The sequence below is a fragment of the Massilia sp. Soil_C_3 genome, from assembly GCF_057657035.1.
Genome location: NZ_JBDGJG010000012.1, coordinates 113,747 through 160,297, shown reverse-complemented (window position 1 = coordinate 160,297; position 46,551 = coordinate 113,747). Strand labels below are relative to the sequence as shown.

Genomic DNA, 46,551 nt, shown 5'->3' with positions numbered 1-46,551 from the left:
AAGTTCTTGGCACCTTCATCAAACGCCCACACTTATCGACTGTTAATTTTTAAAGAACTTTATTCGGTACTGCATCATCTGCTGCGTTGCTTCGAATCGTTTTGTTCGTCAGCAGCAGAGGAAAGAGAGTATGAAGTGTTTTTCGTTTTTCGTCAACCCCTTCGTTTCGCTTCGTCGCAGTTTTCACTGCTGACCTCATCACGCTAACCGTTTGATTTGGCTTGCGTTTTTTCGGTCAGTGCCGAAGCGGAGGCGAACTATAGCAAACCAACTACCCGGTCCGCAAGAGCATGCGAAAGAAAGTTTGGCGACTACAACAGCCAGTCGATCGGGAGCCACGACAATGCCTTTACCACAGCCCGTTTGAACCAGCTCGTGCCAGGCTCCGTCTCATGGCGGACCACCTGATCGCCACGCCGCTCGATCCAGATCACCGAGCCCCGCTCATCGAGTCGTACCTCATAGGCGCGCGTCGGCAATGTCCTGTCCAGGGTCTCGGTCAGGCGCGCGGCCAGCGCCGGGCTATCGATCACGACGCCCATTTCGGTATTCAGGTGAATCGACCGCTGGTCGAAATTGAAGGAGCCGACAAAAACCCGGTTGCCATCTACCCCGAAGGTCTTGGCATGCAGGCTCGCATCCGAACTGCCGATTCCGCTGCCGCTGCCGCGCTTTCCGCGCGACGGCTCGTCGGTTGCCTCGCGGCGCAGTTCATATAAGGTCACCCCCGCCTCGAGCAGGGGCTTGCGCCACTTGGCATAACCGGCGTGCACCGCCGCGACGTCGGTCGCCTCGAGGGAATTGGTCAATATTCTGGTCTGCACACCTTTGTCGGCCAAGCCGACGAAGGCATCCACACCCTCCTTGCCCGGCACGAAATAGGGCGACACCAGCTCGAGGTCACGCGTCGGTTCACCCAGCAGTTCCTTGAGCTTGACGGCGATATTCGCTTCGCGCGCGGCCTTGCCCACCACCTTGGCGGGATCGTCGCTGACGAATTTCGTGCGCGCCCACTCCAGCGGCAAGCTCCCTCCCACCAACTGCTCCAGGAATGCGGAGCGCTTGATCGCATCCAGATAGGCCTGCGCCTCGGCATCGGGTTTGAAGGCCGGCTCGGCGACGGCATCCGGCGCCAGCAGCACCAGCGGGTAGGCGGATGGGCTGTTCCAGTACAGGTCGAAATCATCCGAGACCGCCCGCACCACCGGGCCGGCCGCGATGACATCGAGATCGGCGAACGAAATTTCGCCCGCTGCGCCGAAATACTCGTCACCCACATTGCGTCCGCCCACGATCGTGACCTGGTTATCGGCGGTGAACGATTTATTGTGCATGCGGCGGTTGAGACGCATGAAATCGGCGGCCATGCCGACCATCCTCATCGAACGGATAGCATTCGGATTGAATAGCCGGACCTCGATCATGGGATGGGCGTCGAGCGCGGCCAGCGCGCCATCGAGTCCGGCGGTGTTGTTGTCATCGAGCAGAAGACGCACGCGCACTCCGCGCTCGGCTGCTTTCGTGAGCGCGTCGAACATCAGCATGCCGGTGGTGTCGTTACGCCATATATAGTACTGGACATCCAGGCTACGATCGGCAGCCTGCGCCAGGACGGCACGCGCGGCAAAGGCGTCACGCCCATCCGCGAGGGCATGAATGCCCACCAGGCCGGGGTGTGCCATCGTGAGCGGCAGCAAGGCCTTGCCGAGACGGGTATCGTCAGTTTCGACGAAAGCCGTACTTGCCACCCTGCCCTCCAGCGGCGGCAGCGACGAGCAACTCGTCAACGTCAGGGACAGCGCCAGCAGAGCCGCCGGCACCACCAGCAATACTTTGCCGCGCGCGCCCATCGATTACAGCCCTTCGAAGTCCGGCTTGCGCTTGTCGAGGAAGGCCGACATGCCTTCTTTCTGGGCAGGCGTGCCGAAACCGGCGTGGAAATAGCGGCGCTCGTAGGCCACGCCCTGGCTCAGGGTCGTCTCGTAGGCCTGATTGACGCAATCCTTGATCTGCATCGCCACCGACACCGGCATCTCGGCGATACCCTGGGCAATCTTGATCGCTTCAATCATCACCTCGGCCGCCGGATACACGCGCGACACCAGGCCGGTGCGCTCCGCCTCGGCGGCGTCGATCATGCGCGTGGTGAGCAGCATGTCCATCGCCTTCGACTTGGAAATCGCGCGCGGCAGGCGCTGGGTGCCGCCCGCGCCAGGGGTGACGCCGACCTTGATCTCTGGCTGGCCGAATTTGGCGCTGTCGGCGGCGATCAGGAAATCGCACATCATCGCCAGCTCGCAACCGCCACCCAGGCAATAACCCGAGACCACGCCGATGACCGGCTTGCGGATGTCGAGGATGTGCTCCCAGTTACGGCCGATGTAGTTATTGCCGTAGGTTTCCTGGTAATCGTAATTGGCCATCGCGGCGATGTCGGCGCCCGCCGCGAACGCCTTCTCGCTGCCCGTCAGCACGATCACATTGATCGCCGGATCCTTGTCGAACTTGCGCAAGGCGTCGCCCAGCTCGTTCATCATATTGTCGTTCAGCGCATTCATCGCCTTCGGACGGTTCAGGCGTACCACGACAACCTTGCCATGGTTCTCGATCAACAGGTCAGCATATTCCATATCACACCCTTATTTGGTTAATCACGACTCTGCGATTCTAGCGCTTTACGCGCACGTCAAGTCGAGCGGGTTGTTGAGTCAGGGTAGATACGCTGCAAATGATCTGCCGGACGCAAGCCTAGGGAAGCACTGATTTATTCATGGCGGGGAATCGGCCACGAAAAAACGCACCCTGCAGCGTTGCAAATCCTCGCGATACCACGGGGTATCGCTGCGGTTTGCGCCTTGCCGGGCACATTTTTCGTGACCGATTCTCTCCCGCCAGAATAAATCAGTGCTTCCCTAGCGGACCGTGTCCGGCGCCGCGGCTTTGGGCAGCAGCACCCACAACGAACCCTGCTGCTTCATCAGGCCCGCGTTCTCGGTCGCCTCCGGCCCGAAGCCGAAGAAGAAGTCGGCCCGCACCGCGCCGCGGATGGCGCCGCCCACGTCCTGCCCCATCACCAGGCGCTGCAGCGGCGCCCCATCCTTGGGCATGGTGGTCGACAGCCAGACCGGCGCGCCCAGCGGCAGGATGCTGCGATCGATCGCGATCGAGCGGCCCGGCGTGAGCGGCACGTTCAGCGCGCCCCTCGGGCCGGCGTTCGGGTCCGTCACCTTCTGCTCGGTGAAGAAGATATAACTGGCGTTCACGTTCAGTACTTCCTGGCGGCGCGCCGGATTGGCCGCCAGCCAGGCGCGGATCGACTGCGCCGACACCTGGTCGGGCGTCATGATGCCCTGCTCCACGAACCAGCGCCCGATCGCCTTATATGGATGGCCGTTCTGGTCGGCATAGCCGACCCGCACCGTCTCGCCGCCATCGAGCTGCACGCGGCCCGAGCCCTGCACCTCGAGGAAGAAGGCCTCCACCGGATCGTTCACCCACAGCAGTTCCCTGCCTTTCAGTGGCGCGCGGTCGATCTCGGCGCGGCTGTAATAAGGGACCAGCGACTTGCCGGACAGCCGCCCGCGCAGTCGCCGGTTTTGCAAGTCCGGATAGATGCCGCCCAGGTCGACCGTGATCAGATCGTCCGGCACCCGGTACAACGGGGTCTGGTAAGTGCCGCCGCGCTTGCGCGAGCCGTACAGCATCGCCTCGTAGTAGCCGGTGATCATGCCGGTGTCGGTGCCGTCGGGATTGCGCACCTGGTTGGGCACGAAATACGTCTCGAAGAAGCGACGCACCGCCGCTGCATCGCCGGCATCGACCGAGCGCGCCGCCGCGCACGGCGTCTTCCACTCGGCCGCGCGCGTGGCCAGCACGCTGCACGACTGCTGGAAGGCCGGCCAGGCCTGGCGCACGTCGTCCTGCTGCCAACCGGGCAGCGCCTCGAAACTCACCGGCGTGAGGGGCGGCGTCGGTGCGGGCGGCGGTTCGGGTGGAGGCGCCGGCTGCTCGGTGGGCGGCGTTGGCGGCACCACCACCGGCCCTACCGGCGGCGGCATCGTGATGGGCGGCTGTTCCGGCTGCGGCGTGGTCGAGCAGGCGCTCAACAGGCAGACGACGGCGATCAGGGAAGGTACACTGCGGCGTGTCGTATACATAAAAGGTATGGGGACGAATATGTGGATCCTGATGGTGGAAGCCGGCGTGGCGCTGTTCCTGCTCGTATTTATCGTCTGGTGGACCATGTTCGCCGGTCGCAAGGACGTCGACCGCAAGGACGACGACAGCAGCGACAAGCGGCCCTGATCAGTGCAGCGAACGTGGCGGCGACAGCACGAATTCCGGGATCGGGGTCTCGAAACGATGGCCATCCTCGGCCACGCAGAAGTATTCGCCGCGCATCGAGCCCTGGGCGGTGCCGAGCTGGGTGCCGCTGGTGTACTCGAACTGTTCGCCCGGCTGCAGCAGCGGCTGGTGGCCGACCACGCCCAGCCCGCGGACTTCTTGCATCTGGTTGTTGGCGTCAAGGATCACCCAATGGCGTGAGATGAGCTGGGCCGCGATGCTGCCGGTGTTCTTGATCGTGATGGCGTAGCTGAACACGAACTGGCTCCGGTCAGGGTCGGACTGCTCCGGCAGGTATTGCGTTCTGACGGTGACAGTGAAATCGTAGGCGGGCATCGGGTTTCCTTGGATGATCATTAACAAGGCCGCTGCTCTCTACGCGGCGGCCGGCGCGCCGTGTGGCGCAAACAACAATAATGATACCGCCTGCGGCCCGATCCCGGCGCTGCAAGCGGGAAGAACGGGCCGCAAGACGCCAACCCGGGCCCCGACCGGCGTAGAATAGCGGCTTCTTGTTCAATCCCGCCCCATCGTCCCATGACCACCTACCGCATCGCTCCCAGCATCCTGTCCGCCGATTTCGCCCGCCTGGGCGAAGAAGTGCGCAACGTCGTCGCCGCCGGCGCCGACATCATCCACTTCGACGTGATGGACAACCACTACGTCCCGAACCTGACCATCGGCCCGCTGGTGTGCCAGGCGATCCGCCCGCATGTGGACGTGCCGATCGACGTGCACCTGATGGTCAAGCCGGTGGACCGCATCATCCCCGATTTCGCCAAGGCCGGCGCCAACATCATCACCTTCCACCCGGAAGCGTCGGAACACATCGACCGCACCCTGCAACTGATCCGCGACCACGGCTGCAAGGCCGGCCTGGTGTTCAACCCGGGCACCCCGATGCACTACCTGGAACACGTGATGGACAAGATCGACATGATCCTGATCATGTCGGTCAACCCGGGCTTCGGCGGCCAGTCCTTCATCCCAGAAGCACTCAAGAAGATCGCGATCGCACGCCGCATGATCGATGAATCGGGCCGCGACATCATGCTGGAAGTCGATGGCGGCATCAAGGCCGAGAACATCGCCGCCGCCGCCGCCGCGGGCGCCGACACCTTCGTCGCCGGCTCGGCCATCTTCGGCAAGCCAGACTACAAGGCCGTGATCGACGCCATGCGCGCTGAGTTAAAAACCGTGGCCACGGTGGCTAAATAATGCGGGCCGGCGCAGCAGGCATCCGGGCCGCCATCATCGACCTCGACGGCACCATGCTCGACACGGTGCCCGACTTCGAGGCGGCCCTGAACGGCATGCGCGCCGACCTGGGCCTGGGTCCCATCACCCAGGCCGTCATCAAGCCGCTGGTCGGCAAGGGTTCCGAAAAGCTGGTGCGCGATGCGCTGCTGCTCGACTGGGACGCCACACGAGTCGATGCGGCGTATGAAGAAGCGATCGCCGGCTACCAGCGTCACTACCTCGCCATCAACGGCGACCGCAGCACGCTGTTCGACGGCGTGCTCGAAGGCCTGCAAGCCATGCGCGACCTCGGCCTGCGCCTGGTATGCGTGACCAACAAGCCTGTTGCCTTTACCCTGCCCCTGCTCGACCAGAAAGGCCTGGCGCCCTACTTCGAGCAGGTGTTCGGCGGCGACTCGTTCGCGAAGAAGAAGCCGGACCCGATGCCGATGCTTGGCGCCTGCGCCGCGCTCGACCTGCCGCCGGGCTGTGTGGTGGCGATCGGCGACTCGTCCAACGATGCCGAAAGCGCCCGTGGCGCGGGTTGCTTCGTGTTGACCGTTCCATATGGTTATAACCACGGACGCCCTGTACAAGAAATTCAATCCGATGGTATAGTTGATTCGCTACTCGAAGCGGCGGCCCTGATCGCTGCACACAATCGCACCGCAAACTAAGTCATTTAACCATGTTTTTCACCAAAAAACACACTGTCAACCAGACCGGCGCCCTTGAGGCCTGGCTTTGGCGACGCTGGCAATCCTGGGCTAACTAAGCCGTATCGATTGCTGCCGGGTGCGTTCGTTTGCACACTTCCCCCGGCAGGTTTTTTGAAGCACACCACCGCCCCACCAACCCCGGGCGGCACGGAGAAAACATGACCGAACTCGAATTCAAGTCGCTGGCCAACCAGGGCTACAACCGCATCCCACTGATCGCGGAAGCCTTCGCCGACCTCGAAACCCCGCTCACGCTCTACCTCAAGCTGGCCCAGTCCCAGCACACCGGCAAGAACACCTTCCTGCTGGAGTCGGTGGTGGGCGGCGAGCGCTTCGGCCGCTATTCCTTCATCGGCCTGCCAGCCCACACGTTGCTGCGCACCACCGGCAATCTCACCGAGATCGTCAAGAACGGCGAAGTGATCGAAACGCACGAGGGCAATCCGCTCGACTTCATCGAGCAATTCCAGGCGCGCTTCAAGGTCGCCTTGCGTCCCGGCCTGCCGCGCTTCTGCGGCGGCCTGGCCGGCTACTTCGGCTACGACACGGTGCGCCATATCGAGCGCAAGCTGGCCGATACCGCCCCGCGCGATGAACTGGGCCTGCCGGACATCCAGCTGATGGTGACCGAAGAACTGGCCGTGATCGACAACCTGTCCGGCAAGCTGTACCTGATCGTGTATGCCGACCCGGGCCAGCCAGAAAGCTACTCGCGCGGCCGCCAGCGCCTGAAAGACTTGCGCATGATGCTGCGCCGGAGCGTCGACGCCCCGGTCACCTCGAGCTCGGTGCGTACCGCCGAAGTGCGCGACTTCGGCAAGGAGGATTACCTCAAGGCCGTCGCGAAAGCCCATGAATACGTGATGGCGGGCGACCTGATGCAGGTGCAGATCGGCCAGCGCATCCGCAAGCCCTACGTGGATTCGCCGCTGTCGCTGTACCGCTCGCTGCGCTCGCTGAACCCGTCGCCGTATATGTACTACTACAACTTCGGCGATATGCAGATCGTCGGCGCCTCGCCCGAGATCCTGGTGCGCAACGAGCTCTCGCTAGACGCCGGCCGCAAGGTCACCCTGCGCCCGATCGCCGGCACGCGGGGCCGCGGCGCGACGCCCGAGCAGGATGCGGCGCTGGCCGAAGAACTGCTGAACGATCCGAAGGAAGTCGCCGAGCACGTGATGCTGATCGACCTGGCGCGCAACGACATCGGCCGCATCGCCGACACCGGCAGCGTCAAGGTGACGGACCGCATGGTCATCGAAAAATACTCGCACGTGCAGCACATCGTCTCCAACGTCGAAGGCAAGCTGAAAGACGGCATGTCGAACCTCGACGTGCTGCGCGCCACCTTCCCGGCCGGTACGCTCACCGGCGCGCCGAAGGTGCGGGCGATGGAAGTCATCGATGAATTAGAGCCTGTGAAGCGCGGCATCTATGGCGGCGCCTGCGGCTACCTGAGCTTCGGTGGCGAGATGGACGTCGCCATCGCGATCCGCACCGGCGTGATCAAGGATGGCAACCTGTATGTGCAGGCCGCGGCCGGCATCGTGGCCGACTCGATCCCCGAGATGGAATGGCAAGAGACTGAAAAGAAAGCGCGCGCGGTGCTGCGCGCGGCCGAGCAAGTGCAAGATGGCCTGGATGGGGAGTTCTGACATGCTGCTAATGATCGACAACTACGACTCGTTCACCTACAACATCGTGCAATACTTCGGCGAGCTGGGTGAGGACGTGCACACCGTGCGCAATGACGAGATCACCATCGAACAGATCGCAGCATTGAGGCCCGACCGCATCTGCATCTCGCCGGGCCCGAAGGCGCCGAAGGATGCCGGCATCTCGCTCGACATCCTGCGAGAATTCAAGGGCAAGCTGCCGATCCTGGGCGTGTGCCTGGGCCACCAGGCGATCGGCGAAGCCTTTGGCGGCAAGGTAATCCGCGCCAAGCAGGTCATGCACGGCAAGACCTCGAGCATCGCCCACATCGGCGAAGGCGTGTTCACCGACCTGCCCAGCCCCTTTACCGTGATCCGCTACCACTCGCTGGCTATTGAACGATCCTCGCTGCCGTCCTGCCTCGAAGTGACGGCGTGGACCGACGACGGCGAGATCATGGGCGTGCGCCACAAGGACTATGACATCGAGGGCGTGCAGTTCCACCCCGAGTCGATCCTGTCCGAGCACGGTCACGCCCTGTTCAAGAATTTCCTGACGCGCTAAGACATCGCTGTCGTATGCACCGTCATTCCCGCGAAGGCCTAGGCGGCCCCGCAGGAATCCAAGTCTTCTCCGCAGCCTGGAACTGATTAAGCACCCGGGCACGCAACGAACTTAGGTTCCCGCCTGCGCGGGAACGACGGTTTCACCGCTAGCTGAATAAAAAGACTGGAACCATCATGCCGATCACCCCACAAGAAGCGCTGCTGCGCTGCATCGAACACCGCGAGATCTTCCACGACGAGATGCTGCATTTGTTCCGCCAGATCATGGCGGGTGAGATGTCGCCGACCATGGTCGCGGCCCTGACCATGGGCCTGCGGGTCAAGAAGGAAACCATCGGCGAGATCACCGCCGCCGCCCAGGTGATGCGCGAGTTCTCGACCAAGGTGCCGATGGCCGACACCACCCACCTGCTCGACATCGTCGGCACCGGCGGCGACGGCGCCAACACCTTCAATATCTCGAGCGCCTCGATGTTCGTGGCCGCTGCCGCCGGCGCGCGCGTAGCCAAGCATGGCGGCCGCAGCGTCTCGTCCTCGTCCGGCAGCGCCGACGTGATCGAAGCCTTCGGCGCCCACATCGACCTGAAGCCCGAGCAGATCGCCCAGTCGATCGCCCAGACCGGCATCGGCTTCATGTTCGCCCCCAACCACCACGCGGCGATGAAGCATGTGGCGCCGGTGCGGCGCGAGCTGGGCGTGCGCAGCATCTTCAACATCCTCGGGCCGCTGACCAATCCGGCCGGCGCACCGAACATCCTGATGGGCGTGTTCCACCCCGACCTGGTCGGCATCCAGGTGCGTGTGCTGCAGCGCCTCGGCGCCGAGCATGCGGTGGTGGTGTGGGGGCGCGACAATATGGACGAAGTCTCGCTTGGCGCCGGCACCCTGGTCGGTGAGCTGGTGGGTGGCGAGATCCGCGAATACGAGATCCACCCGGAAGACTTCGGCCTGTCGATGATCTCGAGCCGCAACCTCAAGGTGAGCAATGCCGAAGAGTCGAAGGCGCGCATACTCGAAGCGCTGCGCGGCGAGCCTGGCCCGGCCCACGACATTGTGGCCCTGAATGCCGGCACCGCGCTGTATGCGGCCGGCGTGACCGGCTCGATCGAAGCCGGTCTGCACAAGGCGCGCGAAGCGATCGCCTCCGGCGCCGCCATCGCCAAGCTGGAGCAGTTCGTCCAGATCACGCGCCAGCTCGGCGCCGTCAATTAAACGTATTGCGAGAGCATCGATGTCCGACATCCTCAACAAGATCCTGGCCGTGAAGGCCGACGAAGTGGCCGCCGCGCGCAAGCACCGCGACCTGTACAGCCTGCGCAGCGAGGTCGAAAGCGACCGCGACGCGCGCGCCGCCCTGCGCGGCTTCGAATCCAGCCTGCGCGCGAAAATCGCCGCGGGCCAGGCCGGCGTGATCGCCGAAGTCAAGAAAGCCTCGCCATCGAAAGGCGTGCTGCGCCCCGACTTCCAGCCGGCCGCGATCGCGCAAAGCTATGCCGAACACGGCGCGGCCTGCCTGTCGGTGCTGACCGACGTCCAGTTCTTCCAGGGTTCGGTGGATTACCTGCAGCAGGCGCGCGCCGCCTGCGCGCTGCCGGTGCTGCGCAAGGATTTCATGGTCGACCCGTATCAAGTGTATGAAGCGCGCGCGATGGGCGCCGATGCGATCCTGTTGATCGTGGCGGCGCTCGACCACGGCCTGATGGCAGAACTGGAAGCCTGCGCCATGGACCTCGGCATGGACGTGCTGGTCGAAGTGCACGACGGCGAGGAACTCGATGCCGCGCTCAAGCTCAAGACGCCGCTGCTGGGCATCAACAACCGCAACCTGCGCACCTTCGACGTCACCCTCGACACCACGCTCGGCCTGCTGCCGCGCATCCCGAAGGACCGCCTGGTGGTGACCGAATCGGGCATCCTCGGCCCGGGCGACGTGCAGCGCATGCGCGAGGCCGATGTCCACGCCTTCCTGGTCGGCGAAGCCTTCATGCGCGCGGAAAATCCTGGCCGCGAACTGCAGCGCCTGTTCGCATAACGTTAAAGAACGGTAGAGGAACTCCGGATGCACGGATGGGTCGAACAGGTACGCCAATACCGGCGCGACCTGCGACTGTCCTGCATCCGCCATGAAGAACTCTTATCGCAGCATCTTCTTCTTTCTTGCACTGACCGTGCTCGCGGCCCTGGCCGCATGCGGCACGTCGACCCAGCCACCGGCGCCTGCGCCACAGGCCCAAGCGGTGACCATTCCGCTGACACCCATCCCCGCCCCTCCGCTAACGCGCACGCTCAACGCCTATAAAGCCGACGTCGCGCGCCACGTCATGCAGCGCAATCCAGAAAGAGTGTTCGAGGGAGAATTGCCGCCCATGCTGCCGGCGGTGGTGGTGCTGAACATCACGGTCGACCGCGCGGGCCAGCTTGCCGACGTCCAGGTGCAGCGCTCGCGCGACCAGGGCGCCTCCGAGGTTGCGCTGGCTTCGCTGCGCCGCAGCGGTCCGCTGCCGCCACCCGATGGACTGGGGCCGGAGCATGCCGACCTCATGACGTTCTCCGAGACCTTCCTGTTTGGCGAGCGTTACCGCTTCCAGCTGCGCACGCTGGCGGGGCCGCAGCGCGCAGGCTTGTAGCTTAGAACCTACCGGGATAGATTCTTAGTGAGGGTGGCAGGATGCCGGCGCCGGGTGGCCGGCGGCGTCCTGTGCGCGAGCGCTGCAACGCTTGCAGTGACGGCGGTTGCGCAGGTGCGCATACAGCAGCATGAAGCCGCTGATGACGGCGCATACCGCTTCGGCGGTTTCGCCGAACAGCGGGCTGACGACGAAGACGGCGCCCAAAAAGATCGCCAGGCCGGCGCAGCCGACCAGCAAGGTGGTCTTGTCGCGATGCTTCAGGTAGCCGGGCACCAGCGCCAGCAAGACCGGCAAGGTGATCGCCGCGATCAGCGTGTCGTGGAAGGTGTCGTGCACGTGGGCCAGCCCGAGCATCGGAAACGCCAGGATCACGAGTGGCATCGCCATGCAGTGCAGCAGGCACAGGATCGATGCCGCCATGCCGGCGACATCGCCGTATTTGATCAGGGATTTCATGAACCCTTATTCCTTTCTTTAAAACCGGCGTCGCGAGAAGCGTCCGCCACGCCGGTGGATCGGGTCCGTTTAGAACAGTACGCGCAGGCCGGCCGTCAGGTTACGGCCGGTGAGCGGTGCATAGTCCTTGATGAACGAGGTGTGGCTGTAGGCCAGGCGATCGGTCACATTGTTCAGGCGCAGGTACAGCTGCGCCGGCAGCGTGCCGATGCGGGTCGAGTAGTGCGTGCTGAGGTTCAGCGTGGTGTAGCCGGGCGTCTCGGTCTCGAACTCGGCGATCTTGTCCTGCTTGCCCACGCGGACCAGCTCGGCAAGGCCATTCCAGGCGCCCCAGTCGCCTTCGAGCTTGACGCCGATGCGGTGCGCCGGGGTGCGCGGAATGTCGCGGCTGCCCGGGCCTTCGTCGAAGCGGGCGCGGACGTAGTCGCCGAACAGCGTCGTCGTCCACACCGACGACAGGTTGTGCGCAACCTCGCCTTCCAGGCCGGTGAAGGTGGCGTCGCGCTGGGCGTAGTTGATCAGCTGCAGGCCTTCGAACTCGCCGCGCGTCTGCGAATAGATGTAGTCGCCGATGCGGTTGTGGAAGGCGCTGAGCGAAAAGGTAGTGCGGCCGGCGAACTTGCGCAGGGTCAGGTCGAGGTTGTTCGACGTTTCCTTGACCAGGTTCGGGTTGCCGATCTCATAGGTGTTGGTCGCCAGGTGCGGGCCGTCCGCGAACAATTCCTCGGCAGTCGGCAGGCGGTGCGTGTGCGACAGCGAGGTGCCCAGCGAGTATTCCGGCGCGAACTTCCAGACGGCGCCGACCGACAGCGAGGTGCCGCGCGTGTGGCTGTCGGGCTTGTCCACCTCGACGTCGACATCCTGCCACTCGTGGCGCACGGCGGCCTCGAAGCGCACATTGCCCAGCTTGTATTCCTCGGTCAGGAAGGCCGCATGCTTCTTGGTCAGGGTCGGCGGCACATAGGCCTCGGCGCCGATGGCCGAGAAATCGCGGCGGGTGGTCTGCAGGCCGAACACGCCATGCCAGCCCGCAATCGGCGCATGCACGAACTCGAGGCGGCCGTCGTGGCCCTTGTTCTTGAAGGTGGTGGCGACCGCGCTGCCCTCGACCTCGTCGTGGATGTAGTCGGTGAACGAGGCGCGCAGGCGCACACGCTCGATGCCGGCCACCGGGTTGCGGTATTCGCCGCGCACATCCCAGCGTTCGCTATCGAGGTCCACCACCGGCGCCTCGATCTCGCCCGCCTCGTTCTCGAAGCCATGGCCCGGCAGGCCGTACTTGCCGCGCTCCTTGGTGAAGGCGGCGCCCAGGTAGCCGTCCTTGCCGACCCAGGACATGCCCACGGTGCCGGTTTCGGTTTCCTTATAGCTGCCCGGGACGCGGCGGCCGCCTTCCCAGTCCTTGCCGACGCGGTAGTCGTCGGCATCGCGCTTGACGCCTTCCACGTGCAGGGCGACGTTGCTGCCCGCGGCCGTGGTCAATTCGACGGCGCCGGTCTTTTCGCGCGCCGCCGAATTGGCGCGCACTTCCGCACTGCCTTCCAGGCCGTTCTCGGGCATCGCGGTCGGCACCTTGCGGTCGATGATGTTCACCACGCCGCCGACGGCGCCGCCGCCATAGGCCAGGGCCGACGGGCCGCGCAATACTTCGATGCGCTCGGCCAGGACAGGTTCAAAGGCAACAGCGTGGTCGGGACTGATGGTGGACGCATCCTGGATCTCGGAGCCGTCGGACAGGATCTTCACGCGCGGGCCATCCATGCCGCGGATGATCGGACGGCTGGCGCCGGCGCCGAAGTGGCTCGAGGTAATGCCCGGCATGCTCGACAAGGTTTCGCCCAGGGTCGACTGACGGGTACGCACCAGCTCATTGCCGCCGATCGACGTCACCGGCGTGACCATGTCGTCGCTGGCCACGCCGAGTCCGCTGGCGGACACAATGACGGTTGCCGGCGCAGCGGTCGCTGGAGCTGCGGTCGCTGGTGCTGCGGTCGATTGTGCATGGGCCGTCAGCGGCGCGCCAAGCGCCAGCAAGCAGGCCAGTGCGAGCGGCGTGCGCTTGCCGGTGAAGTCAGTCATGGGAATCCTTGGTCGTCGAATGCGCCGTGGTGGCAATGATGCACCATAAGCGAAATCTAATGATAACCCATTATCGTTAAGGATTCAACGCAGCGCAGCAATTGCGTGCAGCTATAAAACGGCTGTACACCATAAACGTCGTTCTATCGACACCATTAAATACGTCGTCCCCGCGCAGGCGGGGACCCAAGTTTTCCAGCGTCGCAACTACGTAAAGCGTAGTGGCTGCGCGAAGGACTTGGGTCCCCACCTGCGCGGGGACGACGTGCTTGGGCTAACGGTGAACGGTGAACGGTGATCAGAAAATGACCCGAATGCCCGCCGTCAGGTTACGCCCGGTCAGTGGCGCCGCGTTCTTGATGAACGAAGTGTGGCTATACGCCAGTTCGTCGGTCAGGTTGTTCAGGCGCGCATAGAACTGGGTCGGCACGCCGCCAATGCGGGTCGAGTAATGGGCGCCGACGTTGAGCATATTGTAGCCGGCGGTCTCGGTCTCGTAGTCGGCCAGCTTGTCCTGCTTGCCCACGCGGTAGAACTCGACCATGCCATGCCACTGATTCCAGTCGCCATCCAGCTTGACGCCGAGGCGCGAGGCCGGGATGCGCGGCAGGTTGCGGCTGCCCTCGCCCTCGTCGAAACGGGCGCGCACGTAGTCGCCGAATACGGTCGCGCTGATCGCCGGGCTCAGCTTCTGGCGGATCTCGCCTTCGAGGCCGGTGAAGGTGGCGTCGCGCTGGGCGTATTCCACCAGCTGGAAGCCTTCGTGGTTGTCCAGCGTGTGCGCGTAGATGTAGTTGTCGACGCGGTTGTGGAAGGCGCTGACCGAGAACGTGGTGTCGCCTTCGAATTTGCGCAAGGTGAGGTCGACGTTGTTCGAGGTTTCCTTGTCCAGGTCCTGGTTGCCGACTTCATAGGTGGCGGTGGCCAGGTGCACGCCGTCGGCATACAGTTCTTCGGCGGTCGGCAGGCGGTGGCTGCGCGACAGCGAGGCGCGCAGGGAGTATTGCGGCGCCAGCTTCCATACGGCGCCGACCGAGGCCGAGGTGCCGCGCGCATCGGTATCGACCAGGCCGGGGGCATCGACCTCGATGTCCTGCCATTCGTGGCGCAGGCCGGCCTCGAAGCGCCAGTTATCGAGCTTGTATTCCTCGGTCAGGAAGGCGGCGTGCTTCTTGGTGAGGGTCGGCGGCACATAGGCTTCCTCGCCGATCGCCGAGAAGTCGCGGCGCGTGGTCTGCAGGCCGAACACGCCGCGCCAGCCGGCCAGCGGCGCGTGCACCGCTTCCAGGCGGGCGTCGTGGCCCTTGTTGCGGAACGAGGTCGAGACGACGTTGTCTTCCAGCTCGTCGTGGACGTAGTCGGTGAACGAGGCGCGCATGCGCACGCGCTCGATGCCGGCCACCGGATTGCGGTACTCGCCGCGGATGTCCCAGCGCTCGCTGTCGAGCTTCACGACCGGCACTTCGCCGTGCTCATGGTCATGGTCGTGATCGTGGCCTTCCTCGCCGTGCTCGTCATGGTCATGACCCTCCTCTTCTTCATGACCGCCGCAGTGCAGGTGCGAGCCATGCGGGTGGCAGCTCGCGAACTCGTGGCCGTGGCCCGGGATGCCGTATTCGGTGCGTTCCTTGGTGAAGGCGGCGCCGATATAACCGTTCTTGCCGATCCACGACAGGCCGACGGTGCCGGTCTCGGATTCCTTGTAGCTGCCGTTCACGTGGCGGCCTTCGCTCCAGTCCTTGCCGACGCGGTACTCGTCGGCATCGCGTTTGACGCCTTCCAGGTGCAGGGCCAGGTTGCTGCCGGCGGCCGTGGTAAATTCGAAGGCGCCGGTCTTTTCGCGCGCCGCCGAATTGGCGCGTACTTCGGCGCTGCCTTCCAGGCCCTTCTCGGGCATCGCGGTCGGGATCTTGCGGTCGAGGATGTTCACCACGCCACCCACCGCGCCGCCGCCATAGGCCAGGGCCGACGGGCCGCGCAGCACTTCGATGCGCTCGGCCAGGACCGGCTCGAAAGCGACGGCGTGGTCGGGGCTGATGGTCGAGGCATCCTGGATCTCGGCGCCGTCGGACAGGATCTTCACGCGCGGACCGTCCATGCCGCGGATCACTGGACGGCTGGCGCCGGCGCCGAAGTGGCTCGAGGTGATGCCGGGCTGGTGGGCCAGGGTTTCGCCCAGGGTCGATTCGCGGGCGCGCACCAGTTCACTGCCGCCGAGCGAGGTCACCGGGGTGATCATGTCGTCGTGGACCACGCCCAGGGCGCTGGCGGACACAACCACGGTCGGCACGCTGTCCGGGTCCGAGGCCGCACGGCTCGTCGTCTGGGCATGGACGGCCAGGGGCGCGCCGAAGGCCAGCATCAACGCCAGGGTCAGCGGTGTGCGCTTGCAGGAAAAGTGAGACATGGTGGTTCCTCGAAATGAATGGAGCGGCAGGATGCATATGGTGCCGATAACGATAATACGTTATCATTAACGTTGAAATGATAAGGCATTATCATTAAGCATTCAACCGCTTTTTGGCGCTTTTTGATTCCAGTGCGCGCTTTGAGGTATCCTTCGCCCTATGCAACGCAATACACGTCAAAAAACCGCCATCCTGCATGCGATCGAGCATGCGCAGCGCCCGCTTTCGCCACAAGAGATCCTGGACGAAGCCAGCCGCGAGGTCAGCCAGCTGGGCATGGCGACCGTGTACCGCAACCTGAAGTCGCTGGTGGACGACGGCGCGCTCAAGGTCGTCACCCTGCCGGGCGAAGGCGCGCGCTACGAGTCGACCAGCGCCGCCGAACACCACCATCATCACTTCCAGTGCACCGTCTGCCAGCGCGTATTCGACGTGCACGCCTGCCCGGGCGACATCGAGCACATGGCGCCGAAAGGCTTCAGCGTCGAAAGCCACGAGCTGACCCTGTACGGCCGCTGCGCCGACTGCCTCAAGTCCTGAACAACCGCATAAAAACAAAAACGGCCGGCGCGCAAGCGACCGGCCGTTTTCATATGGCCTGGCTGTTTATTTTCCGAGCACGTTCAGCACGGCCAGGGTCATCGCCTGGGCGCCGGTCTTGATCGACGGCTCCGGCACCGGCGCGTAGAACGGCGAGTGGTTGAAGGCGATCGGCTTGCCGCCCTCGCGCTCAGCTTCCGCCACCACCTTCGGATCGTAGACGCCGGTGAAGAAGAACATCGACGGCACGCCTTCGTTGGCATACAGCGAGAAGTCTTCGCTGGCGGTCATGGCCGGCATGCGCTTGGCCTTGTCGGCGCCGAAGGCTTCCTTGAACACCACCTCGGTCTTGTTCACCAGCTCGGTGCTGTTGACGATGGCCTGGCCACCGCCGCCGATCAGCATGTCCGGCTTCGGCGCACCGGCCATCGCGGCCGAACCTTCGGCCACGCGGCGCACGCCTTCGAGCAGCTTGGCGCGCACAGTCGGGCTGTACGAGCGGATGGTGCCGCGCACCTGCACGCTGTCCGGGATGATGTTGCCGACCGTGCCGCCCTGGATCGAACCGACCGTCACCACGCCGAACTCCTTCGGATCCTTCTCGCGGCTCACCACGGTCTGGACGTCGACCACGAACCGCGCCGCGATCGCCACCGGGTCGATGGTTTTATCAGGCGCCGAGCCATGGCCGCCACGGCCCTTGAAGGTGATCTCGAGCCAGTCCGAGTTGGACGATACCGGACCGTCGTTGAAGCCCACCGTGCCATGGGCCAGCGGCCAGGAATGCAGGGCGAAGGCGTAGTCCGGTTTCGGGAAGCGCTTGAACAGGCCGTCGTCCAGCATGGCCTTGGCGCCGGCGACGATTTCCTCGGCCGGCTGGCCGATGAAGACCAGGGTGCCCTTCCACTGCGATTTCAGTTCGACCAGGGTGCGGGCGGTTGCGAGCCAGCTGGTCATGTGAATGTCGTGGCCGCAGCTGTGCATCACGAAGGTGTCGCGGCCTTCGCTGGTGGCGCGGGCGCGGCTGGCGTACGGCAGGCCGGTGCGCTCTTCCATCGGCAGGCCGTCCATGTCGGTGCGCACCAGGACCGTCGGGCCGGCGCCGTTCTTGAGCACCGCGACGATGCCGGTCTTGCCGACCTTCTCGGTGACGGTGAAGCCGAGCTTGCGCATCTCGGCCGCCAGCTTGCCGGCGGTGCGCACTTCCTGGAACGCGATCTCGGGATGGGCGTGCAGGTCTTTATAGACCGCGTCGAGCCATGGGTACATGGCGTCGACCTTGGCGACGACGTCGTTCTTGAGCGGGGCGGCCTGCTGGGCCTGGGCGACGTTCGTGGACAGTGCCAGCGACGCGAAAACGGCGGCTGCCGCGGCGATACGAGTAAAGGTCATGGGATACTTATCGTTGTGAAGATTCTTGTCCATTACACCGCGCTCGGCCGCTTGATCGCGGCCGACTTGCGCCCGGCCACCGCCTGCGCCAGGCTGATGCCCGGCACACGGTCGCCCTGCAGGGTGACGTCGAAGGCCATCAGCTCGTCGCGGCGGAAGGCGTGCACGGTCACGCGGTCGCCGACGCGGTAGCGCGCCAGCAGCGCGTCGACGTTCGGCGGATTGCCGTTCACGCGCAGGCCGTCGATCGCGATCACGACGTCCAGGGCCGACAGGCCGGCCTGGTGGGCGGCGCCGCCCTCGTGCACCTGGGTGAGCTTGGCGCCGAGCGGGTCGCGGCCGATGCCGGCGTCCAGCGAGGCCTTTCCGCCCTTGCGCTCGTCGACCAGCTTCACGCCCAGCGGCGCGTACAGCTTGGCCAGCGGCAGGTCCTCGGTGCCGCGCACATAACGCTCGAACATGTTCTTGAGTTTGAGGCCGCTTATCTCGTCGAACAGCGCTTCGACTTCCTGTTCCGTCACGCCGCGGCCGGCGCCGTTGTAGAAGTCGCGTCCATAGCGCTCCCACAGCGCCAGCATGATGTCGTCCAGCGATTTCGCGCCGCCAGTTTTGGCGCGGATGGTCAGGTCGAAGGCCAGCGCGATCAGCGAACCCTTGGTGTAGTAGCTGATGATCGCGTTCGGCGAATTCTCGTCCTGGCGGTAGTACTTGCTCCAGGCGTCGAAGCTCGAATCGGCCACGCTCTGCTTGAGGCGCCCGCTGCCGCGCAGCACGCCGCCGACCGTCTTGGCCTGCAGCTTGAAATAAGTCGCTTCGCCGATGATCCCGGCGCGCACCAGCATCAGGTCGTCGTAATAGCTGGTGAAGCCTTCGAACAGCCACAGGAGCGGCGTGTAGTTCTCGGCCTGCAGGTCGTAGGGGGCAAAGGCGGCCGGCTTGATGCGCTTGACGTTCCAGGTGTGGAAGTACTCGTGGCTGCACAGGCCCAGGAAGCGCAGATAACCCTCGCCCGGTTCGGCCGCCTTCGGCGTGGCCAGGCTTGGCAGGTCGGCGCGCGCGCAGATCAGGGCGGTCGAGGCGCGGTGTTCGAGGCCGCCATAACCATCGCCCACGGCCATGGTCATGAACACGTAGCGCTCGAGCGGCGCGCGCTTCGTCTTCGGTTCGAAGAAGGCGATCTGGGTCTCGCAGATCGCTTGCAGGTCGGCCTGCAGGCGCGCCATGTCGAGGTTGGGCACGCGGCCGGTGATCACGATGTCGTGCGGGATGCCATGGGCCTTGAAGGTGGCCAGCTCGAAGTCGCCCATCTCGACCGGATGGTCGATCAGTTCGTCGTAGTTGGCGCAGGCATAGGCGCCGAAGCCGTAGCGCTTGGCGCCCGCTTCAGGCATCGCAGTGGCCACGCGCCAGGTTTTGGCGGCCGGGTCGGCTGGGCGCTGGATGTCGACCTGGTGGACGAGCGACTCCTGCCCCACCACGCGCAGGAACACGCTGGTGCCGTTGAAGAAGCCGTGGGTCTGGTCGAGGTGGGCGGCGCGCACCGACAGGTCCCAGGCATATACCTCGTAGTGCAGGGTCAGGGGGCCTGCGGTAGGCGCGGCGCGCCACGAGTGTTTATCCAGCTTGGTGAGCGCGAGCGGCTGGCCGCCGCTCTCGGCGCGGATGCGCACGATATTGCGCGCGAACTCGCGGATCATGTAGCTGCCCGGAATCCAGGCTGGCAGCACGAACGCCTGGCCGTCGGGATCAGGATTGGCGACCGTGACGGTGACGTTGAACAGGTGACCGGCCAGGTCTTTGGGGACAATCGTGTAGTGGATGGCGTTCTGCTTTTTCTGCGATGGCTTTTTCATGATCTTCTTGAATGGTCTCTCGGGACGCGCCGAATGGACATAGTGTAATCCATCGGGCGAAGCAAAACGCGCGCCATGCATGGCGGGTGGGCGGCGCGTCGGCTAGGCCGGCAGGTCGGAAGGGGAATCGATGTCGCGCAGGATGCCGGGGTCGGGCACGTCGATCGTGGCGACCGGGCTGCTTTGCAGCAGGCGCCGCGCGCCCTGGTCGCCGTCCAGCGCCAGCAGGGCATCGCGGTGCTGCGCGCCGAAGGCGACCGGATTGCCGCGCCGGCCCTCGAACAGGGGCGCGGCAATGGCGACGCCCTCCTCGACCGCAGCGTCCAGCGCATGCAGGGTGGACGGGGCGACGAAGGGCATGTCGCCCAGCGCCACCAGCCAGCCGTGGCCGGGCGCCTGACCGGGCAGGGAGTGGCCGATCGCGTGGGCCAGCGACAGGCCCATGCCGCCGTCGGCATCCGGGCACACCGTCACCTCGCAGCCGAGCTGGCGCAGCACGTCTCCCACCCCGCCATCGGCGGGCGGCACCACCGCCACCACGCGTGGGAACACGGCCAGCAGCGTACGCGCGCTGGCGGCGACCACCAGTTCGCCGCCGGGCAGGCGCTGCAGCAGCTTGTTGCGGGCGCCATCCGGGTCGAAGCGGCGGCCCCGTCCCGCAGCCAGCAGGATGCCCGTCAGCGCCATGGCTTCAGGCCTCCAATGCCGCGGCGGCATCCTTGATAGCCGCGCGGATCCGCTGATAGGTGCCGCAGCGGCACAGATTGCCGCTCATGGCGTTGTCGATGTCGGCGTCCAGCGGGCGCCGGTTGGTGCGCAGCAGCGCGACAGCGCTCATCACCTGGCCGCTCTGGCAGTAGCCGCATTGCGGCACATCGTGGCGCACCCAGGCATCCTGGACGGCCTTGCCGACCGGGTCGTCCTGCATCGCTTCGATGGTGGTGATCGCCTGGCCCGCGACCGCGGCGATCGGGGTGACGCAGGCGCGGATCGGGACGCCGCCCAGGTGCACGGTGCAGGCGCCGCACAGGGCCGCGCCGCAGCCGAACTTGGTGCCGGTGAGGTTGAGGTTGTCGCGCAGCGCCCACAGCACGGGCGTGGCGGGATCGGCGTCGACTTGCAGGTCTCTGCCGTTGATGTTCAATGTGAGCATGCACGCTCCTGGGCGACAACCATGACCGGCGCCAGCCTTATTTCGCCGGCTTCGCTTCCAGCGAATCGAACTTGGCTTCGAGCGACTTCAGGTCGATCGCGCCCGGGATGCGGGTGCCGTCGCTGAAGAAGATGGCCGGCGTGCCGGTGATGCGCAGCTTCTGACCGAGCGCCAGCACCTTGTCGTTCGGCGATTCGCAGGCGGCCGGCGCCGCCGGTGGCACCTTACCGTTGATCATCCAGTCATCCCAGGCCTTGTTGCGGTTCGGCGCGCACCAGATGTTCTTCGACTTCGTGAACGAATCCTGGGACAGGATGTTGTACATGAAGGTATAGATGGTGACGTTGTCGATCTCGTTGAGCGTCGTCTGGCGCAGGCGCTTGCAGTAGCCGCAGTTCGGGTCCTCGAACACCGCGATCGTGCGCTTGCCATTGCCCTTGACCTGCTTGAGCGCCATCTCGAGCGGCAGGTCGCTGAACTTGATCTTGTTGATGTCGTCGATGCGCTCGCGCGTCAGGTTGCGCGAACTCTTGACGTCATACACCTGGCCGATCACGAGGAACTCGCCCTTCTTGTCGGTGTACAGGATGTCGCCAGCGACCCGTACCTCATACAGGCCGCCGTACGGGGTCTCCTTGACCGATTCGATCTTGGCGCCGCCCAGGTGCGGTTCGAGCGCCTTCTTGATGTTTGCCTCGACCGTGTTCTGCGCATCGACGCACGATGCGAGCAGCGCCGTCGCCAGCAGGACGGCGAGCTTCATTTTGATCATGCTTGATTCCTCAGATTGATGACTTGCCCATCGCATGCGCCATCAGGCGCCGCTTCAAAGCAGGCATTTTATCAAGCAAGTTGAGTCCAAGATTGCGCATTACGCGTACAGGCTCCAGATTTGCCCCGAACAGGCGCTCCAGCCCATCGGTAGCCAGCTGCATCATGACCACGTCTTCCTTGCGCTTGCGGGCATAGCGCGCCAGCACCCGCTCGTCGCCGATGGCGCGCCGCTCCTCGCGCTCGCGCACGGTGGCGAGCAGGTCGACCACGTCGCCGAAGCCCAGGTTCATGCCATGCCCGGCCAGCGGATGCACGGCGTGGGCGGCGTCGCCCACCAGCGCCACGCGCGGCGCCACGATCGCATGCGGCTTGACCAGCGCCAGCGGCACCGCCGCCACGGCCTCGGGTTGCAGGGGACGCAGGGCGCCCAGCTTGTCGTCGGCATACTCGCCGAGCCGGATCGCCAGTTCGCCCAGCGACTCGTCCATCAGGGTGTCGGCCAGGGTCTCGGGCGCCGACCACACCAGCGAGACGCGGTTGCCCGGCAACGGCAGCAAGGCGATGATGCCGTCGGCGCAGGTGAACCACTGATGGGCCACGCCATGGTGCGGCTTCTCGCAGGCGAAGTTCGTGACGATGGCGCGCTGGTGGTACATGCGGTAATCGACGCCGATGTCGCACTGCCCGCGCACCCACGATTCGCGGCCGTCGGCCCCGACCAGCAGCGCGCACTCGATGCGGCGGCCGTCTTCCAGGCGCAGCGCGGCGCCCTCGTCGCTGCAGGTGAGCTCGCAGGCCCGGCCTTCGACCCGCTGCACGTTGTGGGCGAACTTGAGCGCGGCATCCAGCGCCTGATTCAGGTTATGGTCTTCGACGATCCAGGCCAGGGTGCCGACCCGGGCCCCGAAGGCGTCGAAACCGAGGTTGCCGCCACCCTCGCCGTCGCCATGCACGTCCATCGCATCGACCGCGGCGACGCGCGCCAGGTCGAGGGCGCCCCAGACCTTGAGCGAGGCCAGCAGGTCATGGGCCGTATGGTTGAGCGCGTAGACACGCACGTCCCACGGACGCTCCGCAGCCGAGGACGACGACGGCGCCTCGGCCGCGGGACGCGCGGGCGGCGCCAGCAGGGTCACGCTATGCCCGGCCTGGGCAAAGCCGAGGGCGGTGGTCTTGGCGATGGCGCCATTGCCGACGATGCAAACATCGGTCCGGGTAGTGGAGGTCGTGGGCGTGGTCATGGTGCTCATTATAGCGATATGCCAATCCACACCTTGCCGGCGTCGGCATGCGTTTACGGCTGAGCCGGGGTCTACATGCCACCCGGAACACACAAAGCATTCACGAGTACTTGCGCAACTGAAAATCGCTGGCTATAATCATGCCTCTCTTGGCCTGGTAGCTCAGTTGGTAGAGCAGAGGATTGAAAATCCTTGTGTCGGTGGTTCGATTCCGCCCCGGGCCACCAAGAATATCGAAAAAACGCCAACCCTCACCGGTTGGCGTTTTTTTTCGTGCCTGCGATCACATTAGCCGCGGATCGGCGTTCCTTGCCGGAACCAGCAGTTTTTCCATGATCGCCAGGCGCACGCCACGGTACTGGGGCGACAGCTCCGGGCCTCTCGACGCCGTGCGCTCGCCCATGTGGACAAAGCCGAAGCGGGAATAATAGTCGCTCAGGCCCTGGTTATCCGCCCAGGTATCCAGGCGCAGCCGGTCGAACCCCAGGCGCAGCGTCTCGCGTTCGCTCCAGGCCAGCATCAGTCCGAACAACGACCTCCCCTTCCATAGACGCCCGACAATGATGCGGTTGATATAGCGGGCCGCATGCGGCTGCAGGCCCTGCCACAAATCCTCGTCCATGGGCGATGGCGGACAGAAACTGAAGATGCCGACGGTGTGCATATCGACCGACAACAGATATTGGGACCCGGCGGCAATGTCGGCCTCGACCACCGCCAGGTCCAGCGTATTCCAGTAGGGGAGCCCCCGCCTGCGCTGGAAAGCGATCGCTTCCTCATATAACTCCTTGATTTTCGGTATGTCCCCAGTGTGTGCGCGATGGATGTACATGGTTCTGCCGGAAAGTTGAAAGCATCCAGTGTGCGCAGGGCCGGGCGAGCAGGTCTTGTATGGCTGTAACCTCGCCCGGCGCCCGGTGGGCATGCTTGTACAGCTGTGTTTACAGCTGTACAAGCATGCTGCGCAAAAGCCTGCCATCATGCGTTGTGGCCGGAGGCGACGCCAGGGCAAGAGCGGCCTTTCGTTTTATTCCTGGCATTTCTTGCAGACAGACGATGGACACAGAAAACCACGACCAATCCGGACCGGAGCTGGCATCGAAGGCCGACTGGGTGCGCTATCGCCCCACCGGTGTGCAGGGCGTGACACTGATGCGGGCCCATTTCACCGACTACACGTTCGAGCGGCACAGCCATCCTGAATTCGGGATCGGCCTGACCTATCGCGGCGTCCAGACCTTCAACTGCCAGGGCAGCCGGCAGGTCAGCGCCCCGGGCAACGTGATCTTCCTGAACCCGGACCAGGCCCATGACGGCTTGCGCGGCAAGACCGACAGCTACGACTACAGCATGCTGTACGTCGATCCCGTCGTGATGACGGTGCTGCGCGAGCGGGCCGCAGGCGTTCTTCCTGCGAGTTATTTTCGCGATGCCGTCGTGCACGCGCCAGAAGCAGCAAGACAATTGCACGACGCCATAGAGGCAACCGGACAGGCCCAGGAAGCGCTGCGCGCGGAGTCGCTGCTGCTCAAGGCCTTCATGGGCCTGCTCCTGCGCTTTGGCGAAGCCCCGGGGGCGGCACAGGCGCCGGCGCTTGCCGGCCTCGCCCGGCTGAACCGGGTGCGCGACTATATCCGCGCACATGCGAGCAACGATATCTCGATTGCCGACCTCGCGCGCGAAGCCGGCGTGTCGCGGGTATACCTGAGCCGTGCGTTCGAACGGCAGTTCGGCGTGCCGCCCCATGTCTACCTGAACGCGGTCCGACTGGCCAGTGCACGTCAGCTCTTATTGAGCGGCATGTCGCTGGCGACGGTCGCGGTGAGCGCAGGGTTTGCGGACCAGAGCCATTTCACCCGGCGCTTCAAGGGCGCGGTCGGACTGTCGCCTGGGGCGTGGTTGAGACAGATGCGCAGTGGCTGAGGTGGCAACCATCGTGCCAAGCTGGCATGCCGGGCCGTGGCGCCGACGGCGGAGCGCGCCACGGCTGGCAGTCGGCATGTTTCCTTCTGGTATCATACGCGCTGACTGATGGTAGTCGGCGCCTGCCCAAAGATCCGGGTCGTCCCTGACGATGCAGGCTCCGTCCGATGGCGCGCATCCGCGTCGACGACGCGGCGTCCGATCACCACCCTCCCTGTTTGCGGCCCTCCCGGGCCAGCGTTGATATTCCAAGGTTCACATGCACACCCTCCCTCCATGCCCCCAATGCCAGTCCGCCTATACCTATGAAGATGGCGGCGGCCAATATGTCTGCCCGGAATGCGCCCATGAGTGGCCGGTTCAGGCAGCCTCCGCGGCGGCCGACACCGTGCGCGTCTACAAAGATGCGTCAGGCAATATCCTCCAGGATGGCGACACCGTCACCGTGATCAAGGACCTGAAACCGAAAGGTTCGGGCGGCGTGATCAAGCAAGGCACCAAGGTCAAGAATATCCGCCTGGTCGACGCCGATCACGACATCGACTGCAAGATCGATGGCTTCGGCGCCATGAGCCTCAAGACGGAATTCGTGCGCAAGGTATAAGCACGCACGGCCCCCGGCGCCGGGAGCCTAATGCAGCGCGCCCGCCGCCTCGCGGGTCAGTACGATCTCGAGGTATTCGGCCGGCGCCACCATCGAATCCGGCCCGGCCGTGTTGAAGCGGTCGATCAGGGCCAGCAAGTCTTGTTCGAGCGCGTCGGCGGCAGACGGCGCCAGGGCGGCGAACGCCCGGTTGAGCGGCCCGTAGTAATCGCGGAACACATGCACCCAGTGCGTGGGCGACGCGTAGCGGAAGTTGAACATCCTGCGCGTGATGCGCGCCTGGAGCGCGTCGGCGCCGCACAGCTGGCGCACATGGTCTTCATTCCCCCACAGTAGCGGCGACGCCAGCCCGGCCGGCGGCGCAATGTGCTTGCCGACCGCCTTGAACAGCTGGCCGATGAAGCCTTCGGGCGTCCAGTTCGCCATCCCGATGCGTCCACCGGGCCGCACCACGCGCCGGATCTCGGCGGCGGCGCGCGCCTGGTCGGGCGCGAACATCACGCCGAAGGTGGACAGCGCCACGTCGAAGCTGGCATCCGGGAACGGCAGCGCCTCGGCGTCCGCTTCGCGGAAGTCGACCGCCAGGCCCTCGGCGGCGGCGCGCGCCCGCCCCTTCTCGAGCAGGGCCGGCACATAGTCGGTGGACGTGACGCGGGCAAAGCGGCGCGCCGCGGCCAGTGTGGCGTTGCCGTTGCCGGCGGCGACGTCGAGGACGCGCTCGCCGGCGCGCACGTCGGTGGCCTCGGCCAGCAGTTCGCCGACGATCTGCAGGGTGACGCCGACGACGGCGAAGTCGCCGCTGGCCCAGGTGGCCTGCTGGCGTTGCTTGATCGCGGCCAGGTCGGGGCCGGCAGTGCCGGGGCCCGCCTGGGGCGACGGCGAGGGTTGGGCTGGCTGAGTCATGATCGGTCTCCTTGAGCAGGCAGGTTTTCGATATGACTGGCCCGTGCCACCCATGGTTCGACGCGACACCTTGTGCCTTCTCAATCCTGAATTGGGAAATAAGCTGGCCGATACGACTCCAAAGACAAGGCAGGCACCGCAGACACGGCGCCGCCTCCGAGGAGCCTCATCATGAAACAAGCGCGCCTTGTTCCGCGTGGCATTGCCGCCGCAGTCATCATTCTTGCCATCGCCGTGATCGGCGCAGTGGCGCTCGCCACCATGCCATCGCTCTGGTCCGGGCGCGGCACGGCCAATACCGGTTTCGACCCGCTGTTCGCCGGCGCCACCGGCGTCACCTGCGCGCCGGCGCGCGCCGGCGCGCCCCCTCTGCTGGCCCATCTGGTGCAAGCACAGACCCAGGCCCAGACCGAAACCCGTCCCTTCGCGCCGGGCCAGCAGGCGCCAGCCAGGCCGGGCGACAAGCCCGCGGACAAACCAGGCAAGGCCGCGCCGCCGCCCCTGTACGACAACCTGGGCATGCTGCACGTGCCGATCACCACCGCCAGCAAGCGCGCCCAGGCCTATTTCGACCAGGGCATTCGCCTGACCTTCTCCTTCAACCATGCCGAGGCGGCACGCGCCTTCCGCGCCGCGCAAGACGCCGACCCGAACTGCGCCATGTGCTACTGGGGCGAGGCGTTGGTGCTCGGCCCGAACATCAACGCCCCCATGTTCCCCGAGGCCGTCGCACCGGCGGTGGCCGCCGCGGCCGAGGCCAGCCGCCTGGCGCCGCGCACCCGGCCCGAAGAGCAGGCCGTGATCCGCGCCGTGGCGCGCCGCTACAGCGCCGATCTCGGCGCCGATCGCGCCGCGCTCGACAAGGCCTACGCCGATGCCATGGCCGAGGCCGCGCGCGACTTCCCCACCCATGACACCATCCAGGTGCTGTTCGCCGAATCGCTGATGGACCTGTCGCCATGGGACTACTGGGCGGCCGGCGGCGCCAAACCCAAGAACCGCACGGCCGAGCTGGTCGCCGCACTCGAAAAAGTATTGGCGCGCAACCCGACCCATGCCGGGGCCGCCCACTACTTCATCCACGCGATGGAAGCCTCGAGCCGGCCCGAGAAAGCCCTGCCCGCCGCGCGCGTGCTGGCAAGCCAGATCCCGGGCGCCGGCCACATCGTGCACATGCCCTCGCACATCTATTACCGGCTGGGCATGTACCATGACGCGCTGCGCGCGAATGTACTGGCGGTCGCCACCGACGAACGCTACTTCGCCGACGCGGCCAGCGATCCCGTCTACCGCGGCGCCTATTACCCCCACAATATCCACTTCGTGATGGTGTCGGCCCTGATGGGCGGCGACGGCCGTACGGCGCTCGAAGCCGCTGGCAAGCTCGACAAGGTAATCACGCCCGATCTCCTGACCGCCATCGGCGCGCTGCAGCCGGTCAAGTCGGCGCCCTACTTCGCCCATGTCCAGTTCAGCGATGCGGATACCCTGCTCGCGCTGCCCGATCCGGGCCCCGAATTCGTGCTCGTGCAGGCGATGTGGCATTACGCACGCGCCGTCGGCCATGCACGCAAGGGCGACTTCGATGCAGCCGCGCGCGAGGTCGCCGCGCTCGACAAGATCGAGAAGAACGGCGACTTCAAGCCGGTGAATGACTGGAATATTCCCGGCCGCGAGATCGTCCAGACCGCCCGCGCGGTGGCCCAGGCCCGGATTGCCGATGCGCGCGGTGACTTGCCGCGTGCGGTAAAAGCCTACCGCAGTGCGATCGCGGTGCAAGATTCGCTGCCCTATATGGAGCCGCCCTACTGGTATTACCCGGTGCGCCAATCGCTCGGCGTGGCGCTCCTGCGCAGCGGACAGCCAGACGCTGCCGAAAAAGTCTTCCGCGATTCGCTGGCACGCACCCCAAGCAATGGCTGGGCATTGCGCGGCCTGATGGAGGTGTACCGCAAGCGGGGTGACGAAGCCGCGCTCGCGGCCGTGCAAAAGCAGTTCGCGACCACCTGGCTTGGCAAGCCGGATGGGCCGGCGCTGTCCGCACTCTAGACCTGGAGGCGGTTGCTCGCGCGGCCTGGCAAGTACTGTCATGCGGCGCGCTCGCAAATCATGCGACACAGCAATCCGATTGTCATTTATGCTAGGAACCCGAATATTTACAAGAGGTTCCGATGAACGCCAAGCCTTCGTTCTTCGCGTCTTGCGCTGCCCTGGCCCTGTCCGCCCTGTGCGCCGTTCCGGCGCTGGCAGCAGACAGCGCGCGGCCACTGCAGCCGATCGAATCGCTCGTGGTGCCGCGCTATATGGGCGTCTGGTACGAGATCGCAAAACTCCCCAACGATTTCCAGAAAAAATGCGTCGGTGACACTACCGCAAGCTACAACCTGGGCGAGGATGGCCGGGTGCAGGTCGTCAACCGCTGCCGCACCGCCGAGGGCAAATTCGACATGGCCGACGGCGTGGCGCGCCAGCTCGGCGGCGCGACCTCGCCCAAGCTCAAGGTGCGTTTCGCGCCGGCCATCCTGTCCTTCATCCCGATGGTGTGGGGGGATTACTGGGTTATCGACCTCGACGACAAATACCAGTTGTCCGCGGTAAGCGAACCCAAGCGCGAATACCTGTGGATCCTGTCGCGCACGCCCCAGGTCGAGCCGGCCGCATACGACGCCCTGCTCACGCGCCTCACGGCCCAGGGACTGGATGTTTCCAGGCTTGTGCGCACGCCGCAAACGCAATTGCAACAACCCGCACAGTAAGAACAGACGTGGCAAAACGCGGCGAACAATGCCGCGTCGCTTGCCACGGTCAATGCCGCCGCACCTGCTGACGGCGGCAATGCATCTGGAAATCCCGGCAGCCATCCCCATCTTCACCAACAGAACAGCAAACCGCGCCGACGCCATTGGCGTTCTTGCTTTCCAAATCTTTCATCCCCAGCCCATATGACGCGCCGGCATCGCCTGCCGTCATGTCGTCCTTGAAGAGTTCGATGCCAGGTCCACAATCCCTTGCGCTGCGCCAGGCGCTGCTGACGGTGGCGGCCACGCTGCTGGCGCTGCCTTCCGCGTATGCCCAGCCCGCTCAGAGCGATTCGTTGGCAACTTTGGTCAATGCCTACCGCGCCAATCCTGGCGCCTGCAACGGCCTTCCCTCTGCGCCAGCCACCCCGCTCGACCAACAACCGGCCCTGGCCCAGGTGCGCATCGGCGCCGGCACCTTCATCGAATCCGCACTGGAACAAGCCGGCTACCCCGCCGCGCAGGCTCAGGCGGTCTACGTCACCGGCCCCGAGGATGCCGAGGCCGCCATGAACGTGCTCGCACAGAAATACTGCAAGGTATTGCTGAGCGATCGTTTCTCGGCCGTCGGCAGCTACCGCGAGGGTACGACCTGGACGGTCGTGCTGGCCCATCCGGCGCCGCCGCTGCCCTCGGCCACCTATCCCGACTGGCGCGAAGCCGGCCGCGCGATCCTGATTGAAGTCAATGCCGCGCGCGCCAGCGCCCGCTCCTGCGGCAAGCAAACATTCCCGGCGGCGCCGCCCCTGAGCTGGAACCCCGCGCTGGGAGATGCCGCGCTGGCCCACAGCCGCGACATGGCCACAGGGCGCTACTTCAGCCACCGCGCCAAGGATGGCAGCCAGGCTACCGACCGCGCCCTGCGCGCCGGCTACAGCTGGCGCCGGGTGGGCGAAAACATTGCTTTCGGTCAGCGTTCGCCGCGCGAAGCCGTCGAAGGCTGGCTCGACAGCCCCGGACATTGCGCCAACATCATGAACCGCGGCTTCACCGAGATGGGCGCCGCCTATGGCGTCACGCCTGCGCAGCAGACCGGCATCATCTACTGGACCCAGGTGTTCGGCGCGCCGCGCTGAGTCACGGACCGCAGGGAAGGCGCCACGCCTGCCCCGCCTTCGACCCGGATTGCGTCCCGAGTCATGCCTCTCCTGAAAGCTGCTTCGGATAGACTTCCCCTCAACATCAACCTACCGTCCGCGTCCCACTGCGCCGGCCCAGAACACATGACCCAGTCCGCCCCGCAACCACGACTCGGCCTCGTCTGCATCACCGTTTCCAAGGACGTGCGCTACCGCGCGCTCACGCGCAAGCGCCTGCTCGAACTTTCGGAAGATGGCCAGCGCCGCGTGCTGGAAGACATTTATCGCGACAATATCCAGACCCTGGACAATGCGCTGCGCTATTGCGAGCGCGAAGGCATCACCCTCTACCGCATGCCCTCGTCGATCTTCCCGTTTTCCGATACGCCGTTCGGGCTGGACATCCTGCAACAGTTCAAGGAAACCCTGGGACGCTCGGGCCGGCGCGCGATCGAGCGCGGCATCCGCCTGGTGATGCATCCCGACCAGTTCGTGGTGCTCAGTTCGGACTCCGACGACGTGGTGGCCAACAGCGTCAAGATCTTGCAGATGCACGCCGACATCATGGATTTGCTGGACCAGCCGCGCTCGCCCTGGGCACTGCTGGAAATCCACGGCGGCAAATCCGACCGCGAAGACAAGCTGGTCGCGCGCATTGCCGAACTGCCGGACGCGATCCGCTGCCGCATCGGCCTGGAAAATGACGAATACGCCTACAGCGCCGACGAGATCCACGCCGTATGCGTGCGCGCCGGCGTGCCGATGGTGTTCGACGCCCACCACCACATCGTCCATGAAAAGCTGGACAGCTACGAGCATCCGAGCGTGGCCGAGATGGTGGCCAGGGCGCGCGCCACCTGGCCCGATCCGGCCCACCAGCTGGTGCACATCTCGAACGGCCGCGAAGGTTTCAACGACCGCCAGCATTCCGACCTGATCGCGACGATGCCCTCTTCCTATCTCGCCGCGCCGTTTATCGAGATCGAGGCCAAGCTCAAGGAAGAAGCGATCCGCGGCCTGGATGGGTGGTGTTCTAGGTTCGCGACGACGTAGACGTAGGGTTGGCGGCTTTGCCGCCGACGCGTTAATCGTTACCCACTCCGATACCGCGCGGGATGATTTGGCTGCCAACCATCACCGCGTCGGCGGCAAGCCGCCAACCCTACGGGTTTGACAGTTCCTGGAGCCACGGCACGATCACGTCACACAGCTGCTGCGGCGCCTCGAGCGGAATCATGTGCCCACTATCCTCGACCAGCGCGAACTGCGCCCCCGCGATCCCCACGTGCAGTTCTCGCGCTTCGTCCAGACTGCGCAGGCCGTCGTGCCCGGCCGCCACCACCAGGGTCGGACAGCGGATCTCGCCCAGCAGGTGCAGGTCGCCCGGCCGCTCGACCAGCGACTGGTTGCGAAAAGCCACCCCGCCCAGCCGCACGCCCATCATGCGCACGCGCTCGATCAGCGCCTCGTTCTCCACCTCGCGCGGATGCAGCGAGCTGGCGATCGCGGTGCGGCTCAGCCCCGCGAACGAGACCGACGCCGCCGCCCGGGCCACCGTGCGCTTGCCCTGGCGGACGGCATCGGAATCGGGCCGGGTCGAGGTGGCGATCAGCACCAGCGCGCGCACGCGTTCGGGCGCCTGGCGCGCGATCTCGCGCGCGACGTAGCCGCCCATCGAGAAGCCGATCAGGATGAAGGACGGCGGCGCCTCGGCCAATGCGCGGCGCGCCATGTCCTCGAGGGTGGAATCGTGACGCAGGTCGGCATGCGCCAGCGGGCCGAAAGGGGCCAGCCGGTCGCGCATACCGTCCCACAGCGTCTCGTCGGCCATATAGCCGGGAACCAGCAGGATAGTCATCGCGCCATCATAGCAAAGCGCGCTGACGGCGTGGGGTTAGGCCAACCTTCAGGCGGCCTTCTTGGGCAGGATATCGCTGGCCATCATCTCGCCGAACGGCCCGGTGATCGACTGCTCTCCGTGCTCGGTTCCTTTGCCCAGCAGCGGGAACACCAGTTCGGCGAAGCGGTACGATTCTTCGAGGTGCGGATAGCCCGAAAGGATGAAGGTCTCGATGCCGAGATCAGCGTACTCGCGCATGCGCGCCGCCACCGTCTCGGGGTCGCCCACCAGCGCCGTCCCCGCCCCGCCGCGCACCAGGCCCACGCCGGCCCACAGATTGGGCGAGACTTCGAGCTGGTCGCGCCGCCCGCCATGCAGGGCCGCCATGCGGCGCTGGCCGACCGAATCCATCTTCGCGAACGCAGCCTGTGCCTTGGCGATGGTCTCGTCGTCCAGGTGGCTGATCAACTCATCGGCCGCGCGCCAGGCTTCCTCATTGGTTTCACGCACGATCACGTGCAGGCGGATGCCGAATTTCAGCGTGCGGCCGTGCTTCGCGGCCCGTGCGCGGATGTCGGCCAGCTTCTCGGCCACCGCCGCCGGCGGTTCGCCCCAGGTCAGGTAGACGTCCATCTGCTCGGCCGCCAGCTCGTGCGCCGGCTCGGACGAGCCGCCGAAGTACAGCGGCGGATACGGTTTCTGCACGGCCGGATACAAGGTCTTGGCGCCCTTGACCTGAATGTGCTTGCCCTCGAAGTCATAGCCGGCCGCCCCGCCCTCGCCCGCCATGCTGGCGCGCCAGACCTTGAAGAATTCGCTCGAGATCTCGTAGCGCTTGGTGTGGTCGGCGTACAGGCCGTCGGCTTCGAGCTCGCCCTGGTCGCCGCCGGTGACGACGTTGATCAGCAGGCGCCCGTTCGACAGGCGGTCGAAGGTGGAGGCCATGCGCACCGCCAGCCCCGGCGTCGACAGGCCGGGGCGGATCGCGACCAGGAATTTCAGCCTGGTGGTGGCGTTGATCAGCGACGAGGCAACGATCCAGGCGTCCTCGCAGGAGCGCCCGGTCGGCAGCAGCACGCCGTCGTAGCCGAGGGTGTCGGCGGCGACCGCGACCTGCTTCAGGTAATCGGCATTGACCGGGCGCGCACCCTTGGTGGTGCCGAGATAACGGCTGTCGCCGTGGGTGGGAATGAACCAGAAAATGTTGGGAGTCGACACGGTAAATCCTCGGTGAATCAGGCAGCGGCGGCGGTCTGCGCGCGCGCCTGCAGTTCGGCGTCGAGCTGTTCGATGCCCTCGGCGACACGATCAAAGATCGGACCCGCCAGGCGCGTGCCGCGCTCGCTGTCCCAGGCGACCTGCTCGGACGTGGCATAGATGCTCGACAGGATGGCCCGTGCCGACATCGAGGCCAGCACCGGGCGCAATGCATAGTCGAGCGCCAGCAGGTGCGACTGGCTGCCGCCGGTCGCCAGCGGCAGCACGACCTTGCCGCGCAGGCCGTCCTGCGGCAGCAGATCGAGGAACAGCTTGAGCATGCCGGTGTAGGCCGCTTTATAGATTGGTGTGGCCACCACCAGCGCGTCGGCCTGGGCCACCAGCGCCAGAGCGCGCGCCAGTTCCGGGTCGTTCGCATCCATGCGCAACAGGGCGGGGCCGGGCAGTTCGCGCACCTCGAGGCGCGTCGTGCGCCAGCCGTGGACGGCGAGTTTATCTCCCACGTGCTGCAACAGGCGGCTGCAGGACGATTGCGACGACGGGCTACCGCCCAGCAAGATGACGCTCATGGTGAATTCCAGTTCTGACAACGATCGCCACAGCGTACGCCGCGCGCGCGATCGGCCCAACGAATCGTTTCACTCATCGATATGCGTTTGCCGTTTTAACTTTTCGCGCATATTCATGGCCGGATTTCTTCGTTCACGCGGCGCTGGCTTGGGAGGCAAGATGGCAGTTCAACCAACATCGGCACACCGCCCCATGTCCTCCATCCTGCAGCAATTGCGTCCACAAGACGACTACGCCACAGCGGCGCTACCCGATCCGCTGGCCATCGCCGCCGACCTGGCTGAGCGCCTGGCCGCCACCGCCGTCGAACGCGACCGCGCCGGCGGCCACCCGAAGCACGAGCGCGAACTGATCCGCGCTTCAAGCCTGCTCACGCTGTCGATCCCCACCGAGTTCGGCGGCCAGGGCGCCGACTGGGCGACCGTGATGGCGGCCGTGCGCATCCTGGCCAAGGCCGACAGCGCGCTGGCCCACCTGTTCGGCTTCCACCACCTGCAGCTGGCCGGCATCGGGCTCTACGGCACCGAACTGCAGCAGCGCAGCCTGCTAACCGCCACCGTGCGCCAGAAGCTGTTCTGGGGGAACGCCCTGAACCCGCTCGACAAGCGCACCCGCGCCACCGCCTCGCCGGCCGGCTACATCCTCGACGGCGTCAAGAGTTTTTCGTCGGGCTCGGTGGGTTCCGACTGGCTGACGGTGTCGGCTTGGGACAGTGAAGCCGACGCCGCCCTGATCGCCGTGGTGCCGACCGAGCAGGCCGGCGTGCACGTGGAAGCCGACTGGGACGCCTTCGGCCAGCGCCAGACCGACAGCGGCAACGTCCATTTCGAGAAGGTCTACCTGCCGACCGCACTGGTGCTGCAGGCCCCCGGCCAGGCGCCGACCGCCCGCTCCACCCTGCGCTCCCAGGTCGCCCAGCTAGTCATGGCCAATCTGTACCTCGGCATCGCGCAAGGCGCCTTCGAGGCCGCGCGCGACTACACGCTGGAACAGGCACGGCCCTGGTTCGCGTCCGGCGTGGACGACGCGATCGACGATCCCTTCACCCAGCACCGCTACGGCCAGCTGTGGCTGACGGTGCGTCCCGCCGCGCTGCTGGCCGACGAGGCCGGGCGCCAGCTCGATGCCGCCATCCGCAAGGGCGACGCCGTCACGGCGCGCGAACGCGGCCTGGTGGCGATCGCGGTGGCCGAGGCCAAGGTGCTGGCGCACCGCGCCGCGATCGAGATCAGCAACCAGATGTTCGAACTGCTCGGCGCGCGCGCCACGTCGGGACGCTTCGGCTTCGACCGCTTCTGGCGCAACGCGCGCGTGCACACCCTGCACGACCCGGTCGACTACAAGCTGCGCGACCTGGGCCGCTACGCGCTCAGCGGCCGCGTGCCCGATCCGACACCCTATTCCTGACCGGCCCGACATGACAGCTTCCGTACCAGTCATCCGCGTCGAGCGCGCCAGCAAGGCCTTTGCGCTGCCCGAAGGCGGCCGCTTCGACGCCGTGCGCGACGTCTCGCTCGACATCCTTCCGGGCGAGATCTTCGGCTTGGTGGGCCGCAGCGGCGCCGGCAAGTCGACCCTGCTGCGCCTGATGAACCTTCTTGAAAAGCCCGATAGCGGCAGCATCAGCGTCGCCGGCCAGGAACTGACCGCCCTCGGCGCGCGCGAGCTGCGCGAAGCGCGCCGCCGCATCGGCATGATCTACCAGCACTTCAACCTGCTCGCCAACGCCACCGTGTTCGAGAACGTGGCCTTCCCGCTGCGCATCCACGGCGCGATGAACGCGCCGCGCCTGAAGGCGCGCGTGACCGAATGCCTGGAACTTGTCGGGTTGCAGGGCAAGGCCGGCAGCTATCCGGCCCGCCTGTCGGGCGGCCAGAAGCAGCGGGTGGCGATCGCGCGCGCGCTGGCCAGCTATCCCACGGTGCTGCTGTGCGACGAGCCGACGTCGGCCCTCGACCCGGACACCACGCGCAGCGTGCTCGATACGCTGCGCGACATCAACGCGCGTCTGGGCGTAACGATCGTCATCGTCAGCCACGAGCTGCAGGCGCTGGGCAGCCTGTGCCAGCGCGCGGCCGTGGTCGAAGATGGCCGCATCGCCGAACTGTTCGACTTGCGCGACCACCGCGAGCCGCGCAAGACCTCGCTCGGCCGCGAGCTGGCGTATCACGCCGCGGAAGCCGATGTCGGCGTTCCACCGGGAGAGCTGCATGCTTGAAAAATTCCTGATCGTCGCCCCCGAGCTGTGGCGCGCCTTTGGCGAAACCCTGCTCATGCTCGGCATCGGTCTCTCGGCCGCGGTGCTGTTGGGCGGTCCGCTCGGTGTGGTCCTGTTCCTCAACGGCTCGGGCGAACCAGGCCGTGGCCGCAGCATCGGAAAAGTGCTGGGATGGCTGGTGAACACGGTGCGCTCCTTCCCCTTCATCATCCTGATGGTGGCCCTGGTGCCGTTTACCCGCATCGTCGCCGGCACCTCGATCGGGCCGCTGGCCGCCAGCGTGCCGCTGTCCTGTGCCGCCATCCCCTATTTCGCGCGCCTGGTCGAGCAGCAGCTGCACGAGGTGCCACGCGGCGTGATCGAGGCCGCCGAAGCGATGGGCGCCACCCGCCTGCAGATCGTCACCCGGGTGCTGCTGCTGGAAGCCAGGTCCGGCCTGGTGCTGGCGCTGACCGTGCTGGCCATCAGCACCCTAGCCTATTCGGCGGTGGCCGGCGTGGTGGGCGGCGGCGGCATCGGTGATCTCGCCATCCGCTACGGCTACTACCGCTTCGAGACCGACGTCATGGTGGTCACGGTCGCGATCCTGATCGCCATGGTGCAGCTGATCCAGTTCGGCGGCGGACGCATCGCGCGCCGCCTGGACAAACGCTGAACCGTCAATGAAAAAAGAAACGGAAGGAACCCCATGAGCCTGAACCGCCGCATCCTGCTCGCCAGCCCGCTGATCCTGGCCATCGCCCTCGCCGTCGCCGCCAATGCGCAGGCGAAGGACCCGAAGGAAATCGTCATCGGCACCAGCGCCGGGCCGTATGCCGACCAGGTCAGGCTGGGCATCAAGCCCATTCTCGAGAAACAGGGCTACAAGGTGCGCATCATCGAATTCAACGACTACATCCAGCCCAACTTCGCGCTGGCCGAAGGGTCGCTCGACGCCAATGTGTTCCAGCACGTGACCTACCTGGACCGCTTCGCGGCCCAGCACAAGCTGGCGCTGTCCGAACTGGTGAAGGTGCCGACCGCGCCGATCGCCATCTACAGCCGCCGCCACAAGAGCCTCGACGCCGTCAAAAGCGGCACCACCGTGGCGCTGCCGAACGACCCGACCAACCAGGCACGCGCACTGGTCATGCTCGACCAATTAGGTTGGATCAAGCTACGCCCCGGCATCGATCCGATCCGCGCCTCGGAGCGCGACGTCGCCGCCAACCCGAAGGGCATCAAGCTGCTGCCGCTGGAGGCGGCCCAGCTGCCGCGCTCCCTGCAGGACGCCGATTACGCCTTCGTCAACGGCAACTACGCGCTGGCCTCGGGCCTCAAGTTGCGCGACGCGCTGCGCACCGAGAAGATTTCGCCGGCCTATGCCAACCTGGTGGCGGTCAGGACGCCCGACCGCGACAAGCCCTTCGCGCGCGACCTGGCCGCCGCCTACAAATCGCGCGCCTTCCTGGACGTCACCAACAAGCATTTCGCCGACTACGCCAAGACCGATTACCAGCTGGCGCTGCAATCGACTGGAGCCAGGTGATGGCGCGCCGCATCCGTTTCAACGCCTTCCAGATGAACACCCCGAGCCACCAGTCGCCGGGCTTGTGGACCCATCCGAGAAGCGACAGCGAGCGTTACCTGACGCCCGGCTACTGGATCGAGCTGGCGCAGTTGCTGGAGCACGGCGGCTTCGACGCCATCTTCCTCGCCGACGTCCTGGGCGTGTACGACGTCTACCGCAAGGGCCCGGAAGCCGCGCTGCGCCACGGCGTGCAGGTGCCGCTGAACGATCCCATGGCCCTGGCGCCGCTGATCGCCCACGCCACCACACGCCTGGGGATCGGCGTCACCGCCGCCCTGACCTACGAACACCCCTACACCTTCGCGCGCCGCATCTCGACGCTCGACCACCTGAGCGGGGGCCGGATCGGCTGGAACATCGTCACGGGCTACCTGGACAGCGCCGCGCGCAACCTGGGCCTTGGCCAGCAACTCGGCCACGACGAACGCTATGACCTGGCCGACGAGTACATGGAGGTCGTCTACAAGCTGTGGGAGCGCAGCTGGGAAGACGACGCGGTCAAGCGCGACAAGGAACGCGGCATTTACACCGACCCGGCCAGGGTGCACCCGATCCGGCACAAGGGCCGCTACTACGAGGTGCCGGGCTTTCACCTGTGCGAGCCGTCGCCGCAGCGCACGCCCCTCCTGTACCAGGCCGGCGCCTCGCCGCGCGGCGCCCGTTTCGCCGCGCGCCATGCCGAAGCCACCTTCATCAGCGGTCCGAGCAAGGCGGTGGTGAAACGCGGCGTCGACGCCTTGCGCGCCGCCGCAAGTGTGGAGGGCCGCGATCCGGATGCGCTGCTGGTGTATGCCCAGGCCCTCGTCATCACCGGCGCCACCGAGGCCGAGGCGCAGGCGCGGCTCGATGAATACCGGCGCCATATCGACGTCGAGGCCGCGCTCACCCTGCTGTCCGGCTGGACCGGCGTCGACTTCGCGCGCCACCACCTGGACGACACCATCGAGTACATCGACACCGACGCCGGCCGCTCGGCCCTGGCCTCGCTCAGCGCCGCGGACCCGGGCCGCGACTGGACGGTGCGCGAAGCCGCCGAATTCATCGGCCTGGGCGGACGCGGTCCGATCATCGTGGGCGATGCGCGCCAGGTGGCCGACCAGCTCGAATCGTGGATCGACGACACCGGCGCCGACGGCTTCAACCTCGCTTTCGCGCTGCCGCTGGAAGACATGACGCTGGTGGTCGAGCACATCGTGCCCGAACTGGCGCGGCGCGGCCGCTACGACGCTGCCCCGCGCGGCGGCACGCTGCGCGGGCAACTGCTCGGCCAGGGCCCGCGCCTGGCGCCCGGCCATCCGGGCAGCCGGGTCGAGATCGCATCCCCGCTGTCTGGCGTCCAGGCAGCTTGAACCACCATCAGAGGACCATTATGAAACGAAGAAGCCTGTTGCAACTGGCCGCCAGCGGCGCCGCCCTCGCCGCCTTGCCCGCACGCGCAGCGCCGCTGCAAGAGCTACGTCTCGACTACGCCCACTACTCGCCCACCAGCCTGGTGCTGCGCCACTTCGGCTGGCTCGAAGAAGAATTCAAGGCCGACGGCACCCGCATCAAATGGGTGTTCAGCGCCGGCAGCAACCGCGCGCTCGAGTACCTGAACGCGAACAGCATCGACATCGGCTCGAGCGCTGGCCTCGCGGCCCTGCTGGCCCGTGCCAACGGCAATCCGATCCGCACGCCCTACCTGTTCTCGCGGCCCGAGTGGACGGCGCTGGTGGTTCCCAAGAACTCCCCGATCCGCAGCCTGGGCGATCTGAAGGGCAAGAAGGTGGCTGCCACCAAGGGCACCGATCCCTATCTGTTCCTGCTGCGCGCCCTGCAGACCGTGGGCTTCAAGCGCAGCGACATCGAACACGTCAGCCTGCAGCACGCGGACGGCCGGGCGGCGCTGGAACAGGGCCGCGTGGATGCCTGGGCCGGGCTCGACCCGCATATGGCGGCGGCCGAACTCGATGGCGGCGCGCGCCTCTTGTACCGTAACGTCGGCTTCAACACCTATGGCTTCCTGAACGTCCGCGAAGAATTCCTGGCCACCCGCGCGAACGAGACCGCGCGCGTGATCAAGGCCTACGAGCGCGCCCGCGCCTGGACCCGCGCCAATCCGTCCGAAGCAGCGAAAATCCTCTCCACGGAGGCCAAGGTGCCGCTGCCGGTCGCGCTGCTGCAGGTCAAGCTGCGCTCGGACTTCAGCAACGCCCAACCGACCGCCGAGCACCTGCGCGCCCTGCAACTGGCGGCGCCGATCCTGCGTGACGAGGCGCTGGTGCGTCCCGGCACGGATCTGGACAAGGCGATTGCCGGCCTGGTCGACACCGGCTTCGCGCGCCAGCTCACCAAGGCCTGAGATGGAAAGGCGGGCCATCACTCTGGAAGCGCCGCCGCAAGCAGCGCGCGCGCGCCGCCGCCTCGGCTTCCCTTTGGGCTTGCTGCTGCCGGCCTTGGTTCTGATCGGCGCGGAAGCCGGCGTGCGCGCCGGCCTGGTGCCGGCCAATCTGCTGCCGCCGCCGAGCGCCATCCTCGAATCCCTGTCCTGGCTGCTGGAAAACGGCCTGGCCGGCCACGTCGGCGCCAGCACACTGCGGGTGGCGGCAGGCTTTGCCGCCGGCGCCCTGCTGGCGCTGCCGCTCGGCGCGCTGGTGGCCCTGAACCGGCGCGCGGAAAGCGTGCTCGATCCCAGCTTCCAGGCGCTGCGCGCGATTCCGTCGCTGGCTTGGGTGCCGCTGCTGCTGCTCTGGTTCGGCATCGACGAGGCGCCGAAGATCATCCTGATCGCGATCGGCGCCTTCTTCCCGGTGTACATGGGGGTGGTGGCCGGCATCCGCGGCGTCGACCGCGGCTTGACCGAGGTCGGCTTGCTGTATCGCCTTTCTCCCCTCGCGCTGGCGCGCCGGGTATTGCTGCCGGCGGCCCTGCCCTCGGTGCTGACCGGCTTGCGCAACGGCCTGAGCCTGGCGTGGATGTTCATGGTGGCGGCCGAACTGATCGCCGCCAGCCGCGGCCTGGGCTATCTGCTGACCGACGGCCGCGAATCGAGCCGCGCCGACATCATGCTGGCGGCCATCGTGCTGCTGGCCCTGCTGGGCAAGGCCAGCGACAGCGCGATGCAGGCGCTGGAACGGCGCTGGCTGGCCTGGCGCGACAGCTATGTGGAAAGGGCGACGCGATGAGCTTTCTCGAACTGGCCATCGATGACAAGCGCCACGGCGCGCGCACCGTGCTGCGCGGCCTGCACCTGGGGCTCGACCGGGGCGAGATCGTCAGCCTGGCCGGCGCCAGCGGCTGCGGCAAGAGCACCTTGCTGTCGATCGTGGCGGGACTGGACGGCGACTACCGCGGCGCGGTGCGCCTCGACGGCCGCCAGTTGACGGGGCCGGATGCCGACGTCGGCCTGGTATTCCAGGCGCCGCGCCTGTTCCCGTGGCTGACCGTGGCGCAGAACGTCGTCTTCGGAGGCCACGGACGGCCGAACCTGGAACGGGCCCACGCCCTGCTGGAAGAAGTCGGCCTGAAAGGCTATGGCGATGCGCTGCCCAAGCAGCTGTCGGGTGGCCAGGCCCAGCGCGCAGCCATCGCGCGCGGCCTGTATCTGGAGCCGCACGTGCTGCTGCTGGACGAACCGTTTTCGGCGGTCGACGCCTTCACCCGCATGCGCCTGCAAGACCTGCTGGCGGAAGCGGCGCGCCAGCGCGGGCTGACGGTGCTGCTGGTGACCCACGATATCGATGAGGCGATCTACCTGAGCGACCGCGTGGTGTTGATGGATGGCGTGCCCGGCCCGGTGCGCGCCGAGTTCACGAACGACGCGCCATGGCCGCGCGAGCGCGGCAAGCTGGCGCTATCGCCGTTGAAACCGGCGATCCTCGACAGCCTGCACGCGGTGCACGCCATCTGATGACTCAGGTATTGCGCATCTGCGCCTGCGACACATTGCTGCCCGGCGGCACGCTCTGGGTCAGCCAGACGTTGCCGCCGATGGTCGAACCGGCGCCGATCGTGATGCGGCCGAGGATGGTAGCGCCCGCATAGATGACGACATCATCCTCGACGATCGGATGGCGCGGCGTGCCTTTAACGAGAGCACCGCTCTCGTCGACCGGGAAGCGCTTGGCGCCCAGCGTGACGGCCTGGTACAGGCGCACGCGCTCGCCCAAGATCGCGGTTTCGCCGATGACGACGCCGGTGCCGTGGTCGATGAAGAAGCTGCCGCCGATCTGCGCGCCGGGGTGGATGTCGATGCCGGTGAGCGAGTGACCGATGTCGGCCGCCACCCGCGCCAGGAATGGCACGCCGAGGCGATTCAGGCAATGCGCGATGCGGTGGTAGAGGATGGCGATGGTGCCGGGATAGCACAGCATGATCTCGGCCACCGAGGTGGCGGCCGGGTCGCCGGCCAGCGCGGCCTGCACGTCGGACACCAGCAGCGCGCGAACGGTGGGCAGGCTGGCGGCGAACTCGCGCGTGATGGCGCGGGCGCGCTCGGCCAGCACGGCATCTTCGGTCTGGTCATGCTCGGACGAGAACTCGGGCGAAAAGCGCAGCGCGCGCCGTACCTGCTCGGCCAGGCGGTCGAGCGCTACGTTGAGCGTGTCGGCGACGTAGTAGTCGATGCTTTCGTCATTCAGGTCGGGGCGGCCGTAATGGGTCGGGAACAGGGCGGCGGAAACGCCGTCCACGATCTGGCGCACGATGTCACGTGACGGCAGTTCGCGCACCCTGCCCTGGTGCCGGATATTGTGGGTGGATTCGCGCGAGGTGCGCAATGCGTCGATGACGGGACCGAGGTGCCACTGCACCGATCCACCTTGATGGAAAAATTCGCTGTTCATTCGCCGAGCCTATACGATTCGTTTTTCAATGACTACGATTTTATTGGTATGTCGATATGCGTGCTGTGACGGGCTCAAAAACGCGCTCCGCCGACGGCAGAACTTGCCGCGCAGCAGTTTCTAAGGCAACATCAAGCACCGAATACCTTTTGTAATGACACGACCATGAACCTGCCCTCCCACCAGCTCAGCATGACGGTGCTGATGACGCCCGACACTGCCAATTTTTCCGGCAACGTGCATGGCGGCACCATCCTGAAACTGCTCGACCAGGTCGCCTACGCCTGCGCCAGCCGCTACGCCGGCCGCTACGTGGTGACGATGAGCGTCGACCAGGTGACCTTCCGCCAGCCGATCCACGTGGGCGAGCTGGTGACCTTCCTGGCCGCCGTCAACTACACCGGCCGCAGCTCGATGGAAATCGGGATCAAGGTGATTGCCGAAGACATTCGCAGCAAGGTGGTGCGCCATGTGAACAGCTGCTTCTTCACGATGGTGGCGGTGGGCGACGACAAGAAGCCGGCGGCGATTCCACCGCTGGAACCGTCGACGCCGGATGAACTGCGCCGCTTCGAGGAAGCCAAGGGCCGGCGCGAGTCGCGCCTGGCGCTGGAGCGGGACCATGCGCAACGGATCTCGTCCAAGGGGTAAAGGTTGCCGCGCCTGGGTTGTTGACCCGGCGCAAACGCTGCTATAATTGCGGCCTCTTGGCCTGGTAGCTCAGTTGGTAGAGCAGAGGATTGAAAATCCTTGTGTCGGTGGTTCGATTCCGCCCCGGGCCACCAAGAACATCGTTCACGCAACGCCCACTCATGCAAGTGGGCGTTGTCGTTTGTGGGATTCGTCGCCCAAGATGCCAGCTTCGAAACTGGCATCCCGGCTTATGTATCAGCTGGCAGTGATCCTTTCGATCGCTTTTACAGCCGTCCCGCCACCGGGAACCAACGCGCCGGCCAGTTCCGAGCCCATTTCGAAAAGCATTTCGCGGGTGGTGATCGCCTGCAGCTTTTCTTTGAACCACTGGCCATTTTCGATCACCTCACCCGTTAGGCCGTCGACTTCAATCACGCCTACCTTGTCCTCGGTTGTCCAGGCAAATTCGAATGCAAACACAGGACGATAATAGAGGTACACTTTTTCGATCGTAACGATGTCTTCCTGAAACTCGTGGGCATTGATTACTTCTGCGTCCAGCGTTTGGCGAATCTTCTGCAGAAGCATCGGCAAACGTAGTTGCGGGGCGATCGCTTCGGGCAGTTCCAGTACGGTATGCTCCTGCACTTTGTACTTGTTGATGTAATTCGCCAGGACTCCCTTTTTCAGGTCGCGCGACAGCCCGTCCAGGTGATCTTCGTAATTGATTTTCCTATGGGAGAACTCGACTCCCTGCAGGTTGATCGACCGTTTATTTCCTTGCTCTGCAATCGAATACTCCTTGCCGTTGATGAGAATTTTTTTTGCATACGCATTACCGATCTCCACAGGATAGGTCAGCTCGCGTGAGTAATCGACTGAACGAGTCGTCACTACATGCCAAAAAGGCTCATAACGCAAGACGTGCTTCGAAAGGAGGACAGTTTCCTCTTTGGGGCGTTTGAACGGATTCAACTTCGCCAGCATCCCGAAAGCATTTAATTTTTTCTGATTCGCTTGCTCGGTGGCAGCGCTCAGAGGATAGACCTGGTCGAACACAAATACCTTTTCGGCATTTTCCAAGTATAGAAGAAGTTCCGCCATATCAGACTCGAAAGAAATATTTTGTATATTAAACCATTTCTTCCGTGTCAAAGTTGATGTAGATGTATGAGCGTCTTGCGTCGCCCGCGCACTGCGCCATCTCCACCGGCGGCAAGGTAACGGACAAGAACGACGACACCTGCCCTATCAAATCCGCCGCCTGCTGCCGCACCACCAAGGACATACCTCACGCAACTTCAACCATCACCGGTTGGCGTTTTTGTTCTGGGCAAGCATTCCTAACGGACGCAGTCGTTGTGCCCGCTGCGGTACGCTGGCAGCAACCGCACGTCCGTGCGAAGGGAGGATCGATCATGCATCACATTCGTTGCGGCACCGGCAAGCCTTTGCTACTGATTCATGGCCTTGGCGGCCATTGGCAGAGCTGGAATCCCATCCTGGCCGATCTCGCGACGCGGCGCGAAGTCATCGCGGTGGACCTGCCCGGCTTTGGCCAGACGCCGCGCCTGGCCGGTGAAACCTCGATCCGCACCCTCGCCGATGAGACCGCCGCCTTCCTCCATGCCCATGGCTTGACTGGCATCGATGCGGTCGGCAGCTCGATGGGCGCGCGGCTGGTGCTGGAACTGGCGCGACGCGGTGGGGTCGTCGGCGGCGTGGTGGCGCTCAATCCAGGTGGTTTCTGGAAGGGATGGGAGCGTCACGCGTTCTTCAGCTCGATTTACCTGTCGATCCGGCTGTTGCGGCTGCTGCGCCCTGTGTTGCCGGCGGTCTGCGCCAACCCACTTGGTCGCGCTTTGTTGCTGGCGCAATTTTCTGCACGGCCGACGAAGCTGGCGCCGGACATCGTGAGCGATGAATTGTGCAGCTATGTGGCCTCGCCGGCGTTTGATGAACTGCTGGCCCAGCTCGCCTACGGAGAGGAACAGCAAGGGGCTCCGCGCAACAGCATCGCGCATCCGCTCGTCATTGGCTGGGGACGGCGTGACCGGGTCTGCTTTCCCCGTCAAGCCAGGCGCGCGCTGGCCTTGTTCCCGGATGCTCGACTGCACTGGTTCGAGCGGTGCGGCCATTTCCCGCACTGGGATGCGCCGGAGGACACCGCACAGCTGATTCTGAGCGCACTCGCCGGTACGCGCGCCGATGCCGTAGTCGGGCTCTCGCATGAGCGCCGTGCACAGCAAAGAACAGAGCAACGTGGGAAGATATGCGCTCTTGGCTCACCACTCATTCAAGCAAAGGCAATCAATGACACCGCAAACTGAAACCGCCATCCTGGCCGGCGGCTGCTTCTGGGGCATGGAGGAATTGCTGCGCAGTATGCCCGGCGTGCTCTCAACGCGCGTCGGCTACACTGGCGGAGACGTGCCCAACGCCACCTACCGCAACCATGGCACGCACGCAGAAGCGCTCGAACTGGTGTTCGATCCGGGTCAGATCAGCTATCGCCAGATCCTCGAATTTTTCTTCCAGATCCATGACCCGACCACGGAGAACCGTCAGGGCAACGATCGGGGGATGAGCTATCGCTCTGGCATCTATTATCTCAATGACGCACAAAAGCGCATGGCCGAGCAGACCGTCGCCGACGTCGACGCGTCCGGCCTTTGGCCCGGCAAGGCCGTCACCGAGATCGTCGCGACGGGACCTTTCTGGGAGGCCGAGCCAGAACACCAGGACTATCTGCAACGCATTCCGAACGGCTACACCTGCCATTTCATCAGGCCGGGCTGGAAGCTGCCCGTCAGCCAGTGATCTGAGCAAGCCCGGTACGGCCTGGTCGCCCGGTTGCTGAAGCAGAAGATTGAAAATTCGTGTGTCGGTGCTTCGATGTCGCCCCGGGCTCAGCTGCTGATTTAGCTAGTCACTTTCCTGGCGCATCCAGATAGAAGATGGCGTACAGCTTGGCGCCGGAATTGACGGTCGGCTTATCGATCTTGATCTGGGCGCAGTCCTCGGCCACCAGGCTGCGCCAGTTGGTGATGCCTGCGTTGGCGAACACGGAATTGACCTTGCATGCCAGGCTCATGTCGAGCGCCAGGCGGGCGTTGCGCTGCTCACCCTTGGCGTAATTGACGCCGCGGATCTCGATGCCGAAGCTGCTCAGCCACGGCTCCCACAGGCCCATTTCCACACCCTGCACGATCCGCTCCAACATGGTGTCCAGCGACACTCCTTTCTTGACGACTGCACGCAGCAATTGCAGCGATGGCGCCGTGCGCATATCGGTGCTCTGCTTGCCCGCGCCGCTTTCATT

General features: G+C 65.5%; 49 protein-coding genes and 2 tRNA genes (1 of these 51 running past the window's edge). 29 read left to right on the top strand and 22 right to left on the bottom strand.

The genetic code is table 11. The features are described 5' to 3' along the window. Positions 1–207 (top strand): hypothetical protein (locus tag AC3A6F_RS23050; protein WP_487685526.1); only part of this gene is annotated, 207 nt, incomplete at its 5' end. Between the two features lie 104 nt (positions 208–311). Here AC3A6F_RS23050 and AC3A6F_RS23045 read toward each other — a convergent pair. The 3 genes from AC3A6F_RS23045 to mltA all read right to left on the bottom strand — a co-directional run bounded on the left by AC3A6F_RS23045 (position 312) and on the right by mltA (position 4,157). Beyond that, positions 312–1,850, bottom strand: a complete 1,539-nt coding sequence (locus AC3A6F_RS23045; protein WP_487685523.1) for a phospholipase D family protein — start codon at positions 1,848–1,850, stop codon at positions 312–314. A gap of 3 nt (positions 1,851–1,853) precedes the next feature. Continuing rightward, on the bottom strand, positions 1,854–2,630 hold the full coding sequence (locus AC3A6F_RS23040) for an enoyl-CoA hydratase (protein WP_487685520.1): 777 nt from the start codon (positions 2,628–2,630) through the stop codon (positions 1,854–1,856). A 282-nt stretch (positions 2,631–2,912) separates the two neighbouring features. Next, positions 2,913–4,157, bottom strand: a complete 1,245-nt coding sequence (mltA, locus tag AC3A6F_RS23035) for a murein transglycosylase A (RefSeq protein ID WP_487685517.1) — start codon at positions 4,155–4,157, stop codon at positions 2,913–2,915. Between the two features lie 19 nt (positions 4,158–4,176). Here mltA and AC3A6F_RS23030 point away from each other — a divergent pair, with 19 nt between their 5' ends. Further along, positions 4,177–4,305 carry a hypothetical protein gene (locus AC3A6F_RS23030; protein WP_267874139.1) on the top strand — a complete coding sequence of 43 codons (129 nt, stop codon included), beginning with the start codon at positions 4,177–4,179 and terminating at the stop codon, positions 4,303–4,305. Here the strand turns inward: AC3A6F_RS23030 and apaG are convergent, their stop codons facing one another. Beyond that, positions 4,306–4,680 (bottom strand): Co2+/Mg2+ efflux protein ApaG, encoded by a 375-nt coding sequence (gene apaG, locus AC3A6F_RS23025; protein WP_109345171.1) that lies wholly within the window; start codon positions 4,678–4,680, stop codon positions 4,306–4,308. A gap of 201 nt (positions 4,681–4,881) precedes the next feature. Here apaG and rpe point away from each other — a divergent pair, with 201 nt between their 5' ends. From rpe to AC3A6F_RS22990, 7 genes are all read left to right on the top strand, one after another. Then, complete coding sequence (gene rpe, locus AC3A6F_RS23020; protein WP_320475387.1) at positions 4,882–5,562, top strand: ribulose-phosphate 3-epimerase; 681 nt, start codon at positions 4,882–4,884, stop codon at positions 5,560–5,562. Beyond that, positions 5,562–6,260, top strand: a complete 699-nt coding sequence (gene gph, locus AC3A6F_RS23015; RefSeq protein WP_487685510.1) for a phosphoglycolate phosphatase — start codon at positions 5,562–5,564, stop codon at positions 6,258–6,260. Before rpe ends, gph begins: the two co-directional genes overlap by 1 nt. Positions 6,261–6,460: 200 nt before the next feature. Next, complete coding sequence (trpE, locus tag AC3A6F_RS23010) at positions 6,461–7,957, top strand: anthranilate synthase component I (protein WP_487685508.1); 1,497 nt, start codon at positions 6,461–6,463, stop codon at positions 7,955–7,957. Between the two features lies 1 nt (position 7,958). Beyond that, positions 7,959–8,522: an anthranilate synthase component II gene (locus tag AC3A6F_RS23005; protein ID WP_487685505.1), complete on the top strand. Its 564-nt coding sequence runs from the start codon at positions 7,959–7,961 to the stop codon at positions 8,520–8,522. Positions 8,523–8,698: 176 nt separating this feature from the next. Then, complete coding sequence (gene trpD / locus AC3A6F_RS23000; protein ID WP_487685502.1) at positions 8,699–9,736, top strand: anthranilate phosphoribosyltransferase; 1,038 nt, start codon at positions 8,699–8,701, stop codon at positions 9,734–9,736. A 19-nt stretch (positions 9,737–9,755) separates the two neighbouring features. Beyond that, on the top strand, positions 9,756–10,556 hold the full coding sequence (trpC, locus tag AC3A6F_RS22995; protein ID WP_487685499.1) for an indole-3-glycerol phosphate synthase TrpC: 801 nt from the start codon (positions 9,756–9,758) through the stop codon (positions 10,554–10,556). A gap of 91 nt (positions 10,557–10,647) precedes the next feature. Then, the gene (locus tag AC3A6F_RS22990; protein WP_487685496.1) at positions 10,648–11,151 is read left to right on the top strand and encodes a TonB C-terminal domain-containing protein; all 504 of its coding nucleotides are present in this window, start codon (positions 10,648–10,650) and stop codon (positions 11,149–11,151) included. Between the two features lie 24 nt (positions 11,152–11,175). On the opposite strand, the gene AC3A6F_RS22985 is transcribed toward AC3A6F_RS22990, so the two are convergent. The 3 genes from AC3A6F_RS22985 to AC3A6F_RS22975 all read right to left on the bottom strand — a co-directional run bounded on the left by AC3A6F_RS22985 (position 11,176) and on the right by AC3A6F_RS22975 (position 16,096). After that, complete coding sequence (locus tag AC3A6F_RS22985) at positions 11,176–11,610, bottom strand: MerC domain-containing protein (RefSeq protein WP_487685493.1); 435 nt, start codon at positions 11,608–11,610, stop codon at positions 11,176–11,178. A 69-nt stretch (positions 11,611–11,679) separates the two neighbouring features. Then, positions 11,680–13,689 (bottom strand): TonB-dependent receptor, encoded by a 2,010-nt coding sequence (locus tag AC3A6F_RS22980; protein ID WP_487685490.1) that lies wholly within the window; start codon positions 13,687–13,689, stop codon positions 11,680–11,682. A gap of 298 nt (positions 13,690–13,987) precedes the next feature. After that, a complete protein-coding gene (locus tag AC3A6F_RS22975) occupies positions 13,988–16,096 on the bottom strand; it encodes a TonB-dependent receptor domain-containing protein (protein WP_487685487.1) in 2,109 nt (702 codons plus the stop codon). 160 nt (positions 16,097–16,256) lie between these two features. Between AC3A6F_RS22975 and AC3A6F_RS22970 the strand changes: the two genes are divergently transcribed. Further along, positions 16,257–16,637 carry a Fur family transcriptional regulator gene (locus AC3A6F_RS22970; RefSeq protein WP_123072168.1) on the top strand — a complete coding sequence of 127 codons (381 nt, stop codon included), beginning with the start codon at positions 16,257–16,259 and terminating at the stop codon, positions 16,635–16,637. Between the two features lie 66 nt (positions 16,638–16,703). Here AC3A6F_RS22970 and AC3A6F_RS22965 read toward each other — a convergent pair whose 3' ends face one another. From AC3A6F_RS22965 to AC3A6F_RS22940, 6 genes are all read right to left on the bottom strand, one after another. Next, the gene (locus AC3A6F_RS22965; RefSeq protein WP_487685484.1) at positions 16,704–18,029 is read right to left on the bottom strand and encodes an amidohydrolase; all 1,326 of its coding nucleotides are present in this window, start codon (positions 18,027–18,029) and stop codon (positions 16,704–16,706) included. Positions 18,030–18,061: 32 nt separating this feature from the next. Then, positions 18,062–19,882 carry a M61 family metallopeptidase gene (locus AC3A6F_RS22960; protein ID WP_487685482.1) on the bottom strand — a complete coding sequence of 607 codons (1,821 nt, stop codon included), beginning with the start codon at positions 19,880–19,882 and terminating at the stop codon, positions 18,062–18,064. A gap of 102 nt (positions 19,883–19,984) precedes the next feature. Next, positions 19,985–20,569 carry a nucleotidyltransferase family protein gene (locus AC3A6F_RS22955; protein WP_487685480.1) on the bottom strand — a complete coding sequence of 195 codons (585 nt, stop codon included), beginning with the start codon at positions 20,567–20,569 and terminating at the stop codon, positions 19,985–19,987. Between the two features lie 4 nt (positions 20,570–20,573). Continuing rightward, positions 20,574–21,035: a (2Fe-2S)-binding protein gene (locus AC3A6F_RS22950; RefSeq protein WP_123072164.1), complete on the bottom strand. Its 462-nt coding sequence runs from the start codon at positions 21,033–21,035 to the stop codon at positions 20,574–20,576. Positions 21,036–21,072: 37 nt separating this feature from the next. Continuing rightward, complete coding sequence (locus tag AC3A6F_RS22945) at positions 21,073–21,807, bottom strand: DsbC family protein (RefSeq protein ID WP_487685477.1); 735 nt, start codon at positions 21,805–21,807, stop codon at positions 21,073–21,075. Between the two features lie 10 nt (positions 21,808–21,817). Then, positions 21,818–23,050 (bottom strand): FAD-dependent monooxygenase, encoded by a 1,233-nt coding sequence (locus AC3A6F_RS22940; protein WP_487685474.1) that lies wholly within the window; start codon positions 23,048–23,050, stop codon positions 21,818–21,820. 151 nt (positions 23,051–23,201) lie between these two features. Here AC3A6F_RS22940 and AC3A6F_RS22935 point away from each other — a divergent pair. Beyond that, positions 23,202–23,277, top strand: a tRNA-Phe gene (locus AC3A6F_RS22935). A gap of 56 nt (positions 23,278–23,333) precedes the next feature. Here the strand turns inward: AC3A6F_RS22935 and AC3A6F_RS22930 are convergent. After that, positions 23,334–23,882: a hypothetical protein gene (locus tag AC3A6F_RS22930; RefSeq protein WP_487685471.1), complete on the bottom strand. Its 549-nt coding sequence runs from the start codon at positions 23,880–23,882 to the stop codon at positions 23,334–23,336. A gap of 224 nt (positions 23,883–24,106) precedes the next feature. Here AC3A6F_RS22930 and AC3A6F_RS22925 point away from each other — a divergent pair, with 224 nt between their 5' ends. Both AC3A6F_RS22925 and AC3A6F_RS22920 read left to right on the top strand, forming a co-directional pair. Next, positions 24,107–24,973: an AraC family transcriptional regulator gene (locus tag AC3A6F_RS22925; protein WP_487685468.1), complete on the top strand. Its 867-nt coding sequence runs from the start codon at positions 24,107–24,109 to the stop codon at positions 24,971–24,973. 259 nt (positions 24,974–25,232) lie between these two features. Beyond that, positions 25,233–25,577 (top strand): zinc ribbon domain-containing protein YjdM, encoded by a 345-nt coding sequence (locus AC3A6F_RS22920; RefSeq protein ID WP_487685465.1) that lies wholly within the window; start codon positions 25,233–25,235, stop codon positions 25,575–25,577. Positions 25,578–25,604: 27 nt separating this feature from the next. Here the strand turns inward: AC3A6F_RS22920 and AC3A6F_RS22915 are convergent, their stop codons facing one another. Continuing rightward, positions 25,605–26,480, bottom strand: a complete 876-nt coding sequence (locus AC3A6F_RS22915; protein WP_487685462.1) for a class I SAM-dependent methyltransferase — start codon at positions 26,478–26,480, stop codon at positions 25,605–25,607. Between the two features lie 171 nt (positions 26,481–26,651). On the opposite strand from AC3A6F_RS22915, the gene AC3A6F_RS22910 reads away from it, so the two are divergent. Together AC3A6F_RS22910 and AC3A6F_RS22905 are read left to right on the top strand one after the other, a co-directional pair. After that, on the top strand, positions 26,652–28,529 hold the full coding sequence (locus AC3A6F_RS22910) for a tetratricopeptide repeat protein (RefSeq protein ID WP_487685459.1): 1,878 nt from the start codon (positions 26,652–26,654) through the stop codon (positions 28,527–28,529). 122 nt (positions 28,530–28,651) lie between these two features. Beyond that, positions 28,652–29,236, top strand: coding sequence for a lipocalin family protein (locus tag AC3A6F_RS22905; protein WP_487685456.1), 585 nt, complete (start codon positions 28,652–28,654; stop codon positions 29,234–29,236). 49 nt (positions 29,237–29,285) lie between these two features. Here AC3A6F_RS22905 and AC3A6F_RS22900 read toward each other — a convergent pair whose 3' ends face one another. Continuing rightward, positions 29,286–29,450: a hypothetical protein gene (locus AC3A6F_RS22900; RefSeq protein WP_487685454.1), complete on the bottom strand. Its 165-nt coding sequence runs from the start codon at positions 29,448–29,450 to the stop codon at positions 29,286–29,288. A 19-nt stretch (positions 29,451–29,469) separates the two neighbouring features. Here AC3A6F_RS22900 and AC3A6F_RS22895 point away from each other — a divergent pair, with 19 nt between their 5' ends. Together AC3A6F_RS22895 and uvsE are read left to right on the top strand one after the other, a co-directional pair. Beyond that, positions 29,470–30,354 (top strand): CAP domain-containing protein, encoded by an 885-nt coding sequence (locus AC3A6F_RS22895; RefSeq protein ID WP_487685451.1) that lies wholly within the window; start codon positions 29,470–29,472, stop codon positions 30,352–30,354. Between the two features lie 147 nt (positions 30,355–30,501). Then, positions 30,502–31,410 carry a UV DNA damage repair endonuclease UvsE gene (uvsE, locus tag AC3A6F_RS22890; RefSeq protein WP_487685448.1) on the top strand — a complete coding sequence of 303 codons (909 nt, stop codon included), beginning with the start codon at positions 30,502–30,504 and terminating at the stop codon, positions 31,408–31,410. 109 nt (positions 31,411–31,519) lie between these two features. On the opposite strand, the gene AC3A6F_RS22885 is transcribed toward uvsE, so the two are convergent. From AC3A6F_RS22885 to ssuE, 3 genes are read right to left on the bottom strand one after another with little or no spacing between them, the layout of a single operon-like run. Then, on the bottom strand, positions 31,520–32,215 hold the full coding sequence (locus AC3A6F_RS22885; protein ID WP_487685445.1) for an alpha/beta fold hydrolase: 696 nt from the start codon (positions 32,213–32,215) through the stop codon (positions 31,520–31,522). A 48-nt stretch (positions 32,216–32,263) separates the two neighbouring features. Further along, positions 32,264–33,415, bottom strand: a complete 1,152-nt coding sequence (gene ssuD / locus AC3A6F_RS22880; protein ID WP_487685442.1) for an FMNH2-dependent alkanesulfonate monooxygenase — start codon at positions 33,413–33,415, stop codon at positions 32,264–32,266. Between the two features lie 17 nt (positions 33,416–33,432). After that, a complete protein-coding gene (gene ssuE, locus AC3A6F_RS22875) occupies positions 33,433–33,984 on the bottom strand; it encodes an NADPH-dependent FMN reductase (protein ID WP_487685439.1) in 552 nt (183 codons plus the stop codon). 193 nt (positions 33,985–34,177) lie between these two features. Between ssuE and AC3A6F_RS22870 the strand changes: the two genes are divergently transcribed. Genes AC3A6F_RS22870 through AC3A6F_RS22835 form a run of 8 tightly spaced genes read left to right on the top strand, consistent with a single transcriptional unit; the run spans position 34,178 to position 41,662 of the window. Then, positions 34,178–35,392: an acyl-CoA dehydrogenase family protein gene (locus AC3A6F_RS22870; protein WP_487685437.1), complete on the top strand. Its 1,215-nt coding sequence runs from the start codon at positions 34,178–34,180 to the stop codon at positions 35,390–35,392. A gap of 10 nt (positions 35,393–35,402) precedes the next feature. Beyond that, entirely contained in the window at positions 35,403–36,203 is an 801-nt protein-coding gene (locus AC3A6F_RS22865) for a methionine ABC transporter ATP-binding protein (RefSeq protein WP_487685434.1), read from the top strand. Further along, positions 36,196–36,858, top strand: a complete 663-nt coding sequence (locus AC3A6F_RS22860; protein ID WP_487685431.1) for a methionine ABC transporter permease — start codon at positions 36,196–36,198, stop codon at positions 36,856–36,858. Before AC3A6F_RS22865 ends, AC3A6F_RS22860 begins: the two co-directional genes overlap by 8 nt. Before the next feature lie 33 nt (positions 36,859–36,891). Continuing rightward, positions 36,892–37,731, top strand: coding sequence for a MetQ/NlpA family ABC transporter substrate-binding protein (locus tag AC3A6F_RS22855; protein WP_487685427.1), 840 nt, complete (start codon positions 36,892–36,894; stop codon positions 37,729–37,731). Next, on the top strand, positions 37,731–39,122 hold the full coding sequence (locus AC3A6F_RS22850; RefSeq protein ID WP_487685424.1) for an LLM class flavin-dependent oxidoreductase: 1,392 nt from the start codon (positions 37,731–37,733) through the stop codon (positions 39,120–39,122). Before AC3A6F_RS22855 ends, AC3A6F_RS22850 begins: the two co-directional genes overlap by 1 nt. Positions 39,123–39,142: 20 nt before the next feature. Next, the gene (locus AC3A6F_RS22845; protein WP_487685421.1) at positions 39,143–40,114 is read left to right on the top strand and encodes an aliphatic sulfonate ABC transporter substrate-binding protein; all 972 of its coding nucleotides are present in this window, start codon (positions 39,143–39,145) and stop codon (positions 40,112–40,114) included. Between the two features lies 1 nt (position 40,115). Then, the gene (locus tag AC3A6F_RS22840; protein WP_487685418.1) at positions 40,116–40,937 is read left to right on the top strand and encodes an ABC transporter permease; all 822 of its coding nucleotides are present in this window, start codon (positions 40,116–40,118) and stop codon (positions 40,935–40,937) included. After that, positions 40,934–41,662: an ABC transporter ATP-binding protein gene (locus AC3A6F_RS22835; RefSeq protein ID WP_487685415.1), complete on the top strand. Its 729-nt coding sequence runs from the start codon at positions 40,934–40,936 to the stop codon at positions 41,660–41,662. The genes AC3A6F_RS22840 and AC3A6F_RS22835 overlap by 4 nt, the downstream gene beginning before the upstream one ends. Positions 41,663–41,666: 4 nt before the next feature. Here AC3A6F_RS22835 and epsC read toward each other — a convergent pair whose 3' ends face one another. Further along, complete coding sequence (epsC, locus tag AC3A6F_RS22830; protein ID WP_487685412.1) at positions 41,667–42,596, bottom strand: serine O-acetyltransferase EpsC; 930 nt, start codon at positions 42,594–42,596, stop codon at positions 41,667–41,669. A gap of 165 nt (positions 42,597–42,761) precedes the next feature. On the opposite strand from epsC, the gene AC3A6F_RS22825 reads away from it, so the two are divergent. Both AC3A6F_RS22825 and AC3A6F_RS22820 read left to right on the top strand, forming a co-directional pair. Then, entirely contained in the window at positions 42,762–43,247 is a 486-nt protein-coding gene (locus AC3A6F_RS22825; protein ID WP_005671532.1) for an acyl-CoA thioesterase, read from the top strand. Between the two features lie 58 nt (positions 43,248–43,305). Then, a tRNA-Phe gene (locus AC3A6F_RS22820) sits at positions 43,306–43,381 on the top strand. Positions 43,382–43,484: 103 nt separating this feature from the next. Here AC3A6F_RS22820 and AC3A6F_RS22815 read toward each other — a convergent pair. Then, positions 43,485–44,333, bottom strand: a complete 849-nt coding sequence (locus AC3A6F_RS22815) for a hypothetical protein (RefSeq protein WP_487685409.1) — start codon at positions 44,331–44,333, stop codon at positions 43,485–43,487. Positions 44,334–44,395: 62 nt separating this feature from the next. Here AC3A6F_RS22815 and AC3A6F_RS22810 point away from each other — a divergent pair, with 62 nt between their 5' ends. Both AC3A6F_RS22810 and msrA read left to right on the top strand, forming a co-directional pair. Further along, positions 44,396–45,559, top strand: coding sequence for an alpha/beta fold hydrolase (locus AC3A6F_RS22810; RefSeq protein WP_487685406.1), 1,164 nt, complete (start codon positions 44,396–44,398; stop codon positions 45,557–45,559). Beyond that, entirely contained in the window at positions 45,543–46,049 is a 507-nt protein-coding gene (msrA, locus tag AC3A6F_RS22805) for a peptide-methionine (S)-S-oxide reductase MsrA (protein ID WP_487685403.1), read from the top strand. Before AC3A6F_RS22810 ends, msrA begins: the two co-directional genes overlap by 17 nt. A gap of 109 nt (positions 46,050–46,158) precedes the next feature. Here msrA and AC3A6F_RS22800 read toward each other — a convergent pair whose 3' ends face one another. After that, positions 46,159–46,551, bottom strand: partial view of a hypothetical protein gene (locus tag AC3A6F_RS22800; RefSeq protein ID WP_147936841.1) — the 3' portion only. Its footprint extends 150 nt past the window's final position; only the last 393 of its 543 coding nucleotides appear in the window; its start codon lies beyond the right edge, outside the window; it ends in the stop codon at positions 46,159–46,161.

Bases quoted from the DNA above. Each gene is read 5' to 3' on its own strand.
- AC3A6F_RS22945 (WP_487685477.1), bottom strand. From the start codon at position 21,807: ATGATCAAAATGAAGCTCGCCGTCCTGCTGGCGACGGCGCTGCTCGCA.
- AC3A6F_RS22975 (WP_487685487.1), bottom strand. From the start codon at position 16,096: ATGTCTCACTTTTCCTGCAAGCGCACACCGCTGACCCTGGCGTTGATG.
- trpE (WP_487685508.1), top strand. From the start codon at position 6,461: ATGACCGAACTCGAATTCAAGTCGCTGGCCAACCAGGGCTACAACCGC.
- AC3A6F_RS22925 (WP_487685468.1), top strand. From the start codon at position 24,107: ATGGACACAGAAAACCACGACCAATCCGGACCGGAGCTGGCATCGAAG.
- AC3A6F_RS22885 (WP_487685445.1), bottom strand. From the start codon at position 32,215: ATGACTATCCTGCTGGTTCCCGGCTATATGGCCGACGAGACGCTGTGG.
- AC3A6F_RS22970 (WP_123072168.1), top strand. From the start codon at position 16,257: ATGCAACGCAATACACGTCAAAAAACCGCCATCCTGCATGCGATCGAG.
- AC3A6F_RS22860 (WP_487685431.1), top strand. From the start codon at position 36,196: ATGCTTGAAAAATTCCTGATCGTCGCCCCCGAGCTGTGGCGCGCCTTT.
- AC3A6F_RS23030 (WP_267874139.1), top strand. From the start codon at position 4,177: ATGTGGATCCTGATGGTGGAAGCCGGCGTGGCGCTGTTCCTGCTCGTA.
- AC3A6F_RS22950 (WP_123072164.1), bottom strand. From the start codon at position 21,035: ATGCTCACATTGAACATCAACGGCAGAGACCTGCAAGTCGACGCCGAT.
- AC3A6F_RS22960 (WP_487685482.1), bottom strand. From the start codon at position 19,882: ATGAAAAAGCCATCGCAGAAAAAGCAGAACGCCATCCACTACACGATT.
- AC3A6F_RS22990 (WP_487685496.1), top strand. From the start codon at position 10,648: ATGAAGAACTCTTATCGCAGCATCTTCTTCTTTCTTGCACTGACCGTG.
- gph (WP_487685510.1), top strand. From the start codon at position 5,562: ATGCGGGCCGGCGCAGCAGGCATCCGGGCCGCCATCATCGACCTCGAC.
- AC3A6F_RS22965 (WP_487685484.1), bottom strand. From the start codon at position 18,029: ATGACCTTTACTCGTATCGCCGCGGCAGCCGCCGTTTTCGCGTCGCTG.
- AC3A6F_RS23045 (WP_487685523.1), bottom strand. From the start codon at position 1,850: ATGGGCGCGCGCGGCAAAGTATTGCTGGTGGTGCCGGCGGCTCTGCTG.
- ssuE (WP_487685439.1), bottom strand. From the start codon at position 33,984: ATGAGCGTCATCTTGCTGGGCGGTAGCCCGTCGTCGCAATCGTCCTGC.
- AC3A6F_RS22855 (WP_487685427.1), top strand. From the start codon at position 36,892: ATGAGCCTGAACCGCCGCATCCTGCTCGCCAGCCCGCTGATCCTGGCC.
- uvsE (WP_487685448.1), top strand. From the start codon at position 30,502: ATGACCCAGTCCGCCCCGCAACCACGACTCGGCCTCGTCTGCATCACC.
- AC3A6F_RS22920 (WP_487685465.1), top strand. From the start codon at position 25,233: ATGCACACCCTCCCTCCATGCCCCCAATGCCAGTCCGCCTATACCTAT.
- AC3A6F_RS22940 (WP_487685474.1), bottom strand. From the start codon at position 23,050: ATGACCACGCCCACGACCTCCACTACCCGGACCGATGTTTGCATCGTC.
- rpe (WP_320475387.1), top strand. From the start codon at position 4,882: ATGACCACCTACCGCATCGCTCCCAGCATCCTGTCCGCCGATTTCGCC.
- AC3A6F_RS22900 (WP_487685454.1), bottom strand. From the start codon at position 29,450: ATGACGGCAGGCGATGCCGGCGCGTCATATGGGCTGGGGATGAAAGAT.
- AC3A6F_RS23005 (WP_487685505.1), top strand. From the start codon at position 7,959: ATGCTGCTAATGATCGACAACTACGACTCGTTCACCTACAACATCGTG.
- AC3A6F_RS22865 (WP_487685434.1), top strand. From the start codon at position 35,403: ATGACAGCTTCCGTACCAGTCATCCGCGTCGAGCGCGCCAGCAAGGCC.
- AC3A6F_RS22930 (WP_487685471.1), bottom strand. From the start codon at position 23,882: ATGTACATCCATCGCGCACACACTGGGGACATACCGAAAATCAAGGAG.
- AC3A6F_RS22810 (WP_487685406.1), top strand. From the start codon at position 44,396: ATGTATGAGCGTCTTGCGTCGCCCGCGCACTGCGCCATCTCCACCGGC.
- AC3A6F_RS22980 (WP_487685490.1), bottom strand. From the start codon at position 13,689: ATGACTGACTTCACCGGCAAGCGCACGCCGCTCGCACTGGCCTGCTTG.
- AC3A6F_RS22910 (WP_487685459.1), top strand. From the start codon at position 26,652: ATGAAACAAGCGCGCCTTGTTCCGCGTGGCATTGCCGCCGCAGTCATC.
- AC3A6F_RS22825 (WP_005671532.1), top strand. From the start codon at position 42,762: ATGAACCTGCCCTCCCACCAGCTCAGCATGACGGTGCTGATGACGCCC.
- AC3A6F_RS22835 (WP_487685415.1), top strand. From the start codon at position 40,934: ATGAGCTTTCTCGAACTGGCCATCGATGACAAGCGCCACGGCGCGCGC.
- AC3A6F_RS22840 (WP_487685418.1), top strand. From the start codon at position 40,116: ATGGAAAGGCGGGCCATCACTCTGGAAGCGCCGCCGCAAGCAGCGCGC.
- trpD (WP_487685502.1), top strand. From the start codon at position 8,699: ATGCCGATCACCCCACAAGAAGCGCTGCTGCGCTGCATCGAACACCGC.
- AC3A6F_RS22850 (WP_487685424.1), top strand. From the start codon at position 37,731: ATGGCGCGCCGCATCCGTTTCAACGCCTTCCAGATGAACACCCCGAGC.
- mltA (WP_487685517.1), bottom strand. From the start codon at position 4,157: ATGTATACGACACGCCGCAGTGTACCTTCCCTGATCGCCGTCGTCTGC.
- AC3A6F_RS22955 (WP_487685480.1), bottom strand. From the start codon at position 20,569: ATGGCGCTGACGGGCATCCTGCTGGCTGCGGGACGGGGCCGCCGCTTC.
- AC3A6F_RS22815 (WP_487685409.1), bottom strand. From the start codon at position 44,333: ATGGCGGAACTTCTTCTATACTTGGAAAATGCCGAAAAGGTATTTGTG.
- msrA (WP_487685403.1), top strand. From the start codon at position 45,543: ATGACACCGCAAACTGAAACCGCCATCCTGGCCGGCGGCTGCTTCTGG.
- AC3A6F_RS22845 (WP_487685421.1), top strand. From the start codon at position 39,143: ATGAAACGAAGAAGCCTGTTGCAACTGGCCGCCAGCGGCGCCGCCCTC.
- AC3A6F_RS22915 (WP_487685462.1), bottom strand. From the start codon at position 26,480: ATGACTCAGCCAGCCCAACCCTCGCCGTCGCCCCAGGCGGGCCCCGGC.
- AC3A6F_RS22905 (WP_487685456.1), top strand. From the start codon at position 28,652: ATGAACGCCAAGCCTTCGTTCTTCGCGTCTTGCGCTGCCCTGGCCCTG.
- AC3A6F_RS22870 (WP_487685437.1), top strand. From the start codon at position 34,178: ATGTCCTCCATCCTGCAGCAATTGCGTCCACAAGACGACTACGCCACA.
- AC3A6F_RS23040 (WP_487685520.1), bottom strand. From the start codon at position 2,630: ATGGAATATGCTGACCTGTTGATCGAGAACCATGGCAAGGTTGTCGTG.
- AC3A6F_RS22895 (WP_487685451.1), top strand. From the start codon at position 29,470: ATGCCAGGTCCACAATCCCTTGCGCTGCGCCAGGCGCTGCTGACGGTG.
- epsC (WP_487685412.1), bottom strand. From the start codon at position 42,596: ATGAACAGCGAATTTTTCCATCAAGGTGGATCGGTGCAGTGGCACCTC.
- trpC (WP_487685499.1), top strand. From the start codon at position 9,756: ATGTCCGACATCCTCAACAAGATCCTGGCCGTGAAGGCCGACGAAGTG.
- apaG (WP_109345171.1), bottom strand. From the start codon at position 4,680: ATGCCCGCCTACGATTTCACTGTCACCGTCAGAACGCAATACCTGCCG.
- AC3A6F_RS22985 (WP_487685493.1), bottom strand. From the start codon at position 11,610: ATGAAATCCCTGATCAAATACGGCGATGTCGCCGGCATGGCGGCATCG.